The following is a 55,822-nucleotide window of genomic DNA, read 5'->3' on the forward strand; positions in this document are numbered from 1 at the left end:
CGCTATGCCCACGCCAAGCAGTTCAAGCGGGCGAACAAGGCGCTGCGCAGGCTCAAGACCTATCTCGGCCGGACCATCCGCGACATCTCTCGCCAGATCGCCGGCGATGCGGGGCTGGACGCGCTCTTCAAATGGCCGCTCTACTAGGCGGCCACCGTTCTCGAGCAACGCCAGCGCCAGCGCGGCCGCAAGATCTACAGCCTGAACGCACACGAGGTAGAATGCATCGGCAAGGGCAAGGCGCATAGCCCTACGAGTTCGGGGTGAAGGTGTCGGTGGCCACCACGCTGTAGCGTTCCAAGGGTGGCCAGTTCGCCCTCCATGCAAAAGCACTGCCCGGCAATCCCTATGACGGCCACACGCTGGCAAGCGTCATCCCCGACATGGAAAAGACCATCGGCAACGAGATCGACCGCATCCTCGCCGACGCCGGCTATCGCGGCCACAACGCACCGCAGAGCCACAAGTTCAGGGTCTTCACCGCCGGCCAGAAGCGCCGCGTCACCCCAGCCATCAAGCGCCAGATGCGGCGGCGGTCGGCGGTCGAGCCCGTCATCGGCCACATCAAGAGCGAACACAGAATGGGCCGCAACTACCTCGCCGGCCAGCAGGGCGACGCCCTCAACGCCATCCTGGCCGCCGCCGGCTACAACTTCTCCCTCCTGCTCGGGTACCTGAAGGATTTTTTGTCGCTCTTGATCGCCCTGCTTCAACTTCGGTCGAAGTCGGTCGCCGCTTAGCGCCCGGATTGTTCACGGTCGACAGGCTCAGAGCTTTCGGAAGTATCCATGAGCTCCGAAACCCATAGTGCTATCGAATCCACCATACAAAAGCGCAACCTTTTCGGGTTTATCGCTAAGGAACTCGTCGCAGGCCTTCTTTACCCCCGGATAGAGATTGACTGAGTCGAACAATCCAGGATCACTGTAGTCGTCTATCAGACATGCAGCACCCTTTGATAGGCGAGGATACACATACTCCAAGCTGACCTTGACCGAGTCGTATAGGTCACCATCCAGATGCGCAAATGCAATTTTGTCCGGCAACTGTGTGGGAAGCGTATCTTCGAACCACCCCTGGTGAAGAATAGGCTGCCGAAGATTCAAACGCTTGAAGTTTGCCATGAGCGCATCCTTCGTAGTGGCCATGTCGCCCTTGTGAGCGTTGGCGTGGCCGTCTTCGGCACTGGCGTTCGGGAGACCTTCGAAGCTGTCATACAAGTGAAGGTTCCTGCTTGGATCGTAATGCTGAAGTATGCGTTGGAATACCACGGCTGACTTGCCTTCGTGGCATCCCAATTCACAGAAGTCTCCCGGTACGTTGTAGAAAAGCGCTGCGCCTGCCAAGTGATACATGTCCATTCTCTGTTCAACACTGGTCATCCAGCCCGTGCGAACAGGTGGTGCGAGGACGAGATTTATTCCAAGTTTTCGGAGAACCTTGTTGGCAAAGCGAACCGTCTGAGACTTGGATGGCTTCTGTTGAATCCATTCATCGAACGTGTTGGTCAAGAAGACGTTCGGTAGGTCAGTTGCTTGCATAGCGAAGTCTCTTTTCCTCTCAAAGAGCGCGATGGCGATAGAGCTATATAGTGCGTGTATTGGTCAAGGAAGTTACCTGATCTACATCAAGCAGTCGCGCGTTTCTACCTAATCCTTCTAGCAAGACCCGCCGGGAGGCTACGGAACGCCTACAGTTCGCCGGCGGTTTCTGCCTTGAGTTCTATTCCCGGCGCCTCGTGCCGCTCGGTCGATGTCAGGTCCAGCGCGCCCGTTTCATCCTCAGCCAGTGGTATTTCAACCTTGATCGTGTCTCCGGGCTCGACGGCACTCGTTTCGCCAGCTTGGATTTGCACTGTCGCACCATCCGCCGACGGCCGGAAAATCGTGTAGATCGGCGCAGCCAGCTCCGCATCAGTTCGGCGGGCAAGAAGGCTCGGGGCAGAAACCGCGGACTCGTACAATAGCCGCCTTGCCGTCTCTGTCTTGCTTTCGAGAGCATCGAGCTCAGCTTGCGTTTGACGCAGGTCGATCGTTACCTCATTTTTGCGCCCATCCTGGAGCTCGAGAATTGATATGTCAGTTTTGCTGATTTCCTGACGCCCACGCAGCAGACTGGTTTCCGCCGACAACCTCTCGCTCTGCGCCTGGGCAAGGGCCCGCTCTAGAGAAAACTCGCGCGGGGCCGCCGCAAGGCCTTTGACGACAAGCGCCGAAACCGCTGTCAACTCTTTCTGGATTGAGCCGATTTGCTTGTCGAGGAAAACGAGTTGCGCTTCCAGCGAGGCAAGTTCCTTCTGGAGGAACTCGCGCAGTCCATGAAGCGCCCTGACCTGAGTGTCCAATCCCTCGCTGCGCGCCTGGAAGATCAGGCGCTCCTGCTTCAAGAGCATCGCAAAGACGTCGTCTTGAATGCGGGAGGTCAATTGGGCCGGAAACTGAATGTCGCTGGCATGCGAGAGTTCCGCCTCGAGTCGTGCCTTGCGAGCGATGAGACTGGCCTCGTTCAGTCTGAGCAGGCTCACATCCCCTTCGCCCTGGATCACTTCGCGCTCGAACCTGGTGTCCCTGTCCTCTCGAGTCCGCAACCCGCCCGCGATGCTCAATGCCTGCAACACGGTCAGCCCAGGCCGGTATGCGAATTCTCCCGACTGCGTCACCTTGCCGACAACATAGAACGGTCGGAACTGGACGATTTCCACCGCCGTATTCGGTTTTCGGGCAAGGCCGGTACTTTTCATGAGGCTGTCGCCGATCGAGTTTGCGATCTCACCGGTGGTGAGTCCGGCGGCCTTGATTTCGCCGACCAGCGGTAGCGAAACGGAGCCATTGGGACCGACCGTGTACTCGTCGTTGAGAGCATCCCAGCCAAAAATCTTGTCGCGTGACGCACGCCATTCGTAGACCTTGACGCGGAGCTTGTCCTGCGGACCGAGCACATACTCTTTGTCGTTTGCAGCCGAGGCACCCAACATGCCGGCCAGGGATATCCCCGCATACACCACGACGTGGAGAATGCGCCAACCTTTGCGCTGAGCCGACAACTGGCCCAGGCGCCGAACTCGATGATTTGAGCGAGCGTCGCTGTCGACTGAAAAGGGCAGTTCCTGGAGCATCTCTTACCTCTGCACTAGATCTTCTCTTACCTCTGCACTAGATCTTCAGAATATACTCGGGCTCCACCCGGCCCCTTGCCACATGTGAAAGGGCCAGGAGATTGCCGCGCAGACGCCCTCGCCGGTCGACGTAGGATTCCGGCCAGAGGCTGCGCATGAGATTGGCGAGCAGATTTTTGCCCATCAATCTAAGTGCGAAAGTCGATGGGACGGTGCCTTTGCGGACGAGGTAGATCGGATTCGCCACTTGGGAATAGCCGAAACGGATGCCGTTTACGCGACCGCTCTTGATGCCGAGGTGAACCCCGCGGATCGACGGCAAACGGACGACCCGCCCTCTGGCTCTCAACTGGCTGGTGAAATCAACGTCTTCCTGCCAGCCATAGAGCGCAAGCCGTTCGTCGAAGCGCAGGCCGTTGATGAATGCGGCCCTGATCGACATGTTGCATCCATAGGCGCTGAGTTGATCCACCCCACGCGATTCAGTCGCAGGGCCGGCCTCGCGAAGCGCCTGGATGCCCTCGTCCCATGTGAGCCCTGCGGTTGTCGCGCCGTCCTTAAGCACGTATCCCGTCATCACTGCCCAGTCGGGCTGCTGCTTGAACGCCTTCGATACGCCTTCGAGGTAGTCGTCCGCCGGAATGAAATCGTCGTCGAAAAAGGTGATTATGTCGAAACGGTCGCCTGCGACGTCGAGGGCGATGTTGCGCTGCGCCGGCAAGCCGGTCCTTCCGACGACGCGCGATACGGGAAACCGGCAAACCGTGTTACCGGGAATATGGCTGGCGTCGGGGGCCGACAGTATCACGGCGTCAGGGAGCAGGGTCTGTCGCTCAAGCTGTGCGAGAAGCCGAGCCACTTGTTCCTTGCGACCAAACGTTGCGACGATCACCACCACTTTCATCGACGATCAACTCTCCTCGCGAGCAATGGATTACAGATACGGCGTGCGACCACTGCTTGCGAAGTGAGCGCGCTGTGATCCTAATCCGCCGGCCGCGCCGATACAGCCTGCGCATAAGGTTAGCGTTGAGGCCTGCTTAGGCCCATCGAAGTAGTAGACGTACCTCGTTGGAGTACATCCGGCCTCGGGAGGGTGCGGCGCTTAACCCGATAGGCAACTTGTTTGGACGGGACGGACGGCACACAGTCGCTGAGCATCCGGGCAACAAGAATTCCGGAAAAGGTGCCAACATTCCGTGAGGGGCAAAGCATGCGCCATGTGCGACAGCCGAAAGCAACCACTATGGTGGGCCGTGATGCCAAACATTTGCGATCCATCAGCAAGACGCCATTTGCCGCGATAGACCGCAACGCCCGCATCGCCGTCGTGCATGATTGGTGCCCCAACTTTCGGGGAGGGGAGCAGGTCCTTGCTCGTATCTGCAAGACTTTTCCAAGAGCCGAGGTCTTCACCCTCTTTGATTTTCTCCCGAAGGAAATCAAGGAAGAGTATTTTCCAGGCGTAATTTTCCACGTTTCCGGCATGAATCGACTTCCGTTCGTGGAAAAGTACTACAGGTCACTTTTCTTTCTCTGTCCGTTTATGATCGAACAATTTGATGTCACGGGTTATGACGCGGTAATTTCCTCTTCGGCCGCATTCTCTCGAGGCGTTCTGACTCGCCCAGACCAACTACACCTGTGCTATGTGCACAGTCCGGTGCGGTATGCGTGGGACGAACAATTCTCCTATTTGCAGCAAGCCGGCCTGGGATTTGGACCAAAAGGTCTAGCCTTTCGTTACATGCTTCACAGGCTGCGGACCTGGGACACCCGAACGGCACATGGTCCTGACCTGATGCTGGCAAACTCGAATTATGTCCGCTCTCGAATCGAACGGATTTACGGCCGCGACGCGCGGGTAGTCCATCCGCCGGTCGCCATCGAGGATCTTAAATTCGTGGTCAACAAGGATGACTACTACGTCACGGCCGCGTTCCACGCCCCGTATAAGCGTACGGATCTGATAATCGAGGCGTTCAGCAAAACGCCGTCGCGTCGCCTGGTTGTTGTAGGCGACGAAGTACAATCCAAGCATCTGCGATCGCTTGCCGGCTCCAACATAGTCTTCACCGGTTATCTGCCGCGGCATGAATACATCGAAAAAATCGCCAATGCTCGTGCGATGGTGTTCGCTGGATGCGAGGATTTCGGGATAACGCTTGCCGAGGCCCAAGCGTGTGGTACTCCATTGATCGCCTTCGGCCGCGGAGGTGCGCGCGACATTGTCCGGCCGCTTGGCGAGAGCGCCCATCCGACAGGTGTGCTCTTCGACCGTCAGGCCGTCGATTCCGTAGCTGGGGCCATTGATCTATTCGAGAAAAATGCACTGTCCATTACGCCGCACGCCTGTCGCATGAACGCGACCCGGTTCTCCGAGGAAAGATTCGACCTGGCGATTCTCGACGCCCTTGGCCTGGCCCAGTCTGTCCAACTCGCTCGCGCAACCGAGTACAATGAACTCTTCGGAGCTGAGAGCTCGACGCGCGATATAACCGGTTCACTTGTCGAGCCAATTTTACAATGAACTCATTTGACCTTCACATGGCAAGTAACAGCAAAACGCTTCGATCGGCCGTGTGCCCGTGCTGCTCGGCGCCAGTCAGCCGGTCGATCTACCGGGTCGAAGCCATCCCGGTGCATAGTTGCGTCCTGCTTAACTCGGCCCAAGAAGCCCATGCCTTTCCTCGTCGCGACCTTGACCTCGCATTCTGCGAAGCATGCGGGTTCATATTCAACAAGGCCTTTGACGAGACGATCATGGGGTACTCCACCAACTTCGAGGAATCCCAGCATTTTTCCAGCACCTTCAACAATTTCGCGAAGGGACTTGCACGCGAGATTGCACAAAAATGTGCGATAGCCGGCAAGCACGTGTTAGAGATCGGCTGCGGCAAGGGTGAATTTCTCCGCGAACTTTGCATGACGGCCGGCGCCACCGGGCTCGGCATCGATCCAGCTTATCGAGCCGACAAAGGCCGTAATGACGAGTACGGCGACGTCAAGATCATCGTCGATTTTTTCGGACCGGACTACCAGCATCTCCAGGCGGATACGGTCCTCTGTCGCCACACGCTCGAACACGTAAGCTCGGTGTCGAGTTTCGTGCGGCTGATCCGCAAGATGATCGGCAAGAGGACCCAGGATTGGGCGGTCTTCGAGACGCCGGATGCAAAACGTGTGCTCGTGGAGAGCGCGTTCTGGGACATTTACTACGAGCATTGCTCCTATTTCAGTCCTGGCGCGCACGCACGCCTGTTTCGCCAGGAAGGTTTCGACGTTACCGATCTGGAGCTCGTCTACGACAACCAGTACATCGTTCAGTACGCCCGGCCGTCAGCCGGCCGGACGACGCCGAGACTACCGCTCGAGCACGATCTGGAAGTGATGCACCGTTTGGCGGAAACCTTTCCCGCCCGCGTGCGAGCCGCTCAGACTTGCTGGCAGGAGCGCATTCGCGCCGCGCACGCCGCCGGCCGGCGGGTCGTCCTGTGGGGTGGCGGCTCCAAGGCAGTGTCGTTCCTGACGACCTTGCAGCTTGGAGACGAAGTCTGGGCAGCAGTCGACATCAACCCCTACAAGCAAGGCAAGTTTACGCCCGGAACCGGGCACCCGGTCATCGCGCCAAGCGACTTGTTGGACGCTCCCCCTGATCTCGTCATCGTCATGAACCCGATATACCTGAATGAAGTGACGCAATCCTTGATTGCGCTGGACCTTCGAGCGGAAGTCGTCGCGGTCTGATTGCGCTCTCTCGTCAAAGAAGAACCCGAAATGGAACGTCCTAAGTCGCCGCAAGTGTCCCTTGGTATGCCGGTCTACAACGGCGAGAATTTCGTCGCCGAAGCGATCCGGTCGATCCTCGAGCAGGACTTCGGTGATTTCGAACTCGTCATCACCGACAACGCTTCGACGGATAGAACAGCCGATATATGTCTGGAATTCGCGAGGCTGGACAAGCGCGTCCGTTATGTCCGAAACGCGCGCAATTTGGGCGCCGGTGCCAATTTCAATCGAGCTTTCCAGCTGAGCACAGGCGAATATTTCAAATGGTGCGCGCACGATGACCTCTTGAGCGGTGGTTTCTTGACAGACTGCGTGCGTGCGCTTGACGCGAATGCCCGCCACGTTATTGCCTACCCGCGCCTGCTGGGAATCGACGAGACAGGGCAGCTCACTTCCTATGTCGAAAGGGTGCTGCCGGACATGGAAGGACCGTGGCCCGCATCCCGCTTCCGGTTGATGGTTGCTGCGCACGGTTGGGATGCTGCGATGTTCGGCCTTTGGCGTCGGGAATCCTTAGCCAAGACGACATTGCACGAGCCCTACTACGGCTCCGATTGTGCGCTTCTGGCCGAGATGGCTCTTCTCGGGACGTTTGTTCATGCGCCCAACGCGATACTGTACAGCCGTGACCATCCGACGCGCTCGGTGCGGTTGCCAAGCTCCGAGCGATTGGCTTGGCAAAATCCTGGTGACTCCGCGGCGAATGCCTTTGAATTGTCGAGGCGGCTAAAACACCTCGTCGCAATTGCCTATCGGCACAGGCGCACAGCACCGTTGGGCATGACACTGCTTCATCTGGTTGCGTGGATCTTGGATCCGCTGCTTATCGCAAGATTGTTCCTGGAACTTGTAGGCGCCATATCTCCGCAGCTTCGTACCAAGCTCCGCGGCGCCGGCCTGGGAGCGCTGAAACGCATTCATGCCGTGTCAAACCGATCGCCTGGCTAGAAACGAGTGATCTGGTGCGACGCCCGTCGGGAGGCTTTGTATGAACCTTCGCCAAGTCACGCCCGCGGCCTCAACAGTGTCAGCCTTCCGAAAATTGCCGGAAGGCTCGGGCAAGAGAAATCTGGTGATCGTCCGGGCGGGGCGTAGCTCTTTGCATGCCGGCTGGACTGAGGGGGCGGGCGACGCCGACTTCGATCTTCTCGTCGCCGCCTACGAGGCTGGCGTCTCCCATGGACAGGACGAGTTCAGCGTATTTCTCCCGGGGCGCAAGATCGCCGGCTATCATGCCTTGTTTCAATGCTACCCTGAAATTGTGACGCGATATGATCTCATTGCACTGATCGACGATGACATCGAGACGACGAAGCTGGACTTGAATCGTCTGTTCGCCATAGGCCGCCGCTATAAACTTGATCTGTTTCAGCCAGCACTGTCTTGGGACAGCTATTTCTCCTACGCAGCGACGCTTGTCATCGGCAAGCGATATTTATTACGATATACCAACACGGTCGAGATGATGTGCCCGGTGTTCAGCGCCAGGTGCCTGCAAGCGGCATTCAAATTGTTCGGGCTCGGCTACGAGACGGGAATAGACCTTCTTTGGACCCGCCTGACTGACATGCCTTGGTTGCGGTACGCCATCGTTGACGATGTCGTTGTGAGACACACGCGGCCCGTCGGGACAACAAAGTCGCTTCAAGGTTTCGCCGCCAACGAGCGTTATGACGTGCAGGTTGATGCTGTGCTGAAGAGGTTCGGCGCTGCGTTTCGCGGGTTCGTAACCTATGCAGCGGTGGACCGGCGCGGGCAGCTCATCCGGTCTCGCTTTCTGATCGGCCTTAACTCGCTGTCCCTTTGGCGAGCGCTGCCCAAGACGCCACTTAGATGGCCGCAGTTTATGCGCCGCTCGACCGACTATACGCGACACTGCTGGCTGAGGCCGGTCAACCTGCAACGGATCGACGTCGAAGGAGTGGTTAAGTCAGGCCGTCAGCCGCAAAGTCTGGGTCGCCGGCTCAGGCAACGATGATATCGGGCGCGAGACCAAGCTTGTGTGCCGCCTGGGCAACTTCGTCTCGATAGAGCGGTCATCACGATGATTGACCGTACGGGTCGGCCGCGCAGGCTCTCCGGCCCAACCACAGCTGTGCCTGTGCCTGGAGCAAAGCGCTCTTGCTTGTGCGGGTTGACGTCGACCAGAGCGCTTATCCGCGCGCCCTCGGGAACGACGTTGACGAAAGTGATACCGTTTGATCCCGCACCCCAGGCAAGGTAATGGGTAATCGCGCCACCAGGCGACTTTGTCGCGATAGTTTTGGTCGAAGCGGCGGACCAACGTATCAATCCTTCCAGTCTTGAAAGACCAGCGGTCATCCCGGTTTCGGGAGGCTTGCTTCGATGAAGAGGTACTGGTCACGGTCGCGTCCCCACAGGTGGTGTAGCTCGGCGGTAGCGACGCCGCTCGCGAGCGCGCCCTCGATAGCGCTGTTGCGATCGAGCGGCTTTGCGGTGGTCATCGACAGAACTTGCGCGCGCTCGAGGAGAAGACTCCGGATTCCGATCTCTTGCGCGAGATGATTGGCTTTGCCGCCGAGAGGTTGGGGGCGCCACCGGCGCTGGCTGGAAGGGCTCCTATTTCCCCGGGGTTCTTCTACAGGTCGCGCCCGACACCAAACTAGCCGCGAAGCCTGAGGAACAAGTCTCGCGCATTGAACAGGTCAGAGCGCACCAGCACGAAGAGAGCCGTACAATAGACAGCGGCTCCAAGGACAATTGCGCTAATAAGAAGCGTCTCCTGTGAGGCGTGCTCAGGCGCGCTGCTTAGCCACGCGCTGACGGCGCCGAACATCAGGAGGGCGGCGAGAGCCAGTCGTGGGAAGATCTCAAGGGGTCTCAGCACGTCGATACGCGCGATGCGCTGAGCGTAGAAGAGGAAGATTGGTAGGAGGACCAGGCCGCAGGCTACGAGCGCCACCATTGTCATCTCGAGGCTGATCTGCGCAGTGACGGACAACAGCATCGTTGCGACAACAGAGTAGGCTATGTTCAACTTCAGGATCAACCTGGAGTGACCCATTGCAAGGATCGTAAACGCGCAGAGGCTGTCAATCGTGCGTTGCAGGCCCAGCAGCATGAGAATCTGGACAGCGACGACCCCGCTGGCCCATTGCGGGCCGAAGATAAAGGGAACCGCGATCGGTGCGATCGCGGCAAATCCGATGAATGCAGGAAACCCCGCTAGCCCGGCGATGCGGACGGTCGTGTTGAAGAAGCGGTCGATCTTTTCGGGTTGATCTTGAATCCGTGCCACGGTGGGCATAGTGACAGCCATCAGCGGACTGAGGAATACTTGCACCAGAAGGTCGAGCGGACGACGGGCGAGAGCATAGACTCCGACCGCGTGGGGGCCGAGGAACGTACCGAGTAGGACCTTTGGAATTTCCTCATTCAAAAAACTCCAAAAAGTCTGGACGATAAGCGGGCCACCAAATCCTAATAGGTCACGAACCTTTGCGTAGGAGAAGGTCAGACGGGGTCGCCAAGAACTGCCAACGAGCAGGACAGCGGTTTCCACAGCCGCTTTTGCAAGGTGCATCCAAATCATGCTCCATACGCCGAAACCGCCTATTGCCAAGACGATGCCGAGTGTGCCGCCGACGACGGTGCCGGCAAGCGTACGCAACGCGAACAAGCGGAACTCGAGTTGGCGCTTCAACACAGCCGCAGGTACCGACGAGAGGGCCTGGATTACGACGACCACGCTGCTCCAGCGGATGAGATCTTCGAGAATGGGCTGTCCGAACGCTGCAGCAATCAAACCGGCAGACATCCAGATGAGCCCGCTAATCACCGCGCCGCTCGCGGCGAGAAGCCAGAAGGCCGAGTCAAAGTGTAAGGACTCAATTTTAGGATGCTGAATGAGTGCCTCCGGTATTCCGGTCGTGACCGGAACAGCAAGAATGACGGGTACAACCATGGAGAGGGCGGCGAGGCCGAATGCTTCAGGTCCGAGGTGCCTGGCCAATACGACAAAAACGGCAAACATGGCTGCTTGCCGCCCCCATGTTTCGACTGCTGTCCAAGCTGCGCCGGTGACAATCTTCGCGCCGATCGATGTCATCGCATGTCTCTTTGCCCGTTGGAGGACGGAACTGCGACTTTCGATCGCGCAGTCAAGGCTTTCCGTCGTCGTCTCACAGCTGCGCCGCTAGCGATCTGGCCTGGTCTACGTGAATAAAAAGGAGAGCCGTCGATCTCTCTCCGGCTACCGTTTATCGAGCTGGAACCTCGCGAACGCAGAGTTGTCGCGGGACACAGATGGCGTTTCGCATGCTTGCTCGTCATTCTATTCCACCACCCCACAAGCACGCATGGCTGAGGATGCTGTGGTTGGCGAGGAAGGATGGCTGCTTCCAGTTCTTATTGGTCATAGGCAGCTCCTCTGGAAATCCTCTTTGTAGCGCAATCAAATTAGGCGGTTATCGCTGCGGGCGCGTCGCTGGGATTCGAATTCGTTCGAGTGCATCTTGCCAAACCTTACGCCGGAGCGTGGGAACGTAAACGTCCCCAAACGACGTATGTCTTACGCCCCTCCGGGCAGTTTGGTGCAGCCCGATTACCGAGGGACCATCCCGCGTCCCACACGCCCATCCGCACAGGCGATCAAGAAGCGGGAGCTACCTCTTTCCGCGCTGGCTGATATTCAAGGGCAAACGAGGTGCCCGCGGCAATCAAAGTGAGAGCGCTCTCTGCCAGATTGTCGGGCTATAACGAGACGAGAAAGTCCGATGACCCTTGGTGGAATGGCCGTGTTGATCCCGACCGGCACGGTCATTGGAGTATCCCCTGCCAATCCCGTTCTGCGCTTCGTGCCGCCGCGGTTGAATTGAACTTTTATGCAACCACAATCTCCGGTGTGAAGCCGAGCTCCGCTACGAGACTGGTGATCTCCTCGCGGTAGAGCGGGTTCATGACGATGATTGATTCGACTGGCTGGCCGCGCAACGCCTCCGGAGCAAGGACCGGAGTGGCGGTTCCTGGGGCAAAGCGACCTTGCTTGTGCGGATTCACGTCGATGATCGCGCGGATCCGATCGGCGCCTGGCACCACGTTGACGAATGTAATGCCCTTCGATCCCCCTCCCCAGACGACGGTCTGCTGGGGATTGCGCCTCGCGATGTAACCACCCAATCGCTCGATCTTGTCGCGATAGGCGCGCTCGAAATCGCGGACGAGCATCTCGATCTCGCGGCTGTCAACGGAAGTAGTGTACTTGGGGGCAGCCGGCCGCGCCTCAATGTAAAGATATTGCTCGCCGAAAGACGTCCCTGCATCCAGCACTCGAAAGCCAGCTGTCTCGAACGCCGCGTTCAGCGAAGCGGGCGTGAAATAGGAGGCGTGCTCATAAATGAGGTCCCAGATTCCCATATCTCGGAGCGTGTAAAGGACATTCGGGACTTCAAAGAAGAACACCGTCTCCGGTCCGATGCCCGGATGGGCGCGAAGGGCGCGCAGGAATTTCACCGGCTCGGCGATATGTTCGAGAACCTGGCGGCATACCACCAGGTCCGGACGCAAATCCGCGTAGGAATCGCCGAACCAGTCGTTGATAAATCGTACGCCAGGGACCACCTCCCCCCGATTGTCCTCGAAGCTCTTGTCGAAACCGATTCCCTGCGCACCGCTGATCAAGCTGAGCCGCTTCAGGAAATCCCCCTTGCCGCATCCAATATCGACGATCGTCTTCCCGGAGAGCGCGTAGGTCCTGCTCAGGCGCTCGGCCAGTGTTTCAACAAACGCCACGAAACGGGGGGAGAAATGAAGCGAATTCTCGTAGCTTTGCGTATAACCAATGCGATTTTCCTCGAATGAGGCATTGAAGACGTGCGTGCAGCCGAGGCAGAAGGTAGTCGCAAATCTGCCGGTCTGTGCCGCGCGCGCCGATGCCGCGTCCGCACAAAGCGCGTTGCAGAGCAGGGGCAACGCTTCGAATAGCACCGAATTGAGCAGATTTCGCTGACCGCAGACCAAGCAATCGGTTCGAATGGAACCCGCCGACTGCGTCGGTCCGTCGGCTTTCAGGCAAGCCATTTGCGCGCGGTCCGCCTGTTTTGTCATATGATTCTCGGCGTTGGGACGGGGAGGATGAATTTTCCGCCGCGTGCACGATACTCGGCCTGTTGATCGAGAATTTCGTCTACGAAATTCCAAGCAAGGAGAAGGACGTAATCGGGTTGCACCTCGAGAAGCGCTTCAGTCGAGCGGATCGGCAGGCGCTGTCCGGGCATATATTTGTTGTGTTTATGGACGTTGCGATCCACGACGAAGTCCACGAGGTCGCACCCGATGCCGACGGTGTTAATCAGCGTTGCTCCCTTGGCTGCCGCTCCATAGGCGGCAATCGTGGCACCCTGCGACTTTAACCGGCGCAAGAGCGTGGAAAGGTCGCGCTTCAGCGCGTCGACCTTGGTGGAGAAATCGCGGAAATAGCCGATTGCATCGATCCCGCGCGAGGCCTCATGGGCAAGTTGTTCCTTTACTGTCGCACCCACGTTCTCGCGCGTTTCCACGTAAAGGCGCAGCGAACCGCCGTGGATTGAAAGGTGCTTGACCTCGTTGAGGTAAAGCCCGTGACGGCGAAACAGCTTGTCCAGTGCAGTAACTGAAAAATAGCAAAGATGCTCGTGATAGATCGTGTCGAACTCACAATGTTCGATCAAAGGTTCGACATAGGGTGCCTCGATAACCGCCACACCGTCATCCTTGAGAAGTCGGGCAATTCCTGCCACAAATCCGTTGGTGTCGGCCACGTGGGCGAGCACGTTATTGGCATGGACAATGTCCGCGCGCATGCCTTGCGCGCGCAGCGTTTCAGCGAGATCGCGGGTGAAGAACGCACAGCGCGTGGGCACGCCGACCCTCTCGGCAGCGGCGGCAGGTCCGTCGGCGGGATCAATTCCGAGCACCCGGATTCCCGCTTCGACGTAGTTCTTCAGCAGATAACCATCATTGCTCGCCAATTCGATGACAAGGCTCTCCGGGCCAAGACCGCGGCGGTTGATCAGATCAAGCGCATTCGCACGCGAATGCTTCAAGAGAGCAGGGGAGAAAGAAGAATAATATGGATAAGAATCGGCAAAAAGGATTATCGGATTCACCGTCTCGGTGATCTGGACGAGGCTGCAGTCTTTGCAGAACGCGACGCGCAGCGGAAAAATGGGCTCCGGTTCGCTGATGTCGCTGCTGGTGAGAAGGCGATCGGCCAGTGGCGTTTTACCGAACTCGAGAAACGTCTCAATGCCACTTCCACCGCAAGATCGGCAGGCCCGCTCGGTCACCGACTTCGCATCTAGGCACATCATGTCCATATCGTCCCCCTTAGCCCTGCTCAGTCTGCTTTGGCCAGAACGGGAACGAGACCAGGTGCTCGTCCAGTTCGCAATCGCGGATCAGCTTTTTCACGTGGGCGATGCGCTTGAAGCGCTCCCCTCGAACTCTTCAAGCAAGAGACCAACAGTGCCGAATGCCTCGTGGAGCTGCGCGACGCCGCGTCGGCCGTCCATTGCGGCTTGAACGCGTGCAGGCTCTCGGTTTCCTCGGCCAGCCGTGTCCCAAATCCTCCCCCGAGGGTACCCACTTTCATAAAAGTCTTCCCCACCAACAGACACAGGCCTCGAACGCCAGTGAGTTCTGTTACCATGGGCGATCGGCGTTCAACAATGCGAGCGAACGGATGATGGAAGCGCACCAATGGGGATTAGGCGGACCTTCAGCACCATGCTTGCTAGTCAATTGCGACTGCGACTTAGGCCGTTTGAGGTAGGCGACTGGTCAGCGTCGGCTGTCGTTGTTGTGCCGCATCCGGATGATGAGATGCTGGGTTGCGGTGGCGTTGCGGCCAAAAAGATTGCCTCGGGTGCCCAGGTCCGTTTTGTTTTTTGTCACCGATGGCGCCGTCTCCTCACCGCGACCTTAGGCATCCTGAAACCTTGCGGACACGCGAGGCCGGAGCCATAGAAGCAGTGCATCGTCTGGGCGCATCCGAAAGTGTTACATTCTTACGCCTTCCAGGCGGGGCGGCCAATCATCACGTTCATGAGATAACAAATGCGGTCGTGTCGATGCTCAAATCATGGCGGCCGCGGAGCGTTTTCGTGAACTATGCAAAGGATCCGACTTCCGATCATGTCGCCGTCAATGCAGTAGTTCGCGCGGCGCTTCGTGCTTATGGTCGCCCTGTTGCGGTATTAGAGTATCCAGTCTGGATTGGTACCATTGCGTCGTCCACGCTCAATAGCCTCGCCTATCTTGGCGACGTTATCGGCATATCGCGGGAAGCGCTGGCGGCGCATGCGCGCAGATGCAGCGCCTGGAGAACCAAGATGAATGGCGGACGCTGTCGGACTTGTCAGGGGGAGATTTCGTCGGGCGGTCGCTGGCCGACTACGAAATGTTCACACGCTGCGAAATCAACATTTAGCATGTTCGGCCGCCTGATCGCGGTCCTGGTGATCGGGTACACCCTCGCAAGTTGCGAGGCCGCTCGGGGACAGGGGCCTCCCGAAGAAATTCTACAGTCGGGTCTTGTTTTTGAACGCAAAGAGATTGCCCCCTATTCAGGAGACGTAAAGCTTGTTGGCGATATAGACGGCGACAGTCGACTAGATTTCGTCCTTGGCGGCTTCCCCGAGGATGCGATGTCTTGGTGGCGGTGGCCCGATCTGGTTCACACCGTAATCGCGAGGCCTCGCGTCGAGTTCACCACCGACGGAGTGCTTGCCGACATCGACGGGGACGGTGATCCCGACATCGTCACGGCCGATGGGCCCGATGCTGTCAATCTCGTCTGGTTCGAGAACCCGCGGCCGAATGGTAACCCGACCCACGGTCCCAGCTGGAATCGTCGGGAAATCGGTGCAGTCGGCAGCTGGGGCAAAGACATCAAGGCGGCTGATTTCGACGGGGACGGCCTCGTTGATATCGTCGTTCGGGCGCCTGGCGAAGTGATGATTTTCTTCCAAGAAAGCCCCAACTCCTGGGCCCGCGTTGGCTTTTTCTTCAACCTTGGCGAAGAGGGAATGGCAATTGGTGATATTGACGGCGATGCTGATGTCGATCTCGTCCTGCACGGAGTATGGGCGTCGAATCCGGGCGCAGCGGCAGCACGCGACGCAGCACTATGGCGCAGCTATGAGCTTGGTCCGTTCAATCCTGCATTCAAGGCGCTCGTCACCGACCTTGACCAGGACGGCCGCGCCGACATTCTGACTTCAAGTTCCGAGCACACTGACGACGTCGCCTGGTTCCAGCCCCTCGCCGGACCGACGGGCCGCTGGATCCGCCATGTCATTCAGCCTTCTGTCGCGGGCGCCCATACGCTGCAGGCCGCCGACATGGACGGAGACGGGGACAACGATGTCGTTGTCGGGCAGATGCATACGACCGAGGAGCGCAAGCTCGCGATTCATTACAATGTCGACGGGCGAGGAACGCGCTGGGCCCGTCAAGTGATCGACGATGTGGGTCTCCACAACGGCGTCGTCGCCGATGTCGACAGGGACGGCGATTTTGACATCTATGGGGCGAACTGGGTGGGCAACCCGCCAGTCAGAGTGTGGATCAATCGGCTGGATCCGCCTGCATCGGTCCGCCTCGATCGCTGGACCTATCATCGTATCACGAACGGGCACGTCCGCTCCTTTGGGGTCGCTTTTTCCGCCATGGATGGTGATGATCTCACTGACATCATCTCGGGTCCGTTCTGGTACCGTCAACCGTCCGAAGCCTGGAACACAGAATGGGAACGGACACCGCTTCCCGAGGGTGTGGACGCGGTCGCAGCCCTGGATCTCGATGGTGACGGGCGCGGGGAGGTCATAGCACAGCGCGGCGAAGGCAGGGCTCTGCACCTGGTGTGGCTCCATGCCAAGGACATTGTAGCGCACCGCTTTGAAGAGCACGAGATCGGAGAGGTTCCCGCCGCCAGTCATGAGCTCGGCTCTCAGGGCCATGCCCTAGCCCAGGTCGTAAAAGGTGGGAAGCCGGAGCTGGCGGTCTCGAGTGGGGGTGGGGTTTTCTATTTTAAGATTCCTGACGATCCAACAGTCGAGCCATGGCCGCGCACCCGCATCTGCGCCGAAGCGTCTGATGAAGGGATCGCATTCGCCGATATCGATGGCGACGGTCTACTTGACCTTGTCGCCACGACCGGCGATGCAAAGACGGCCGCATGGTGGCGCAATCCAGGTGACGGCTCGCCAGACTGGGAGCTTCGGCATGTTGGAAAAGTTCCTGAAATGGTCTATCCCGACCGCGTCGCGGCCGCCGATCTTGATGGCGATGGACGTGCGGACATCGTCGTGACCGAGGAAAATGGCAATGCCGACAGCGCTAAGGCGTATTGGTGGCAAAACCCCGGCGACAGCTCCTCCGACTGGGAGCAACACGAAATCACCTCGCGCGGTTCCCTTAATAGCCTTTCAGTGTCCGATATGACTGGGGACGGCAGGCCGGATCTTATCATGGGCGAGCATCGCGGCGCACTTCGCCTCTCGAGCTGGCATAATCTGGGTGGGGGACGGTTCATCGAGCAGCTGGTCGGCGAAGGGATGGAAAGCCATCTCGGAGCAAGGACGGTCGACCTCGACGGTGACGGGGATCTCGACATTGTGTCGATCGCCTGGGACGCATTCGAAGCGATCCATGTCTGGCGGAATGACGCGGTCGGCAAGGATGCTGATGGCGACCAAAAGGCCCGCTGACGGTGGGAGCATCGGCCGGCGCAGCATGAACCGTAGCGAGCTCGGCCCGCTCCACCTGTTTACACGGCTGCGCCGGCGCTCATGCCTCGACGCTCAAGTCCGGGAAAATTGCGCTGCGCTGAATGAATTCAACCGCTCGGCGTGTTAAACTATTCGACGTTGTCGCTAGCAGGTTGACCAAGCCAGTGCGCAAGTCGGGACGCTCATGCCTTTACGACGTTGTCGGTGCGTGACTGACTGCGCGCACAAGCATTTCTGGTATCGAGCACCAGCTTTGCGTGCTTGGTGATGTTGTGCCAATCAATCGCATCATGATCTGTCGAGATGACAACGGCATCATACGATGCCAAACTGCTAGCGCAGATGTCCACAGAGGGGCGACCTGCCAGGTTGGCGTACTCTCTTGTTCCGGGTATCTCCGGTACGTAGGGGTCGTGGTAATCAACGACTGCCCCGCGTCGCTCCATGATGTCGATCAGCTTCAACGATGGGCTTTCTCGTGTGTCACCCACGTTTTTCTTGTAGGACATCCCGATCACCAAGATCCGCGAACCGCTCAGGCCGCGGCTCGCTCGCCGGTCCAAGGCCTCCACAAGGCGGTCAACCACATAATGCGGCATGTTCGTGTTGATTTCACCGGCAAGCTCAATGAAGCGTGTTGTTACTTCGTACTCTCTTGCCTTCCAGGTCAGGTAGAATGGGTCGATCGGGATGCAGTGCCCGCCGAGGCCGGGGCCTGGATAAAACGCCATATATCCGAACGGCTTGGTCTTGGCGGCTTCGATGACCTCCCAGACGTCGATGCCCATCCTGTCAAAAATCACCTTTAGCTCATTGACCAACGCAATGTTCACAGAGCGGAATATGTTCTCGGTCAGCTTCACAGCCTCTGCCGTTGCGGTGGAGGCAACGGGAACGGTTTGCACGATGATCTGATCATACAGTTCCTTTGCAACTTGTAGGGACGATGGATCGTCGGCGCCTATCACCTTTGCAACTGTGGCGGTGGTGTGTACGTCGTTGCCTGGGTCCACCCGTTCGGGCGAATAGGCGAGGAAAAAGTCCTTTCCCAGAGAAAGATTCGTCGCCTCGAGCAACGGCTGCACGACCTCCCGCGTCGTTCCTGGCCAGGTCGTCGACTCCAGAACGACAAGTTGACCAGGGCGCAGCCGCTCCGCGATCGCACGTGCGCTGTTTTCGACGAACGACAGGTTCGGCTCCCGGTTTTTGGTAAGCGGCGTTGGCACCGCTATCAAGATCGCGTCAGGTTCGCTTAGGTCGGCGAAATCGCTGGTGGCGCGAAACCGCTTGCTGTCGACAGCCACTTTGATGGCAGCACCAGGCAAATGATCTATGCCTGTTTCTCCGCGGTTAAGAAGTGCAACCCGAGACGCGTCGATGTCGAAACCGATGACTTTGAACCCCGCGTCCAGCGAGATCATGGCGAGCGGCAGGCCAACGTAGCCGAGGCCCATGATGCCAATGGTGTAGTCCCGCGTTCGGATGCGGTTAACCAGTTCCTGAAGATCTGGAGCAGTTTGCATGAGATGCTGGCAACTTTCGCTTCAATGTCGACAATAAAGGATCCCCTCAATTACCGCGGGGAAGCAGTTCACAGCAATCAGCAAAATGTATGCGCTTAGCCAGCCCCAGAGCTGAAAATAGCATGGATTGCACCATTGGGAGAACAGCCGAAATGCTTACCCCAAGCCACGTTGTCAAATAAACCTGGCGCTGCCACATTTAACTTTCAAGCGACGTCCTAAAGGATCTAGGAGCCACCTTCGCTCGCGAGATCGAAGATGTCGCGTTTGGCGAAGGGACGCACACTGCGTCAGACGATTAAACTGTTCGGTTGAGGTGGGGAATATGATGCAATCGATCCTGGTAACTGGTGGAGCGGGCAATATCGGCAGCGCCCTCACTCGCGCGTTGGTCAAGCTACCTCAGACCCAGGTGGTCGTCGCTGACAACCTGTCGACCGGAAGTCGAGACAAGGTACAAATAGACGCGGGCAATCTGACCGTAGTAAAGGCGGATGCGAACGATTTCGACGACATCTCGTCGTTGTTCTACCGCTTCCATTTCACCCACGTCTTCCACTTCGCAGCCGTGGTCGGTGTGCAGCGGACTTTGGCAAATCCGTTGCTCGTGCTGCGCGACATCACCGGTATCGAGAACGTGCTGAGGCTATGCAAGAACACCGGCGCCGAGCGTCTCTACTTCGCTTCGTCATCGGAGGTATATGGCGAGCCTTTCGAGATTCCTCAAAACGAGAGCACCACGCCGCTTAACTCTCGTCTGCCATATGCAGTGGTGAAGAATCTTGGAGAGGTCTATCTGCGCACTTTTCAGCGTGAGTTTGGACTGCCATTTACCATTTTTCGCTTCTTCAACACCTACGGACCACGTCAGAGCGAGGATTTCGTTCTGCCGCGATTTGTGCGTGCCGCCCAGCGCGGCGAGCCCCTGACGATTTACGGGGACGGTTCGCAGACCCGCACCTTCTGCTATGTCGACGACACGGTTGACGCTTGCATCGCGGTTCATCGAACGCGCGCGCACGAGAACGAAGTGATCAACGTGGGCAGCGACGTGGAAATGAGCATTCGACAGCTGGCCGAGTTTGTCATCGAAGTGCTGGGCTCGTCATCGAAGTTGGAATTCCGACCGCCCCTTGCGGAGGGCGACATGACGCGCCGCTGTCCTGACACGAACAAGATGAAGGCTATATTGAACCGTCCCCTGGTGCCGCTCGAAGAGGGCATTCGCCGCCTCGCCGACCACCTCTCCCGACCCGAAGACCGCCCTGCACTTAGAAGAGTCGCCTGAACGAGCTGACGGTGGGGAGTGACATGAAGCTCGTATACGTCGGTCAGCCGTACGATAGACTTTTTCCGCCTGTTCAAAACTCAATCGGTCTGATCGTCTACAATACGGCGCTGCGGCTCGGCGAAGGCCTGCAGATTACGCTCTATGGCAAGCATTATCGAGACGATACGGTGCCCGCGGACCTGCCGTTCGCGGTGCGGCGGGCTGCGGCGCGGCGCGACCGCGCGCTGCAGCGGATCATCCACCAGTTTCCGCGCCTGGCGCGCTGGCTGCGGCTGGATCGGAAGGCCGATGACCACTCGCAATATCGTAACAAGGTTCGTCGCTACCTCGCCGTCGATCAACCAGATATCGTCCATTTGATGAATTACTGGGCATGGTGCCGGGAACTGAAAGCAGCCAGCTCATCTCATCGGCTCGTGCTTGAGATGCAGTGTGAGTGGCTGTCACAGCGTGACCGCGATCAGGTGGCCCGTCAGCTCAAGGTGGTGGATGCTGTGGTCGCCGTCAGCGACCACATCGCAAGCACCTTTCGTTCTGCATTCCCGGACTATCCTGGCGTCGTTGCCACTGTCGGTAATGGCGTGGACGTTTCTTACTTTCGGCCGAGCGAGCAGCGGGCTTCCGCATCCACCAGAACCCGACATGTCATCCTGTTCGTTGGGCGGGTGTCGCCAGAGAAGGGGCTACACACACTGATCGAGGCCTTCAGTGAGGTTGCGACCAGGTTCGCGGACGTGGAACTTCGGATCGCAGGGCCGCATTCTCCGCTCCCGGCGGACTTCCTGACCAGCCTCTCGTCGGATCCGCGGGTTACCGCGTTGAGCCGTTTCTACGATCGCTGGGGCAATTGCAAATATCGGGAACACTTAGAAGAACTCATCGAGAGCCACGGGTTACGTGATCGAGTTCACTTCGTGGGCAACGTGCCCCACAAGAACCTCGTAGCGACGTACCATGAGGCCGACATTGTGGTGAATCCGTCACTCAGCGAGAGCTTCGGAATATCGGTCGTGGAGGGCATGGCCTGCGGGATACCGGTGGTTGGAACGCGCGTGGGCGGGATGTGTGAATCCATTCTAGCTGGCAGCACCGGGATGCTGGTCGAAGTCGATGCTCCTGGCGAACTCGCCCAGGCATTGATCACGATGCTGGAGGATACCGTCCGGGCAAGCGAAATGGGAAACGAGGGGCGCAAGCGTGCCGTCGAGCTGTATTCGTGGGAGGCGCGCGCAGAACGGCTCAAGTCCGTCTATCAGAAACTGCGCCCAGGCACGCGGATCCATGTTTCCACAAAGATCGTGAGCCATTGAGCCTTAGCGGTGGGCGGCGATCGCCAAGTGCCTCGCAGCTTGTAGGCCGATGTGATGCTCATGCGGCGACCCTCAGTGTAGCGCTCAACCCAGTGAGCGTATCGGTCTACGGCCAACCCATGTCGGATTGAAATAAATAGGCCCGTCAGGCCCCGCCGTTCTCTTCCGTAACGGGCGTCAGGGGCACCCAGCCCAAAGGGCGGAGAGAGGCCGAGTGAACCTGGCTGTAACGCTCCGCAATCTGTTCTCCAGATCGCAACGCATTGCTGGTGGCGAGGCGGGTGGCCTCAGGATCGTAACGAGAGGCGCGACCCAGATTTTGAGCGGGGCGCCTACGAGCCGCCGGTCCAGCAGCTACTTGCATCGAACCTGAACGCAGGTGACGTTGTCTACGACATCGATTGCGGCGCGCCCGCGTGGGGGGCGGCAGGGCGCGCCTACGCATCTGAACCGGTGCGCAAAGCGGTGCCGCGATTGAGCAGAGCGCTCGGCCCAACAGGTCGACACCATCTGCGTGTTCGCCGAAGCGGTCGGTCCTAAGTGCGCACCGCCCACAGGTGATCTATGAACTCGACGACGCCAGGCGCGAGGGGCTTCAGCTGAAGGTCCCGGGCGATCGCGTCGTTTATGGCATCGATGGACTATGGGTAACCATTCTGCCCGCCTCCTACGCCAATGGGAACCGGCACGTCGAGCATGTGATGGCGGTCCGGCGAGCGAAACCGCGTCTATCCGACGGGCGGAGCCGTCGCCTTCGACCGAGGTCGTCTTCAAACATGGGCACCGGCCCAACGACAGCCGAACTATGCAGTGCGGAGGATCGGCAGCCGCATATGGATCGCGCGTTTCTCAACAAGATGCCAGCTGAGAAAGCCCGCGCAGACTGCTATAGGCAAGGTCAAGATCGTTAGCTGCGTAGGCGTGATTGCCGGAACATACATGATCAGTAGCTTCTGAATCGGCCATGCGTAGAGATACACGCCGTACGATATGTCATTCCTTCGGTTAATCGAATTTAAGACGCTGTTCTCGTTTAGAAACGCCAAATACAGGACCAGATAACCTCCAAACACGCCCACTGCGAGGGGCGCCAGCCGTTCCGAGCACATCCCGCCTATGAGAAGGAAACAGCACAAAAGCGCTACCCGATTGCTCCTCCTCACATTCTCCTTGAGCAGCTGAAACAACGCCCCAATGGAAAATATCATCGTAAAACGTACGGCATCGTCCACGTTACCGATGGGCTCAAAGTTTCCAAGGTCGTAGCGAAAGTAGACACCCTGCGAAATGGAACTAACGAGGATTATGGCCAGTGACATTGACATGATCGAAAAGACAAGAGTAACGCGACCGAGACAGAATACCACAATTGCCACAAGCACATAACAGCGAAACTCGTATGCAATAGTCCATAGTGATCCATTAACATCTGGTGCATGGGACCCGGCAAACGCCGATCCTACCTGCGCCGGATTCAGCAAGAGCGCCATTTTGGAAAGCTTAGCCGCCCACTGGCTCGGAGATAGTTCATCAAAGTCACCACCTCCCAGCCAGAATACCAGGCTAATGCTGATCAAGTATGCCACAAAAAATCCAGGAACTATACGAAGTACACGTCTGGACATGAAGGCGTAGATGCTGCTTCGCATCGCGCTGTCGAGCACGAGGAATCCACTAATGAAGAAAAATCCGTAAACAGCTACCTGGCCGGAGGTCAATGTACCGAAGATGTTCTTCAGCACCTCGCGATTCGAGTTCCCATCTATAAGTTCCGGCGAGTGGGATATAATAACAAGCGACGCAAAGAATAGCCGGAAGAAGCTTAGAGCGTTGGGCCTTCGTAAGTCGAAATCACTCATTTGATAGCCTTCGAGAAGTGATCTCTTGCGTCGGGCATTGCGATCTCAGCAAGGAGACCAGTTTTTGGGCAGAGCGCGTCAAAGTGAGCTTAGAGGCCGCCGATGGGCATTGTAAGTTCGTCCTTTGAGAGCCGAATTCATCCTTTCGAAGGTACGTGCCTCACGACCTAGTGGATTGATTCCAACGTTTGGAACCTGCGGTTTCGGGCGGCGATGATGTCATCGGGGTTGGCTTTCCAGATGAATGGTCGCGGGTTCTCGGCATTGTATTCGCAGATGAAGCGGTTAATGGCGGCCTGAAGATCGACAACGGAATGGAAGACGCCGTGCTTGAGCCTGCGCCGGGTGGGTCTGGCGAAGAAGCCCTCGACGGCGTTGAGCCAAGAGCAGGATGTTGGGGTGAAATGGACGCGGCGGCGCAGCATCTTCGCTGCCATCTGACGCAGACGACTGCAAGACTTCTTTCCGTTCCGACAAAGGATCAATTCGCAACATATTGCTGTGGCGAGGCGGTGGCGTCGGGATCGTAACGCGACGCGGCGACCGGATTTTGCGCGACGCATCCAGAAAACCGGCGAAAGCCGGCGTATGGCTGGTCGGAGTTCGAGACCCTGACGGCGCGCGGGTCGGGAAGAGCCGGCTTCGGGAAAGCCGCACGCCCGGATCTCTGAGGGCGAAAGCCGAATTGCTGACCTACTCGACCACGACCACACTGAGCGGAAAGACAGGCTCGTCCTCGCCGTCGTCGACCTTGAGGGAAAGCCGATCGGCAAAGGGCGTCGTGCCGAGCTTCAGGAAAGTGTCGATGTGACTTCCGCCGCAGGAGCGGCAAACCTGCTCGGTTACAGAGGCTGCACCAGCAATCATCATGGCCATGGCTCCCGGCTGTGTTTGTTCAAACCGCTACCGCTAATTGCGGCGTGCGACGCAGATCGGTATCCAGTTCACCATCTTGGATCAGCTTCTGCACATGGGCGATGCGCTTGAACCGCTCGCCCTCGAAATCCCCAAGTGCAAGGCCTTCCGCTCGAAATGTGTGATAGAGCTGTTCGATACCGCGCCGCGCTGTCCATTGCGGCTTAAACCCGTGCAGGCGGCGACCAATATAGGTGCAGTCGACGCGATAGCACCGTCTGTCAGGCCCGGCGTCGGGCGCGAACTTCACCCGGCTATCGGGAACGATCGTTTGCACCAACTCCGCGATCTCTCGAATCTGATAGTTTTCCGTGGTCAAGCCGACATTGAATGCCTCGTTGTGGACCAGCTCTCGCTCGGCTTCGAGTACCGCGATATAGGCCAGCGCGATGTCCTCCACGTGGACGATCGGCCGCCATGGCGAGCCGTCGCTCTTGAGGTAGACCAAGCCGGTCGTGTAGGCCCAGGCGGTCAGGTTGTTGACCACGAGATCGAAGCGGATGCGAGGCGACAGGCCGTATGCAGTCGACGCACGCAGGAACGTCGGGCTGAACGATTGATCCGCCATCGGGGCGACCGCTCGCTCCACATTCGCCTTCGAGGCGCCGTAAGGCGTAACCGGGTTGAAGGGAGCATCTTCAGTTAGAAAGCTGTCGCCGGCCGCGCCGTAATTGCTGCAAGAGGAAGCATACAGGAACCGCTGGACGCCGGCGGCCTTGGCGAGTTGCGCGAGCCTGACCGAAGCGCCGCAGTTGATTTCCTCGGTAAGCAGGGGTCGGTAGTCCCCCAACGGATCGTTTGACAGTCCGGCGAGATGGATGATCGCGTCGAAGCCGGCGACGTCGTCGATTTCAATGTCGCGGATGTCTTTCTCGATCGTCGGCACTTCGGCCAAGGTTCCTACGAAAGTGCATGACCGGAAGATGTCGCTGTCCAGGCCCGTGACGTCATGGCCGCGTTCAAGCAGCATCGGAGTCAGGACGGAACCGATGTAACCGAGGTGGCCTGTAACCAGAACTTTCATCGATCAATTCCCATGTTTTCCAGGGCGCTTGCCCGCTGTCCCACAATTTCTGAAGGAGATGCTTTTCGCGGATGGTGTCCATGCATTGCCAGAAGGATTCGTGGCGATATGCCATCAGTTGGCCGTCAGTCGCGAGCCGCTGCATTGGCGCGTGTTCGAACATGACATCGTCGCCGTCGATATAGTCCTTTATACCCGGCTCGAGCACGAAGAAGGCGCCATTGATCCAACCCTCCGAGGCCTGTGGCTTTTCCGTGAAGTTGACAACGCGATGACCATCGAATTCGATGTGCCCGTAGCGTGCTGGCGGACGCACCGCCGTCATCGTTGCAAGCTTGCCATGCGATTTGTGAAAGGCGATCAGTTTATCAAGGTTGACGTCCGAAACGCCATCTCCCCAAGTGAGCATGAATGTCTCGTCGCCCATCCAGTCGATCAGGCGTTTTATGCGGCCGCCCGTCAGCGTATTCAGTCCCGTCTCCACAAGATCGACGGACCAGTCAGGCAGCGAGTTCGAGTGGCGCTTGACGCTTCCCGATGCAGCATTGACAGTCAAGCTGCCATCGAATGCGACATAGTCGCTGAACCAGCGTTTGATGTATTCGCCTTTGTACCCCAACGCGACGGCGAACTCGCGGTGGCCGTAGGCATAGTAATGCATCATAATATGCCAAAGGATCGGCTTTGCTCCGATTTCGACCATTGGTTTCGGCCGGATCTCGGTTTCTTCCGCTAGCCGCGTTCCCAGTCCGCCAGCAAGAATTCCTACCTTCATTGTTTTCTCACCCCAATCGCCTACAGTGTTTTGCTACCATGCGCAGGTCGGGTTGAACCACACCGAAGAAGGGATGATCGGAAGCATCGATGCATGACGTCAGGCATACGATTGGCGCTATGCTCGATAGAGCGATGCGTAACCGGTCTCATCCTTTCGATGTAGCAGACTGGCAGGCGTCGGCGGTCATCATTGCACCCCATCCCGATGATGAAACGCTGGGATGTGGAGGGGTTGCCAGCAAGAAGTTTAGCTCGGGCGCCGATGTCCGGTTTATTTTTGTCACCGACGGTTCGGCATCCCATGCAAATCGGGTTGACAGGGAGGCGCTGCGGATCGCCCGCGAGGACGAAGCGATCGAGGCGGTTTGCCGGTTGGGAGGGTCGGCCGATCGGGTGAGATTCCTGCGTGTTCCCGACGGCACGGCAAAGCATCACATCGGCAAGATCGCAGAGGCGATCGCTGAGTTGCTTTTCGTTTGGCAACCGCAGAGCGTGTTCGTCACCCATGCAAAAGAGCCGCCCGCGGACCATGTTGCCACCAATCTTGGCGCCCGAGGCGCGCTGCAACTGTATGGCCGGCGCGTGACCGTGTTCGAATATCCCGTCTGGTACTGGTATCAGTGGCCCTGGGTTCGTCTGCACGATCGAGTGCTTGGATTCAATCGCACCGCATTGCGGCAGACGGTCCGGACCCTTGCCGGCTTGCGCGGCGTTAAGATGTTCAACTCCCACGCTTTTATCGGCGACGTGATAGATGCAAAACGTCACGCGCTGGCAGCTCACCGGTCCCAGATGGAGCGGCCAGCGGGACTCGACGACTGGCCTATCCTGGCGGATGTAGGTGGGGGCGATTTTCTGAATCGGCTGCTGAGCGAGCACGAGATATTCACGCGATACGAGCTTAATGCGTGAACATAGGCGGCCTGAAGCGTCTCGGGAGGAAGTCGGCGGGGCGGCCATGACCTCTTCGGGGTTCGAGCCAAAGCTGCGGTGCGGCTTCGATCCCTCTGCGACTTTACTTGCCGCCCGTTTTGGATGAACCGCCGTCCCATCCAAGACGGAGCCTCGGGTCCGTTCTGGTATCGCCGGCCGGCCGATCCCTGGCAAGGTGAATGGGAACAGGCCGGCTCGGTGAGGGAGTGGATGCGATCGCGGCAATCGATGTTGACGACGACGGACGCGGGGAAGTGATCGCCCAGCGCGGCGGGGGCGAGACACTGAACCTGGCGTGGCTTCAGGCGCAGCAGGCGTCAGCGCGGGGCTTTGAGGAACATGCGATCGGCGAGGTTCCCGCCGCCAGCCACGATCTCGGGGCAGGGCCATGCACCGTCGCAGATCGTCGAAGGCGGCCGGCCGAGCTTGCGGTCGCAAGCGGTCTCGGAGTGTTCTACTTTCCCATCCCCGGCGACACGGCGGCGGGGGGCCGCTAACCCGCATTTGCCCTGAGGCCTCTGACGAGGGGATCGCGTTCGCCTAGTATCGACGGCGACATCCTGCTTGACCTTGCGGCCACTACCGGCAACGCAAAGGAGATCGCATGGTGGGGCAATCCGGGGGATGGCTCTGCCGACTGGCAGCGCCGCGACGTCGCCAATGTCCCCAACATGGTCTATCCGGACCGCGTGGCGGTCGCCGATCTGGACGGCGAGGGACGAACCGACATCGTCATGAGTGAAGAAAACGGGCAGGCCGACCACGCAAAGGCCTATTGGCGGCGCAATCCCGGCGACATCAAGCAAAACTGGGAGCAGCAGGAGATCACCTCGCGCGGCTCGCTCAACAGTCTTTCGGGGGCCGATATGAATGACGATGGCCGGCCGGACCTCGTCATGGGCGAGCACCGCGGCGCCCTGCGCCTTTCGCTCTGGCGCAATCTGGGAGGCGGGCGGTTCATCGAGCAATTGGTCGGCGAGGGCGTCGAGAGTCATCTCGGCGCCCGCACGGTCGACCTCGACGGCGACGGCGATCGTGAGATCGTTTCGAAGGGGTGGGATGCTCCCCAGGCCATCCATGTCTCGCGCAACGATGCCACCGTTCCATCGGACCGGGAGGCCGGGCAGGTACCCCCAAGATGAGATATGGCCCACAATCGGAGTAGCGATCAGTCGGAGGAGGTAGGAGCCGGCCAACCGGTTGTCGGGCTCGATCCCGGGCGCGCAATCTGTCACCTTCGCGGCGAGCGGCACGGGCTGGCCCCGTCCCCGAGGCGTCGAAGAATGGGAAAGAGCGCGTGACATTGACGGCAAGGTTCCTCAGCGTGTTCAGCGACGCGCGCGTCATAGCCAAGGGAGAGGCCGCCGGTCTCAAACTGGTGGCGAAGAGCGCCGACCCGAACTTTGTTCGCGGCACCTACGAGCCGCCCATCCAACAGGCGATCGCGGCAAACCTGGCGCCTGGGGACGCCTTTTTCGACATCGGCGCGAATATAGGTTTCTTCAGCCTCATCGCCGCGCGCCGCGTCGGGCCGCGCGGTCAAGTCTATGCGTTCGAACCTGTTCCCCGCAATGCCGCAGCTGTCGCAGAGAGTGCACGGCTTAGCGGGTTCGACACAATACGGGTGTTCGCCGAAGCTGCGGGCGCCACATCCGGCCGTGGCCAGCTTCTGCTCGCCCATCACATCGGCGGCGCCGCGCTTGCCTCGGCGGGAGCACCGCCGGACATGAGCGGCCGCCTGGAGGTCAGCATAGTCGCCATCGACGATGCCATCGCCCAGCGAGGCCTCAGGCCGCCCTCGCTGGTCAAGATCGACGTGGAAGGCGCCGAAATTGACGTCCTGGGCGGTATGACGGAAACACTGCGGCGACACCGTCCGAAGGTGATTTATGAGGTAGACGATGCAACGCGCGAGGGGCTCAACCGCAAGGCCCGACAGATCGCGGAACTCCTGACTGCTGCAGGCTACGCATTAAAACCGCTGCCAGCCTCCTATGGCAATGGGGAATGGCGGGTCGAACACGTCTTGGCGCGGCCGGTGGGCGCTTAAGAACTATCTTCGCGGGCGTCATGCGAGACAGCAAGCCTGATCAATGGGACAAGCGAGGCAGTGCGCGACTTCTGCCCAGGACTGCGAAACGTCATTGATGCCTTGAAGAATCTCGTACGACGACGTGAGGAGGGTCTTGTTGTTGCACCGTCATGACTGGGTAGAAACTGCTGAAGAGGCTGGGTCCGGCGTTGCCCGGCCGGAGGTTCTTGTCGCAGACGATTTTCAAGATAAACGCGCCCGCGGTGCGGTAATTGGCACCTTGGCAGTCAAGGGAGGTGTCAGGCGAGGACGTGACATCGAACGCCAGATCGCGATCGATCACGGCGCACTTCGTTTCCAGCCGCTCGTCAGGCCAGGTTGGGGCCGGCAAGGGATCTCCTATGGTCCCTTTCAGCGAGAGGCTGGTCTGGTGCTATTGGTCTCGATCACCAACGGCCACAACACATCGCAGGGATCGCCATTGCCTGATGACCTCGCCAGGCGGCTCTACCGTTGGTTGCGAGGACCCGGCATTGACCCATGGCCCGGCCGACTGGTTGCCCTGATACGTGCGCCACGAAAGAGGCTCACCCTTCGCCGTTTTTGGTGGTGGACGCTTAGCACCTCCAGAACCTACCGGGGATCGAACATCGACGAGAACCTGGCTGTCGGCTGGTTCCCCAGTGAGGCGCCGATTAATCCCGTGGAAGAGGGCTGCGGCTTTGTCGTGCATGCCGCAGAAGGCGAAAACGGCGAGCTGTGGGCTCGTGTAGGAAAGCAATGCCTGAGTGCGTTTCGGCGCCTAAAGAATGTTCATGTCTATTATGTCGTGGCGTTGCGAGAGCAGGGCGCTGTCTATTATGCGGCCGCCGACCAAAAAGCCCACGGTCTTGCCGCTTTTCCGATGATGCGTCCGATCGCGATCGATCCTTTCAACAAGGACGAAAAGCTGTTTGCGGGTGTTCATCAGTCGGCACTTGGCCAGATCGGTTTTCGGGTCGACACACGCGTCCAAGCGGTCCAAGTCGGGCGGATACCTCAATTTTCGACGCTGTTTGGCACCGCCCACGCCGCCGATGCACTCGTCGAAGGCTGGCCGGGGCAAATCGCTGCAATCGGGGGGCGGTGGCATTTTTCGCAGGACGCTGGCGATAACCTATCCGTCGTCGATCCTGGTCGCCCTTCAGGATTGATCCACGGGCTGCTGGCAATTGGCGCCGTCTCGGATGTGTGTGGTCTTGTTTGTCGGTTTCGGGACAACGACAATTTCTGGGTGCTGAAACTGTCGACGCTCGGATGGACCTTGGTGCGCAAGCAATCGGGCAAAGAGATTACGATCGGGACCGGTACGGAACACGCTTTGCGCAGCTGTTCTACCCATTCGGTCCAGATTCTTGACTGGAACGGTCAGGTGAGCTGCTTTCTTGACGGGGTTCGCCTTTTCGAAGCGTCTGTCAATGCCGATTCGGTCGAGAACGCTACCGGAGTAGGTATATGGAAAAGCTTCGATAGCGAGCCGCGCTGGCATAATTTCGAGGCTCATCCTTGCGAAGTTCCCATCCCATTTATGGCGCCTCTGGGGGCACCTTGGAACCAACTCGGAGCAACCCTGTCCTATGCCGACGGTTTTACCGGTACTGCCGGCGAACTAGATCGCCGCACGTCGGAGCTGGGCGACGGGCAATGGGCCAGAACACTGGGCACCGGTGTCATCGACGTTGATGGGCTGGGCAGCGCGCGTGTGCGCGCGAGCGTAGACAGACCGAACCCAGGTCGAACATTTTATTCGCTGCCATGGGACCTACCGGGATTCGCCGATCTCGAGGCCACAATCGAGCCTCCTGGGGAGCGCCGAGGACAAGATCAGCGCGGCCGGGCAGGACTGCTTTTCTGGCAAGACAGCGACAACTACGTTTGTGTCACGACTTGGCTCGACGACGTCTACCAGGGTGCATCGATTTCGGTGTTCATCAAGCGGCTCGGCTTTGAGGAACTTTATGACGCGGTTTGGACAAATGTGGCGGACAAGGTCGTTTGGGGAAAACCTTTTCGCATGCGCGTTGCGTTCGACGGAAATCGGTTTGCAATCTTGATCGACGACGAACTGGTGATGCAGCGAAGCCTCACCGATATCTATCCCGACGATGCCGCCCTTCAAATTTTGCGGGTCGGACTCGCCGTCAACTGGGAGTGGGGAGATGACACGGGCTCGGTGTTCACGTCGTTCAAGGCCCGGCGCTGAGCGAAAGAGCGGTTTCGCTTTCCAAGCCATGAACGGTTGAATGACGACGGCCTCATCGTACAGGTCCCGGGTCGACTGGGCTATTTTTTCCCCCGAATAGAGATCGGCGACCCGCGCGGCTTCCTGGCGTCCCAGGTTCGCCGCCCGCCTGCATATCAAGAAAGGCAGATGATATGGGCTGCAAGCGCTTCCGAGTCATTGTTTTCAACCCCAACGCCATCGCCAGTCGCTTCCACGATTTCGGTCATGCCGCTGACGCGAGTGGCTACGAGAGGAGTACCATTCGACAGCGCCTCGACAGGCTCATGCCGAAGCACTCGCTGAGAGATGGATTATCAGAAGCGTTGCTTCGGCATATCGCGCTGCCATTCTTCGTAGGGCAGGGTGCCAACGAAGCTCAGAGTGGGATCATCGCGCAGCGCGGCATGGTAGGGACCGGGGTATGCGCTACCGTTGTGGTAGAAGCGAGCGAGATCGCAGACTTCGCGGTCCGCACTCAGGTCAATCAGGAACTCACGAGGAAGCGTTGCCGATGGAGCCGACGATCTCGCGGCGGGACTTCAGGACAGGCCGCGATAACGGTCTGCCAAGCTTCAATCAGCGTGTGAATGCCTTTTCGGGCGACACACGGCCAACGAATAATACTTTTCCTGGTATTCGCGCTACGGCGACGTCCTGGTTCGAGGGGGCGCTCCATTCGGCAGGACTGCGAAAATTGTGCCCATTTCAGCAAAGCACGTGCGCCGCCGTCACGACATGTTCTGAGCACCGACGGTGAGATCGCTGGCGCGAGGGCTCGGTTCATCGCGTGGCGGTCAAGTTCTGCAAGCCAGTCACAATGCATGTGCAACACGATTGCTGCTTGCGGCGCCCCCTATCGAATGGCGGGCATGCGGAAAATTCTGGGTGTGGACCACGTCGGGCGATAGACGGCGTATTGTCCGAATGGCTTGGGCGAGAAAGTCGAATGCGTAGGGACTTTGTGCCACCAACGGCGACCGCGGCCAGGGGCGTGACCGTGTCAAAAGGCTAGCTCAGGATTACGACTTTCATCGAGCCCGCAGCCTATGGCGCTGGTCCATTTTTACGAGCGTCTCCAAATGCAGTTTGTCCAACGCGGCCGCGATGGCACCGGCGGATATCCAGATTGTGCAGTGATCACAACGCCTGTCGCCGCAAGGAGGCAGAAAGCCGAATCAAGGTGCATGGGATCGATTTCCTCCCGCTGGATAATGGCGTCAGGTAGACCCCTCGTTTACCGGAGCAGCCAGAATATTGGGCACCACCATGGCGAGCGCCGCAATCCCGAACGCCTCGGGGCCAAGGTGCCGCGCCAGCACCACAAATACACCGAGCATAGCGATCTGTCGGCCCCAGCTATCGACTGCGGCCCAAACAGCGCCAGTCACGACCTGTCGGCCGAAAAAATCATTGGACCGCCAGCTAAGGCTCGTTGGCAAACAGAACCGTGTGTCTGGAGCGAAACTCATACGAATGGATCAATTCCGCCACGATCTGTTCTCCACTCGCCTTGTCGCTGTCCAGTTTCGACACGTAAGCAGAAAGTCCCTGGCCGTCTGGCTCCCGTCCCAGCAATGTCCGATAGAGAAGGGCCACGTATTGCGCGTTTCCAAGCCCAACCGGCTGATTGTCAGTCCTGAATTCGACCGAAAGCAACATCTTCGTCAGTAATGGAACGATCGATGGATCCTTCTTCATCGCGATGACCTCGCGCCACTGTTCGGTCGGAGACGGCATGCGACGCAGGACCAGGCAGTAAGCATATGCAATCTGGTTGGCGTGGTTGAAGACAGACTTGTCGAACGCATCAAGCGAACAGGGGTGAAATGCCCCGATGCCGGGAACGCGGGGCACCGACATCTGGTCAGCAGGCGGCAAGCTCTCCGTCGTGGCCATTGACGAGCTCGAGCCTGCATTGCCGTTCGCAATGGTCTTCTTGACGGCATCGTATGCCGGCTTTCGCCCGCTCGGCGCCCATAGCCCTTCGCCGCGCTTCTTCAGGCGCACGAGGCCCATAAAGGCCTCGTAGCTTGGCGCCCAGTACGGCTCGTCGAGCAGTTCGTAGATATGGGCAGCTTCCAATCCATATCGAGATTGATATCGGCGCAATAGCGTCATCGTCTGGACCAGACCGTCCGCCTGCTGCTTTTCCCCTCGTTGGCTGCCCCCGGCGTAGTTGAATTCGGTTAGCCAGATTGGACGACCGAGAGTGGCCAAGAACTTGAATGCTTCCTCGGGATCGCCCTCGTAAAGATGCCAGACCGATATATCCCATCTGATGCCGTCCTGCAGCATGCGGGTGAACGCTGCACGGTGACCCCAGCCGGCCGTTCCCATAGCTTTTCGTATGGTCGGATCCACTGCGATGGTTGCATCCGACAGGCCGCGCAGCACTGCGCTTGCCTTCGCCCAGCGCGGACTGAAATAGTCGGACGTCTCGGTGCCGCCGGCAGGGCCCCAGGAGCAGTTGTATTGGATTCCGTTGTCCTGCATCTCGCAGGGCATCAGGATGGCGTAGTTCTCCATCTCGTTGCCAAGCTCCCAAACGCGGATGTCGTCCTTGAAGCGGGATACCAGTGTCGACGCGAGATCGTAGGCTTGCGCATAGAGGTCATCGACGGATTGATTGTCGAGGTCCAGGTCGGGCGTGATTACCGGCAGGATTTCGACTCCGCGCTGCTTGCCCGCCTTGACCAGTTCGGCAAGCTTGGTGGCGCTGTCGGCGCTGGAAATGTTGACGCGATACGACTTCATGCCGAGGTCGCTGACATAGTCGAGTTGCTGTTCGATCGATATCCCGGGATAGGCGTTGAAAGGGTGGCCGTTCACCCCCCAGAGCAGATCCGCTGCGCACGAAGCTGTCATGCCCAGCAGGCATGCCAGGGTTGTCCATAGGCGTCTGGCCGCGGCGACGGCCCGTCCAACGGAACCTGGTTGCGATGGATTGGTCGGCCGCTGCATCAGCTCGAACTTGCCTGGTTTGCGCCGGACATCATGCGGCATCACTCCACTCGCTGAACTCGCCTGACATCCATCCGAGCACGACGATCGAGATCTGCCGCACTGCCCGACGCAGTCTATCAAAACCGCGCCACGCAGAACCTCACACGTTTGGCGTAAACGCCCATGATTGGCCTCGCCATTCGGATGAGAGCTGCCGGGAAGCCTCTGAAGCAAACGACCGGTTACGTCCCAAAGGCCAGGATGACCCTGCTGTCCTGGTCGTCCAAAGTCGTGGAACTGAGGCATGGCGCTGGTGATCAAAAACCCTGTGATGACACGACATTGGACAATCAACGGCCGCTTTCTCGCGCAGCCGACCACCGGAGTTCAGCGCTACGCACGCGAGATCGTTTCGGCGCTGGACGCCTTGATCGTTGGCCAGGCTGCCTTGACACGGGATCTTACGGTCGAGTTGCTGGTCCCGCCGGGGGCGCTTGACAATTTGCCCTTGGCAGCGATCCGTGTCCGGACTGTCGGCAGCTTTGGCGGGCATTTATGGGAACAGGCTGTGCTTCCGGCCTGTCTTCGCGGCGGGCTGCTTAGCCTCTGCAATACGGGCCCTGTGACGGTTCGTCGACAAGTGCTGTGCATTCACGACGTCAATACACGGGCATGCCCGCAGAGCTATTCATTTCCATTCCGGCTTCTTTACCGCACCTTGGTTCCTGCCCTGGGCCGGGCCGCGCATAAGATTACGACGGTGTCGAAATACTCTGCGGGTGAACTGGCGCGCTATGGCGTGTGCCCGGCGGCAAAGGTCGAAATTGCAGGCAATGGGCATGAACATGCGTTGCGATGGGCTCCTTGCCACTCGGAACAAACACTGGCAGTCGCCGGCCCTCGTACGATCGTTGTGCTTGGCAGTTCCATCCCGCACAAAAATGTCGGCTTGATCATCGGCATGCACGAGCGACTTGCCGCGGCGAGCCTGCAGATTGTTGTTGTGGGCGCTTCAACGTCCCGTGTTTTCGCCAGCAGCGGCGACCAGAAATCGCCGAACGTCATTTGGCTGGGAAGAAGGTCGGACGCGGAACTCGGCGCGCTTCTGCGCGATTGCCTATGCCTCGCGTTCCCCTCCTTGGTCGAGGGTTTCGGGCTGCCGCCCCTCGAAGCTATGGCACTGGGATGTCCGGTGGTCATGTCGGACCGTGCCAGCCTCCCCGAAATCGGCGGCGATGCGGTCTTGTACGCATCACCTTGCGACGAGAATGCGTGGTTCGATTGTTTTATGCGCCTGGCCCACGAAGAAGGCCTCAGGACCAGCTTGATCGCACGCGGTCGCGCCAGGGCGGCGCGATTTCAGTGGGCCGCGTCGGCTCAGCGCTATCTGGAACTGATGGCCAGCGTGGATGGTGTTCCGTCACCACCACCGCTGAGCGTAGTCGAATGCAATGCGAATGAGCGACTTGCGGCGGCGGCCAGTATCATTTGAGATCGTCTCGAGCCCAACGGCATTGCCATTCAGGCTCCCGTTCAGCCTGCCTGCGATCATAGGTGGCGGAGGCATGAGGCGATGGCGAAAAGAAGTGCGGGCATCCTGCCTTACCGCAGATCAACCGGCGAATTGCAGGTGCTGCTTGTCCATCCTGGCGGGCCGTTCTGGCAAAGCCGCGATCTCGGCGCCTGGTCGATTGCAAAGGGCGAGTATGGTGATGACGAACAGGCGGAAGCTGCGGCGCGTCGCGAATTTGCGGAGGAAACCAGCTGGGAGCTCAAGGGAGCGCTGATTCCGCTGGGGGAACTGCGCCAGCCCGGCGGCAAGCTTGTAACGGCCTTCGGCGTCGAAAGTGATTTCGACGCCGGCACCTTGCGCAGCAACATGTTCGAGATGGAATGGCCGCCGCGCAGCGGCCGCATGCAGACTTTTCCAGAGATCGATCGGGCAGGGTGGTTCGGCCTCGATATGGCCCGGGAAAAGTTGCTTGTCGGCCAGCGGCCTTTTCTCGACCGGCTTGTGGTGTCTGTCTAAGGGTCGACCCAATGGCCCGACTGACGTCCTCAACTGGTCGTGTTGACATGCGCCATAATCAGAAGACGAATTCGACGGATGTCAGCGGCCAGCAGCCGCGGGTCCATTCGATTGGTACGCCGCTGCGGTCCTCGTTGACAGCATTGATGCGGAATACTGGCGTTCCGGGCGTCAGCCGCAGGATTTCCGCTTCATCGGGGGATGCAAAGCCGCCACTGATGCGCGTCTCGGCCCGCCGGTAGTTGTCGATGCCATGCGCGCGGAAAACATCGGTCACCGACTGACGCACATCGTATCTCTGCTCGAAGTCGGGAAAGAGATGCGCCGGAAAGAACTTGGTATTGACGTAAACCGGCTGCTTGTCCGACGTTCTGATCCGGCACAGCCGGATAATGGTGGTGTCAGGTGCGAGACGCAACCGTTCCGCCACGGCCGCTTCGGCCGGTTCCCGGAGAATAAGCAGCGTCCGGGTGCCGATTTCCTGGCCGTGGGCTTCGAAATTGTCGAGAAAGCGCTGTCCGTCGCGAACAGTGAATGTCGAGGGCAGGTTTCGCACGAAGATACCGACGCCCTTGCGGGCGGTGAGGTGGCCCTCATGCTGTAACTGCTGCAGCGCCCGGCGAAGCGTAATGCGGGTGACCGCGAGTTTCTCTGCCAGATGCGTTTCTCCGGGAAGCTGGCTGCCCGGCGCAAGACTGCCGCTCTCGATCAGATCGAAGATGTGATCGTAGATCTGCTGCCAGATCGGCGTATCGTTGCGTGGCCGAAAGACCAGCCCGTCAAAGGCCAGAAGGCGATTGCCATTGCGCTCGTGTGGTGTTGAAATTTTCGTGTCCAAGTTCATGAAACCTTATCCACCGGCGACCGCTGTGCAGACCATCGGTCTGTGCGGGAGAGCCCGGAGCTATAGACAATTTGTCCATGGACCATGGTGGCCACCACACGCGGATGTTCTGGATCGCCAGCATCGACCAGGATCAGATCCGCCCGGCGGCCGGCAACAAGCGAGCCGCGATCGTCGAGGCCGGCCACCCGGGCCGGGTTTGCCGAAACCAGATTCCAGATCGAGGGGAAGTCGCCGGCGTCTGGCGAAGACAGTCTGAAGGCCGCATGCAGAGGCGAAGGGTAGTGGTAATCGCTGGTCAGCACCGTGCAAAGTCCGGCTCTGACGGCCTCGGTGGCATTTAGCGCTCCATTATGGCTGCCGCCGCGCACGACGTTGGGCGCGCCGAGGATCACGTCCTCGCCCATTTGCCGCGCGGCCTTGGCTGTTTCGAGCGTTAGCGGAAATTCCGAGGCCTTTGCGCCGAGGGCGCGAAAATACATGCGTTCCTCGGGAGACGCTTCGTCATGGGCAAGAAGCACATTGCCATTGGCCCGCGCAGTTGCGGCCAGCTTCCCGATCGCGATCTCAACCTCGGCGCGGCGGGACCAAATCTGGCCGAGCAACGTCATGTATTGCTCGCGGCTCAAGCCAGACCGCTCCGCCATCTGACCGATCTTGCGGGCAATCGTGCCGTTCAGCACCGACCCCGTCGTGTGATCGTTGACGGCGATGATCGGCCGTGGCGAAAGCGAGAGCCATCGTACGACCTGCGCCATCTGATCAAGCGCGAAGGTCTCCCAGCGCAGATGCAGACGCGTATCGCAGCCAAGGCTATCGCGGAGATCGCAGACCGCGCCGATCAGCTGTTTGGCAGCGTCGAGCGAGCGAAGTCCAGGCTCCCACGACACCGTGACGCCGTGAAAGGCCGTGGTTACGCCATTGGCGACAAGCTGGCGGTCCGTATCTTTCAGCGCCAGCGCGGTGTCGAAGCGGACACCGGGCCGCGGCATGATCTGGCGCTCGAAGCCGTCGCCGTGAATATCGACGATCCCCGGAAGCACGAGCAGACCATCGGCATCGATTGTGGAGGCATGGGCCGCTCGCAGCTCTGACACGATCCCGCCGGTGACGCTCAGGTCCGCGGTTTCAAGTCCCCGTTCGGTAAGGATGCGACCACCCTGGATGTGCCAGTTCACTGTATCCCTCAAAAAAGCAAAGGCTGCCGGTGGCGCCGGCGAAATGTCACGAGCACGTCATCTGCCGCGTATACGGATTAGCGGGTAACAGTTTCCTGTCTATACAGCAAAGGAAAAAACGATGATCCGCAGCATCGCAACCGCACTCGCCCTGACGCTTGCCTCCGCTCTTCCAGTGTTTGCGGAGCCGGTGAAATTCGCGGTAACCGACATGGAGGGACTGGAGGCTCTTCAGCAGGAATTCGGTGCTTTCCAGACCGCTCTTGAGGAGGCGACCGGCCTGGATGTCGAACTGTTTCCGGTCAGTTCGCGGACCACCGCCGTCGAGGCGATGAATTCCGGGCAGGTCGATCTTGTTCTGACCGGTCCTGCAGAATACGTCGTCATGAAAGAATTAAGCCAGCCGAAGATTGTTGTCGCCTGGCAGCGCCCCGACTATTTCGCTCAGATCGCGGTGCTGGCGAATGGACCGATCCGCTCGGTCGAAGACTTGAAGGGCAAGAAGGTCGCATTCGGCTCGGTCGGCTCGACCTCCCAGCACCTCGGCCCCGCGCAGGCGCTGGCCGATTTCAACCTGAAATATGCCACCGATTACGAACCAGTAATCATATCGCGCAACATCGCGGCTGAGGCTCTCATCCGCGGCGACATCGCCGCTATCGGCTTGAATTTCGGCTATCTCAACTCGGTCCGGGAAGCATTCCCCGGCGTTGCCTTCTCGGTCATCGCACGGGGCCGCGATCTGCCGAACGACATTCTTGTCGCCCGCAAGGACATTTCAGATGACGTGTTCGTCAAGATCCGCGATGCCTTTGCGAAGAATGGCAATGAGCTGATGAAAGCGATCCTGACCGGCGAGGACAACCAGAAATTCAAGGGCGGTTTCTTCCTGACTGATGTCAGGGACTCGGACTACGACTATGTCCGCTCGATGTACCGCACGATCGGAATCGAGACCCTCACCGACTTCGTAAACTGAGGCTCGCTCCTTTTCAGCGACAAGGCCGGCGGCTAACCGCCGGTCTGTTTCGCAGTTCGGTCTGGGCCAAGAGGTCACTATGACAGCCATCATTCGGGCGCACGATCTTGCGAAGAGCTATGCGAACGGAAAGGTCATTTTCTCCAGTATCGGCCTCACCATAGCATCGCGCGAACGGGTTGCCCTGATTGGCTCGAACGGTGCTGGAAAATCCACCCTGCTCAAATGCCTCATTGGTCTTCTACCGTCGAGCGGTGGCGAGGTCGTCACCCTCGGCGAGAGCTTCCGCTCGGCGCCGTCCGTCGCCCAGCTGCGGCGCATACGCAGGCAGATCGGATTTGTCTTCCAGCACCACGGACTGGTCAGCCGCCAATCGGTTCTTACAAACGTTTTGCAGGGCAAGCTCGGGCTGCCCGGCGGCTGGCGCGGCTGGCACCATTCCATCGCAAAGCAACACTGGCGCGAGGAAGCAATGCAGGCCCTCGCCGAAGTGCGGCTTCTCGGCAAGGCGGGCGCCCGCACCGACGCGCTTTCTGGAGGGCAGGCGCAGCGGGTGGCGATTGCCCGTGCGTTGATCCGGCGTCCGAAGCTTTTGATAGCAGACGAACCGGCGGCAAGTCTCGACCCGGCGGCTGGACATGATGTGATGCGCGTCTTCTCCGAGCTGACCCAGGAACAGGCGATCACTTTGGTCTACACCACGCACGACATGGAGCATGCTCTCGACTACTCCGACCGCTTGATAGCGCTCAAGGCGGGCAAGGTCTTCTTCGACCGACCGACGGCGCAGGTGACCCGCGCTGATCTGAAAGACGTCTTCGATGCATGACCGCCTTTCGCCGAGCCGGATTCCGTCGATCTCGCCCGTCACTTTCAGCTTTGCCGTCGCTTTGGCCGCTCTCGTGATCGTTTCCGCCGGGCAGGTCGCACCTTCGCTGGAACAACTGGCAGGCGGGGTGCCCCGAATGGTCCATCTCGTCGGCCGCATGATACCCCCAAATGTCGAGCCAGGGTTCCTCCTGAGGGTTTTCTGGCGCATGGTCGAAACGTTTCAGATAGCGCTCGTGGGGACAGCAATAGGTGTCGTCCTCAGCTTGCCGTTTGCCTGGCTCTCGGCCAAGGACATAACCCCGATCGGCCCGTTCCGGCATATCTCCAGGATGCTGGTCTCGTTGTTCAGGACTGTTCCAGATTTGGTCTGGGCACTACTTTTCGTGTCAGCCGTTGGTCTCGGGGCGGTTGCCGGCACCATGACCATCGTCGTCGATACGATCGGCTTTTGCGGGCGCTTCTTCGCCGAGGCGATGGAGGATGCCGACGAAAGACCTCAGGAAGCGCTGTTTGCAATCGGCGCCGGACGATTCTCTGTTCTGTGCGGGGCAGTACTGCCTGACGCCATGCCGTCCCTGATAAACACCACGCTCTTCGCGCTTGAAAAGGCAGTGCGCTCATCAGTTGTTCTCGGCCTCGTTGGAGCCGGTGGCATCGGCCAGGAGCTGAAGGTCGCGTTCGATCTTTTCCAATACAGGAATGCCTCGACCATCATTCTCGTGATCTTCGCCATCGTGGTGTTAATGGAGTTCGTGACGGATCGCTTGCGCTCGAAGGTCCAGTAGTTGCAGGCTAGGCATGTGCGCCGCAAATCGACAGGACGCAGCGATGGCCGAAGACGGCGGGTCGATCACCTACGGCACGAAGATAAGGAACAGATAGGCGACAAACACGACGAGATGAACGAGCCCCGTCAGCATCGTTGTTCGGCCCGTCCCAAAGCTCACGATGCTGATGGCAAGGGCGAGGATGAGAAGCACGGTATCCCCCGGACCCAGACCAAGAGTCAGGCTTCGTCCGGTGAGCAGGCTCGCCGCACCGATCGCCGGGATTGTCAGGCCGATTGTGGCGCAGGCCGAGCCGAGGGCGACATTCAGCCCTCGCTGAAGCTCGTTATTGAGCGCTGCCCGAACCGCCGATACCGCCTCCGACATAAGCACAAGCGCAGCGACGAAGAAGCCCACGATGGCGTCCGCCTGGGTAACTTGAAGAAACTTGAGCCCATTCTCGATGCTGCCGGCCACCTGCTCGGTCAGAAGAACGATCCCTGCCAGTCCGACAAATAAGAGAAGCACATTGGTGGTCACTTTCTCGCCCTCAGATACATGCTTGTCATGTTCCGCGCTGGACGTCAGGTCTTCGATAAAATCGCCCCGATGGCGCACCATCTGGGCAAAGACGAAGGCACCATAGAGGAGGATTGAAAGAACGCTCACGAAAGCGAGCTGCGAGGCGGAGAACGTACCGGGGCTTGTTGCAAGCGTGTAGTTTGGAAGGATCAGCGTAAGAACTGTCAGCGCCATAATGACGGCAAGCGAGGCGTTGGTGCCCTGACGTTTGATGTCCTGATATCGATGCTTCAGCCCACCCAGGGTGAGGCAGACCCCGACGACGCCAGCGCAAACGATCATGACCGTCGAAAACACAGATTCGCGTGCCAGCGTCGGGTTGTTCTCGCCGTGCAGCATCATCGAAACGATGACCGACGCTTCGATGGCCGTCACCGAAAATGTCAACAGCAGCGTGCCATATGGTTCACCGAGCCGCAGTGCGACGGCTTCTGCATGATGCAAAACCACAAACACTGTCGCGAAGATGAAGATAGCGACGACGATCAACGCCAGGATTTTGATCGAGAGCGGCGAATGCTCGATCGACGCGGCGCCGAAATGAATGAGTGCGGCCAGGCCCAAGGAGCCGATTGGGAACAGATATTTGCCGATCGATCGTCGATGAGCAGCCAAGACGGAATTCCTTCATCGCCATCGACGGTCGCAGATCGGGTGTTGGAGAAATTTACCGAAGCGCACTGTATCAGTCTACTTGCGGCTGCCGGCCCGTTCAATGGCCGCGTGGCCGATCGACCTGGCTTAACCAGCTTGCCGAACTCGATGCCGCATATGCGGATCACAATTAAGCCTTGAGTTTTTGCGCTTGGGGCAATAGCTAGGTGCTGCCAGGCCGGGCCCCTCTGGCAGTCCATCAGGACTGCGATGTCGGACTGGAATTCCAATCCGGGTGGCCTGGCTTTGAGTTTTCCTCAGCTGTAGCGGCATTTCTCTTGTCACACGCGGTGTCCGCGTTGCTCTACGGTTATACTCGCAAGCCGCGTCACCCCTAGCTGAACGCAAGGGTGCCGTATGACAGATTTTTTCAGTCCCGAAGCAATGACCGCTCTCATGCAGGTCATCATGATCGACCTGGTGCTGGCCGGCGACAATGCCATCGTTATCGGCCTTGCCGCGGCCGGACTACCCAAAGAGCAGCGCAGAAACGCAATCGTCGTTGGCATAATCGCAGCGGCCGTTCTGCGCATCGGCTTTGCGGCCGCGACAACCCAGCTCCTGCAGATCGTCGGGCTGCTGTTCGCTGGCGGTCTTTTGCTGTTGTGGGTCTGCTGGAAGATGTGGCGCGAACTCCGGCAAAACCATGCGCAGGAAGCACAGGCGATCGAAGCGCTTTCGGAAAGCGACGTCGACTACGATGGTGTCGTAGCTGGCAAGGCTCCGCGCAAGACCCTGGCCCAGGCAACCTGGCAGATCATCATCGCCGACGTCTCCATGTCACTCGACAATGTTCTGGCGGTAGCCGGTGCTGCGCGCGAACATCCGAACGTGCTGATCTTCGGCCTTGTCCTCTCCGTCGCGCTGATGGGCATCGCTGCAAACCTCATTGCCAATCTGCTTCAGAAGCACCGCTGGATCGCCTTTGTCGGGCTGGTGGTCATCCTCTACGTAGCTGGCGACATGATCTATCGCGGTGCGCTTGAACTTCTGCCTCACGTTCCGGGCGCTTGAGACACAGAAAAAGGGCCGGGACGACCTTCGTTCCGGCCGATTTCTGCTTATCGCTCCGCTACGATTTAGAGCGCACTCACCCGATCCGGCGGTGAAAAGAATCCTCGTGCTCAGATCCGTGTGAATCGCGGCTTGGCCCCACGCAAACGACCAAATCGGAAGGCATCCGACACGGCTGAGCGGATCATGAGCATCTCGCCTATGGTTTCGTGTGTCATGAGCCCGACCAGCCGGTCGGAACTGTCCACGACGGCTACAGCAGGCACGTCTGCCTGCTGCATCAGCCGCAGGCTTTCCTCGAGACTTTTGCGGTAATGTATTTTCGGGATATCGTGCCGCATTGCGCTCGCGACCGGTGCGGCGGGTCCCTTTTCCTTCAATGTCCGGATCATGTCGTTGCGTGTCACCAATCCTTCAAGATGGCCAGCGGAGTCGACGACAGGGAATTCGTGCTGCGTCGTCGCGAGCAGCATCTCGATTGCCTGGTCGAGCGTCGCCGACCGTTCCAGCCGGGCGAACTCGGTGATCATCACATCCGCGACAAGGACGCTTGTGGCTACCTCCCGGATCTGTGCGTTTTGCGCTTCCGCTGCCGCGGCGAGATAGACGAAGATGCCGATGAAGATCAGTAGCGGATTGTAGAACAGCCCAACAAAACCGAAGACGAAGGCCAATCCTTGCCCGATCATGGCTGCGATCTGGGTTGCGCGCGACCACGACAGGCGGGCGGCGAGTGCGGCGCGCAGGATACGGCCGCCATCCATCGGGAAGGCTGGGATCATATTGAAGATGACCAGGAAGACATTGACCCCGGCAAGCCTGGCGAGAAAACTCATACGCGGATCCTCGATCCCGGCCATCTGTTCGACGCCCGCCGACCCGCCGAGCAGGACGAAGATCAGCGCGGCGATCGCGACATTGACCAGCGGCCCCGCGACCGCGATCACGAACTCCTGCCCCGGCTCTTCGGGCATGCGTTCGAGCCTGGCGACGCCGCCGATCGGGAAAAGCGTAATGTCCGGCGTGTTGATGCCGAAATACCGCGCAGCGGCGATGTGGCCGAACTCATGCAGGACCACGCAGGCAAAAACCGCAATGATGAAGGCAACGCCTTGCCAGGCCGCTGGCGTGCCGCCGATCTGATAGTGCGTCAGCCAGATCCAGACGAGCAGAAGCAGGAAGGTAAAGTGAACGCGCACGGTGGTGCCGGCGATCGTCCCGAGGTTCAGCGACCAACCCAAATCCGTCCACTCCGAGAGGCCCGACGTTCGCAAGAGGCCCCACCTTGGCAACAGGCCCCACCTTCGCAACAGGGTTTGGCAGGACGCTTGCAATCGTTCGAGAACATCAGGTGCTCAAGCTCATCGTGTGCGACTAAGGGCTGCCCGGCCGCGAGATGCCCGCCTCGGTGTCGCGCGGTCCCGTCGCAAGAACAGCTTATCACGACACGACATCCGGGTGAACGTCTCGGCGCGTGATCTGACGCGTCCGCGCCTGCACGATGATTTCGCCCTGCCGCGCTTTTTTTGGCGCTGAAGGACACGGTGCTTCGGATCGTTGTCATGGATGCTCCTGAACCTTTGCCGAAAACATCGCAAATGCAGAAGGCTCCGGCGGGGCGCCGGCGTTAGCCGACGCACCGCGAAACAAGTGATGTTGACCTTGCGCCGACATGTCGCGGCGTTAGTCAGTGAGCAGTCTGCGAATGCTCGCCGCCCGGCTTCGAGATGTCGCTTAAAGCTTCTCCCGCTTCTGCCGCTTCGCCATTCGTCGCGAGATCGCCAAGCGAGATGATGCCGACGAGCCTCTTGTCGCGGTTCAGAACCGGGAGCCGACGTACCTGCAGGTCGCCCATGTTTTCAAGCACATGCTCGACGTCTTCGTCATCGAAGCAATATTTGACCTCCGGGCTCATGACATCACGCACCTTCGTGTCAGGTCCCTTGCCCAATGCTACGCCGCGGATCGCGATATCTCGATCGGTGATCATCCCGACCAGCCGGTCGTGGTCGCCTACGGGCATCCCTCCGGCGTCAAGCCTGCCCATCATCTCAGCCACTTCGCGGATCGACTGTTCGGGGTTAGCGACCTGTACATTCCTCGTCATGCAGTTGCCGACCTTCATGGCAATCTCCCTTAACTTGCGAAGCCCCGCCGCCGGTTCCGGTGTCAATCTAGGAAACGAACTCTTCGGCGGTAACGTTCCCTTGAATCTGAATGCCCCGCGGGAGGTTTTTCATCTGTCGCCGGCTCCCCCGATGTCGCGGCTCCAATGAGCCTCACGCGGTTGGAACCCTGACGGGCGATACGACGTTCCAGGAGATCGGCAGCCAACGGAGAAGTCGAATGCAGCCCTTAGCCGTAAATTCCACCAGCCGTCCCGGCGCGCTGACGATTACCCCGTTCAATGGAACCGTGACGGTCAGGTTCTCCGACGCGATCATTGCCTCGACAGAGCGGGCAAAAGTGCTCCATGAAGAGGGGCAAGATCCGGTCTTCTATATCCCCTTCGAGGATATCTATCTCGACCTTCTGGAGAAGACCAACACCACAACCCACTCCCCGCTGAAGGGCACGGCCAGTTACTGGCGGGTCCACGCGGTCGGCGGAGCGGCCGACGACTTCATGTGGGCCTACGAGACGCCCGACACGCCGGCATTGGCCATCGCCCGCCATGGCGCCTTCGATCCCAGCAAGGCGCGGATCGATGCCGATCCTGCCGAGGACAAGCGACATACGCCTCACATCCCCGAATAGAGCCTCGCATGAAGGTCGCACATCGGCCGATCACGCCACAGGCGACAATCCTCTCGTCATCAGGAGAATTCTTCGTCGAGGATCCGCAGTCCGTCTTCATATTTCGATGTCGACGCGCCAATCTGCTGTGCTTGCCATAAATTGTCGGCAAGATCGGCGCGCTTGACCGGCAGCGCCAATGGGTTGGCTGCTGCTCTGCGCACGAAAGCGAGGTCGTCCTCGTGCGGCCTGCGTGTCATCGCATCGACTGCCGATACGATGGAGGTTCCGAAACCTGCCGCCTCGAGCCGCTCGCGATCCCAATCGTCGCTTTTCTCAACAACGTCATGGAGGTAGGCAACGGCCTTCTGGTCGAGCGTTTCGACGGCATCAACGACCCGGCGGCAATGCTCGATATAGGGCCGTCCGGTCTTGTCCGTCTGCCCCGCATGAGCTTGTTCGGCGATTTTTGCCGCGCGGTAAAGGAAGCTCACTGCCTCGATCCTTGCTGGCCTGTGTGATGCTGCAACCGGCCTTGTTCCGGTCCACAACATGCCTCACCGAACGCGCGACGATTGCCTGAAGTTCCACAGAATGGGCAAGGCTCCGGCGCCGAAACATCTCCAGCGCCGCGAGGGCAGCCTTACAGCTTGCTGCCGCCCTGGTCGCGGGACGCTCCATCGACAATGCCGGAACTGGGCAGAATTCCAAAATCCTGCGACTTGGCACCTTGTGCCGCTGTCAAAAATCCGTCCGCGTGGAGACCGCGCCGCAGCAACTCCCTCACGGCCGCAGACCGGCTTGGCATGCGCCTTTCGAAGCGCCAGTTTTCCAAAGCAGCCAATTCCTCCGAGGTTAGCATGATCTGCAGTCGTTCGGGTCTTTCCAGCTCGGCCATTTCTGCCCTCCAGCCGCTCAACGTTAGTATTTGTCTAAGAAGTAGGAAAAGCCTCGTCAGCCGTCAAGACCGGCTCATTGGCCATCGGCGTGAAAGGCTCACAGTTACTGTCAAGCGTCGATCGTGTAGCCTGAGCGGTATGCTAACTTGTTGATTTTGTGTGTTGTTTGATGGATTACGCTTGTCATTCGAGCTGCTATGGCACATGCTGATCTTGAGGGACAAACCGCTCCTGAAAGGAAGGGGTTTCCATGAGAGACGGTTATTCGGCCCATTTGTGTCACGACGTTGACCTGCAAGTTTGGGCAGCCGCCCGGGATAAGGGGATACTCAATGTCACTGCGGTGGCCGAGGCTGTGCGGCTGCGAAACCTCGCAGAAAACGTTGCGCTTGAAGACGTCGAATGCCTGGTGTTGCAAGCCGCCCAGTTCTACGGGGCGGCCATGGAATTCGACAGCCTGACCGTGTTTGAACCAGGTAACGTCGATCGGCACTCGCTTGGCTGCGATGCCCTGCCTGGAAGAGGCGACGTCGATGTTCTGGAGGACAGGGCTGTTTCGCCTTATTTTCGCCCGCCGGACCAAACGCAATAGGTCTGGCCGAACACAGTCGGTCGCGGGGAAGGGCTCAGCTTCACGAGCGCGGCGAAATTCCTTCAATCGGCCGCGATTTCGGCCAGTGATGTCTGGACGAAATGCAGCGGCGCCTCAAGCGTCCAGGTGATGCCTCGGGCGTGGAACTCCAGCCGCCCGCTGCCGCTGAGAGCCTGCGGCGCCACTCGCTCGAGCACGACCAGTCCGAAACCGCGCGCCCTGACAGCGTCCAGGATTGGCCCGTCCAACTCACGCCAGACCAGTCGAAAGGTCTCAGCGCCGTCGCCCGCAGGGACCACGTGCCAATCGATCTCGACGCGTCCGCCGTTGCACGACAGCGCTCCATGTTTTGCCGAATTGGTGGCGAGTTCGTGAAAGGCTATGCCGAGATACTGGACGGCGTTCGGCTGCAGTACCACCAGTGGCCCGGCCATCGACACGCGGGACTGCGCTGCGAAGGCCTTGAGCTGTGCCTGGATGAGCTCGCCGACCGTCGCGCCGCGCCATTCGGCATTGACCAGGAGATCATGGGATTCCGAAAGCGCCATGATGCGCTCTCGAACTTGCCCGAGGAAAGCCTCAGGTGTGCTCGTCAGCTTGCTTGTCTCGCGGATCATCGAGATGATGACCGAATACTGGTTCTTCACCCGATGGTTGACCTCGCGCATGAGCAGTCGGATGCGCCGTTCGTTCTCCTTGTGGGAACTGATGTCGCGCGCGATCTTGGAGGCGCCGACGACCCGCCCGATCCCGTCGCGGATCGGTGAGACGGTGAGCGAGACCGAAACGAGCGTGCCGTCCTTGCGCAGGCGCATCGTCTCATAGGAGGGGACGCGTTCGCCGGCGCGGATGCGGCTGATGATCGAGACTTCCTCGTCGAGACGGTCAGGCGGAATGAGCATCGTCACCGGCCGGCCGATCGCCTCGGCAGGCGTGTAGCCGAACAGGCGTTCTGCAGCATCGTTCCAGCTGGTGATGATGCCATTCATGTCCTTCGAGACGATGGCGTCCATCGACGACTCGACAATGGCGGCAAGACGCATGCGGGCTTCATCGCCCAGCGTCTGCGTGCGCAGGTCGAGCAGCGTGTTGATGGCACCGACTACATTGCCCGCTTCATCGCGAAGCAGGCGTGGGTGAGCCCTGAATGGGACCAGCTCGCCATCCGGCCGCTCCGCAATCGCCTGGTCCCAGGAGACATCCCGCCCTTCGCGCAGCGCCACGGCCATCGGACACTCGCCATGCGCCATATCCCGACCGTCCAGATGACGAAGCTTCCACGAGCCGCACCATAGGTCCCGACCGATAACAGGACGATGGCCCCAGAGCTCAGCTGCGGCTTCGTTGAAGAAGGTGATGTGTCCCTGCCCGTCGACGGTGTAGATGGCGACCGGCAGTGCCTGCATCAGATCGGCAGTGGGAATGCCCGGAACTCCGAGGCCGACATCGGCTTGTTCAACGAAGTTCACTTATGGCGCCATTCTCGTGGATTTCTGAGCGGCTATAATGCCCTTGAGCGGTTTCGGTTCCGTCCGGACAATCACGTGCGGCCCCCTTTGCCCGCAGTCGCGGCGACATTCCTGGGCAAGGCATCAGGCCCACACAGGATCATCGCCAAATTGTCCGCCTAATCGTGTACTAAATGCGCCCGAGAAGGACCAGGATAATAACGATCAGCAGCACGAGACCGAGGCCACCGCCACCATAATAGCCGGTGCCGTAGAACGGTCCACCACCCAAACCGCTGAACCCGCCAAGCAAGATAAGGATCAAAATGATGATGAGTATGGTTCCGAGGCTCATGGTGGTTCTCCCATTCGTGCGCTGCCGCGCCGTACAAGGGCACGTCCATGCGCCTGTTGATGACGGTATGAACTCCCAGAGGGGGCTTCCTGTTCCACCGGAAGTAGCATCGCTGTCGCTCGTCTAGCGGGAAAAGCCGGTAGGCTGACGAGACAGCCCGCCGGCCGGGAGCCCGCGGGCGACAGGCTTTCTCAGCCTCGGACCGCCTGGAGGAACGGCGATCACAGCAAAAATGCCTGACGCAGTCGGAAGTTGCGGCGGTAGGCCAAAGAAGGCCACAGCCACTGGCGGTGCTCACAGTCGACGGCCGGATGATGCTTGGCACCTCCACGCCGCACGCTTCGCAGGGGACGTGAATACAATTCACCTTCCTTTGTTTGCCGGCCGGGTGCCGCCGCCCTTCTTTTCGGGGTCATGAGTATGGTGGCTGTCGCGTTCGCCTCCGCCGCCTGAGATCTTGCTGCGGCTGCGCAGATCGGAATCGGCTGGCGGCTTTTCTATCACCAGCGGCTCCTTGGCGTTTTCGTGCGATGCGCCAGGACCGCCATGGCGAATACTGGCGCGGGTCTTCTTCGACGTGGACATGAAATCACCTAACGGTCCTGCTGGTGGCCTTGATGGGTCGTATTGACCTTCGTGTTGCCCTGCTGGCCCTGTTTGTCGGGATTTGGGGCGGAATGGCTGTGCTGCGTTTGGTCGACAGGAACCGACTTGTTATCGCCCGGACCCTTTGGGCTCTGGTTCTCTGCCGGAACGGGTGGTGGTTTTGTGCTCATGACCGTCTCCTTTCACTAGCCAAAACAAGCAGGCCCCCGGGAAGGTTCCTGATCCGAACCGGGCGAGGGGCAAACTCCTGACATTGTCAATTCCGGCCTTGTCGGCGCGTCGCAGCGCAATAATCTTCTGTTAGGGCGTGGGCACTTCCACCTGTTGAAAGGAGCCGACCATGAAACACCAAACACTCGACCAACTGCAGACAGTTGCGAAAGTTGAGCCCTCGGCGACATACCCGACCATGACTCGGGCGCAGCGGATCGAGCGTTGGGCAGAGCTTCTCGAACAAAATCCACGGCGTTGCCTCGGAGCCCTTTCAGGCACCGAATATCTCAGTCCGGAAGCTCGTGACGTAGCGCGTGGCGCGGGGTCGCCGATCACCGTTGCCTATGAGGATCCGGTGCTGCGCGCCATGGGTCTGAAAGATGATACCTACGGTGAGGCAAAGCGCTTCTTCGAGCTAAGTGACTGGCAGTTGCACAACATCGTCTGTCACTGTCACGTTGGTGCTACGATGCAAGCGCGATGGGCTGCCGCCAGAGTCCGCCGGACGATTACCGGGAACAGACTTCTGGCCTGGCTGAGGGCAAGGTTTGTGCATTGAGGCCAGCCCAGAACGGTGACGACAAGTCTTGATCGTTCTCGTTAGCGGCTGGCCGGCAAAAGGCTGGTGGCATCGCCGGCGCCGCAGTGTTGATCGAGCCGACGCCTTGCATTCAGGGCGGCCGGACGAAGGCTCATGGCCGGGTCCCTTGTCGGGGGGGCAGGAAGCTCGATTCATGTGAACACGGCCCGCGCCCTGATCCATGCCACCACCGATGCATCGTTGGCGGAATCTCGTCCCTGTGACATGCCCGCAATCGCGTCTGGGAACTTTTCTGGAGGCACATGGTTGGAATGTGCGGCTGAAAGAATCCGGGCCTGTGCCAAGGAGGTTCGCCATGAAGCTTCGCGAGTTGATGGACCAAGTGAAGGATCTGCCCCCGGATACCCTCGTCTGTGCCGCCGAGATTGACGAGGCCTTTGCGGCCAACATTGCCGGCATAGAAACGGTAGAAGGTGCCCGGATCGAAAGCCGGAAACCGGACGGCACCGAAGCTGTCGAACTCGCCAACGGGAACGACAGGGTTGTCGTAATCCGCTGGTGAACCGCTGGCTCATGCCGGAGCGGCCGCATGCTTGATCACTGAACGCTGGAGGCGTCGCAGGCTATTGAATAAAAGACTTTGCGCCGGCCTGATCGCCGGAACTCTGATGCTCTCGGCCGGCGGCTTTGCTCCGCTCGCAGCTCAGGAAATCCCAAACGACTTCACGGCGATCGTGCGCGAGAAAATTCCAGCCGTGGTCGCAATAACGACCAAACAGATCATCCAGGACCAGGCGACGCTGGGCGACTTTTCTTAGTCCTTTCGGCAGTCCCGGCCTCGGACCGGCGCAACCGCAGGTGCGAGAGGCCCTTGGTTCCGGCTTTGTGATCAGCCCCGAGGGGTACATCGTCACCAACAACCATGTCGTTGCCGATGCAAGCGAAATTCATGTCGTATTCTCCGACAAGGAGACGTTGCCTGCGCAGCTCGTCGGCCGCGATCCGGCAACCGACCTCGCGGTGCTGAAGATCGACCCGCGGTCCAATATGACAACGACCGCCTGGGGTGACTCCGATGCAGTACACCCCGGCGCATGGACGATCGCTATCGGCAGTCCGTTCGGGCTCGGTGGCACCGTTACCGTCGGCGTGCTTTCGGCCCGTTCGCGCGACATCAATGCCGGTCCTTACGACGATTTTCTCCAGACCGACGCCTCAATCAATCGCGGCAATTCCGGCGGCCCGCTGTTCAATGCGCGCGGCGAAGTGATCGGGGTCAATACGGCCATCGTATCTCCCACAGGTGGCAGCATAGGGATTGGCTTTGCGGTACCATCCCGCACCGCCCGGAACGTCGTCGACCAGTTGATCCGCCTTGGCCGGATCGAGCGCGGTTTCATCGGGGTGCGTCTCCAGGAGATCACCCCGTCGATTGCCGAGGCGCTTGGAATATCCGGCAGCAAGGGAGCGCTGGTCGCTTCGGTCGAACCCGGCAGTCCGGCAGAGCAGGCAGGCATACAGGCGGGAGACGTGATTACACGCTTTAACGGCAAGGACATCCAGAGCGTCCATGATCTGACGCTCGCGGCTGCGAGCCAAAAGCCGGGAACAAAAACGACGCTGACACGGAACCTCGGAGGCAGCCAACAGGAAATAGCTCTGACCATCGAACAACGCAACGATGAGGAGCAACAGACCAGCGCCGTTCCGAAGTCGGAAACGGCCGACACGCGTCTTGGATTGTCGCTCAGCCCAATCCCGGATGAGGCACGCCAGCAGCTCGGACTCCAGCCGGATACTACAGGCGTGTTCGTCCAGGAAGTGGCTCCAAACAGCCTCGCCGCCGAAAACGGCGTTCAGCCCGGCGATGTGATCGTCTCGGCCAACAACCGGGATGTGACACAGCCGTCGGACATCCAAGAGGAGTGGGCGAAATCCCGCCAGCTGAACAAGCCGATGTTGTTCCGCATCAGCAGGCAAGGGCAATCTCTTTTCGTTGCCGTGGCCACGGCCAAATCTTGACGGGCCAAATCTTGACGGGCCAACTCTTGACGGGAACGCGTTAAGTTTGGCGAACGTAAACTTGGCCGAATAGATCACCCGCCTTCGCGAGAGGCGGCCTTTAGGGACGGGAACAACAGCCGACCAAGGCCGTTTCGTCCAATGAGTCATTCAACCTGTTGAAAGGAGGCTTCGATGAGCGCCACCGGACTCGAAGTATTCGACGAGACGCTGCAGACAACAAACATCTGGCTCGACGAGATCATGACCGAGATTGGACCGGATCGGCAGGTCGCATGGCATGTGCTTGGAGCCGTGCTCCACGCCCTGCGAGACCGCATGCAGCCGGATCTTGCCGCCCACTTGGGCTCGCAGCTGCCGATCCTCGTGCGCGGCGCCTACTACGACCAATATCAGCCCTCCAAGACTCCCGAGAAGTTGCGGTCGCTCGACGAGTTCCTGGCCAAAATCAAGGCGGAGCTGGAATTCACCCGACCGGTCGATTCCAAGGATGCATTCAGGGTCGTATCCCAGGTTCTCGCTCACCATGTGGGAGAGGGGCAGATGATCAAGGTTTGGCAATCCTTGCCAGCAGAAATCAGGCGCGTCGCGGAAGCTCAGCAAGCGGCGTGAAATAGCGCCAGATCTAGCTGGCTGTAGCGCTTGTTCTTGGGGAGATGGAAATGCCACTCACCCTTATCAGCCCGGCGTTCCCGGCGGCCGGGAAAATCCCTGAAAGGTATACCCGCGACGGCGAGAACGTCTCACCACCGCTAAAATGGTCCGGTGTTCCGAACGGTACCAAGAGCCTTGTTCTTGTCGTGCAGGATCCCGACGCGCCGAGCGGGATTTTCGGGCACTGGGCGGTGTTCAATATCCCGCCCGATGCGAGCGAACTGACCGAGGCGCAGGATGGCAAGCCAGGCCCGTCGGCACTCAGGCAAGGCACCAACGATTTCGGCAATGCCTATTACGACGGCCCGCAGCCGCCGGTGGGACATGGCGTCCATCATTATCATTTCCGGCTGGCCGCGCTCGACGTGCCGAGCCTCAGTGTGCCGGGACAGGCGGGCGTGCAGCTCGTCTGGAAGGAAGCCCAGAAGCATGCGCTGGAGCAGACTGAGCTGGTCGGAACCTACGCACGGTAACACCGGGCCGCGCCAGTCGCTGCCTCTTATAGCGCGGCCGGCGCAAGCGGCTTTCGAGCTGGGCCATGGATGACCGAACCGTCGGCGGCGAAAATCGAGCCATGGCAAGGACAATCCCAGGTGTTGTCCGCATTGTTCCAGGTCACCGTGCAGCCCTTGTGGGTGCATGTCGCCGAAACCGGGTGGAGCACCCCTTCAGCGTCTCTCCACGCCGCGATCTTTTCGTCAGCCCTGACGATCACACCGCCCATGCCGGGCACGATGTCGTCAAGGCTTGAGACAATCGATTGGCTGCGGCCATTCCTGTGAAAGTCCTCGGGATAAGGCCGCGCCGGATCATAGAGCTTTTGCCATGGGCTCGGCCGCGCGCAGATCAAATCCGCGATCATCATGCCTGCGGCCGTTCCATTGGTGATGCCCCAGGCGTTGAAACCCGTGGCAATATGAAACCCGGAGGCTTTGTCCGGATCGGGCTCGCCGGCATACGGAACCCTATCGGCCGTATCATAGTCCTCATTACACCAGCGCCACGCAACGTCCCCAACTGGAAGGCTCATTCTTACCCATTGTTCCAGCTCGACAAACCGTTTCGCCACGTCGCCGTCCTGGCCCGTGTCAAACTTGGGGCCGAGCGCGACCAGCAGCGGGCCTTCGGCGTCGCGGCCGGTGCGGATGGAATGCGTCGGATCGTCGATGCCGATGAACATGCCGTCGACAGCACGAGGGTCATCGATCCGAAACGCCATGGCAGTGTGGCAGCGCGGCTGGGTCCGGTTCGCCATGCCGACGGGGCTCTTCACCGTAATGTTGGTGGCGACGACCACATGCTCGGCGTGAACGGTGCCGCTGTCGGTAACGACGCGCCAGCGGCTTGCCTCGCCGATCGAGATCGCGCGGCTGTTTTCGAAAATCCGTCCGCCACGGGCCGTCACTGCTTGAGCCAGGCCAACCAGATACATCGCCGGATTGAACTGCGCCTGGTCGGAAAAACGCAGAGCGGCGGCCGCTTCGAAAGGCAGCGGCGCGCGCTCCAAAACATCGGCGTCCAGCCCAACCTGGCGCGCGGCCTCCGCCTCGGCCACGATCTCCGCGCGCCGGCTTGCATCGCAGGTGTAGGTATAGGCGTCCTTGGCCTCGAGATCGCAGGCGATGGCGTGGTCGCGACCCCATTCCCGGATTTGGATGGCGCCGGCGGAATTCGCATCGGCATAGGTCTGCGCCAGGTCCCGCCCGAACGTGTCGATGAGATGGCGATAGATCAGCGCGTGCTGCGTCGTGATCTTGGCCGTCGAGCGGCCGGTCACCTGGCCGCCTGTCCGCAGGCCTTCGATGACGATCACCGACCGACCGGCCTCGCAAAGGCGAAGCGCCGTCGTGAGCCCGACAATCCCGGCGCCCACGACAACGGCATCGGCATGGATTGAGCCCTCGAGCGGGGGATAGTTCGTAGCGGTGGCTGCAGCCACCCAACAGGTTCCCGGTTTTCCCGAAAGAATGGCCATTTCACCGGCGTCCCATGCGTTCGATGCATCTCCATCGACAACCCGCGCCGGCGCGAAAAAGTTCCGAGATCTACGGTCTTCAATCGTGGTTTCTTTGGAACTTCAGCAGATGATCGGGGCAGTCGAACGCAGCAACGGACGTGAATTAGTATAGGCAGATGCCATTACTGTTAGGCCGGCGGCCGAAGACTGCGCCGTTACGGCCTGTGGCGAAGGTCACCTGCGCGCGCCCGGCAAAGCCTGAAGAATGGTTTGAGCCACCCGCATCCAGTATTTTGGCGATAAAACAATTCGTACCTTGTTTTTCCCCATTGCAATTGCCAACCATGGAAATGGATTGATTCGGAGCTTGTCTATGCGTGGACTGCAAGTGGCCCTGGCTGCGGTGATCTTGGGCAT

The 55,822-nt window shown here is 59.5% G+C and carries 55 protein-coding genes and 2 pseudogenes (1 of these 57 cut by a window edge); 29 read left to right on the forward strand and 28 right to left on the reverse strand.

Features of this window, described 5'->3' with window-relative positions; translation table 11 throughout:
• A pseudogene (locus AC0L3O_RS19160) lies at positions 1-740 on the forward strand (transposase); the annotation flags it as partial.
• Between the two features lie 27 nt (positions 741-767).
• On the opposite strand, the gene AC0L3O_RS19165 reads toward AC0L3O_RS19160, so the two are convergent.
• From AC0L3O_RS19165 to AC0L3O_RS19175, 3 genes are all read right to left on the reverse strand, one after another.
• Entirely contained in the window at positions 768-1,541 is a 774-nt protein-coding gene (locus AC0L3O_RS19165; RefSeq protein ID WP_473616294.1) for a TylF/MycF/NovP-related O-methyltransferase, read from the reverse strand.
• 149 nt (positions 1,542-1,690) lie between these two features.
• Entirely contained in the window at positions 1,691-2,974 is a 1,284-nt protein-coding gene (locus AC0L3O_RS19170) for a polysaccharide biosynthesis/export family protein (RefSeq protein ID WP_473616394.1), read from the reverse strand.
• A 178-nt stretch (positions 2,975-3,152) separates the two neighbouring features.
• Positions 3,153-4,019 (reverse strand): glycosyltransferase family 2 protein, encoded by an 867-nt coding sequence (locus AC0L3O_RS19175; protein ID WP_473616295.1) that lies wholly within the window; start codon positions 4,017-4,019, stop codon positions 3,153-3,155.
• Between the two features lie 342 nt (positions 4,020-4,361).
• Here AC0L3O_RS19175 and AC0L3O_RS19180 point away from each other — a divergent pair, with 342 nt between their 5' ends.
• The 4 genes from AC0L3O_RS19180 to AC0L3O_RS19195 are packed head-to-tail and all read left to right on the forward strand — an operon-like array spanning position 4,362 to position 8,882.
• On the forward strand, positions 4,362-5,645 hold the full coding sequence (locus AC0L3O_RS19180) for a glycosyltransferase (RefSeq protein WP_419697011.1): 1,284 nt from the start codon (positions 4,362-4,364) through the stop codon (positions 5,643-5,645).
• The gene (locus tag AC0L3O_RS19185) at positions 5,642-6,862 is read left to right on the forward strand and encodes a class I SAM-dependent methyltransferase (RefSeq protein ID WP_473533776.1); all 1,221 of its coding nucleotides are present in this window, start codon (positions 5,642-5,644) and stop codon (positions 6,860-6,862) included. Before AC0L3O_RS19180 ends, AC0L3O_RS19185 begins: the two co-directional genes overlap by 4 nt.
• 30 nt (positions 6,863-6,892) lie before the next feature.
• On the forward strand, positions 6,893-7,852 hold the full coding sequence (locus AC0L3O_RS19190) for a glycosyltransferase family 2 protein (RefSeq protein ID WP_128245261.1): 960 nt from the start codon (positions 6,893-6,895) through the stop codon (positions 7,850-7,852).
• Positions 7,853-7,892: 40 nt separating this feature from the next.
• Positions 7,893-8,882 (forward strand): hypothetical protein, encoded by a 990-nt coding sequence (locus AC0L3O_RS19195; RefSeq protein WP_473616297.1) that lies wholly within the window; start codon positions 7,893-7,895, stop codon positions 8,880-8,882.
• Here AC0L3O_RS19195 and AC0L3O_RS19200 read toward each other — a convergent pair.
• From AC0L3O_RS19200 to AC0L3O_RS19220, 5 genes are all read right to left on the reverse strand, one after another.
• On the reverse strand, positions 8,843-9,226 hold the full coding sequence (locus AC0L3O_RS19200; protein WP_128245262.1) for a Rossmann-fold NAD(P)-binding domain-containing protein: 384 nt from the start codon (positions 9,224-9,226) through the stop codon (positions 8,843-8,845). The two genes, AC0L3O_RS19195 and AC0L3O_RS19200, sit on opposite strands and share 40 nt — an antisense overlap.
• A complete protein-coding gene (locus tag AC0L3O_RS19205) occupies positions 9,223-9,369 on the reverse strand; it encodes a hypothetical protein (RefSeq protein WP_287061281.1) in 147 nt (48 codons plus the stop codon). The genes AC0L3O_RS19200 and AC0L3O_RS19205 overlap by 4 nt, the downstream gene beginning before the upstream one ends.
• Before the next feature lie 158 nt (positions 9,370-9,527).
• A complete protein-coding gene (locus AC0L3O_RS19210; RefSeq protein ID WP_473616298.1) occupies positions 9,528-10,973 on the reverse strand; it encodes a lipopolysaccharide biosynthesis protein in 1,446 nt (481 codons plus the stop codon).
• A gap of 773 nt (positions 10,974-11,746) precedes the next feature.
• Positions 11,747-12,970, reverse strand: coding sequence for a class I SAM-dependent methyltransferase (locus AC0L3O_RS19215; protein ID WP_473530618.1), 1,224 nt, complete (start codon positions 12,968-12,970; stop codon positions 11,747-11,749).
• On the reverse strand, positions 12,967-14,220 hold the full coding sequence (locus AC0L3O_RS19220; protein WP_287061278.1) for a class I SAM-dependent methyltransferase: 1,254 nt from the start codon (positions 14,218-14,220) through the stop codon (positions 12,967-12,969). The genes AC0L3O_RS19215 and AC0L3O_RS19220 overlap by 4 nt, the downstream gene beginning before the upstream one ends.
• Before the next feature lie 409 nt (positions 14,221-14,629).
• Between AC0L3O_RS19220 and AC0L3O_RS19225 the strand changes: the two genes are divergently transcribed.
• On the forward strand, positions 14,630-14,869 hold the full coding sequence (locus AC0L3O_RS19225; RefSeq protein ID WP_353817072.1) for a PIG-L family deacetylase: 240 nt from the start codon (positions 14,630-14,632) through the stop codon (positions 14,867-14,869).
• Positions 14,800-17,613, forward strand: coding sequence for an FG-GAP-like repeat-containing protein (locus tag AC0L3O_RS19230; protein WP_473616299.1), 2,814 nt, complete (start codon positions 14,800-14,802; stop codon positions 17,611-17,613). The genes AC0L3O_RS19225 and AC0L3O_RS19230 overlap by 70 nt, the downstream gene beginning before the upstream one ends.
• A 203-nt stretch (positions 17,614-17,816) precedes the next feature.
• Here AC0L3O_RS19230 and AC0L3O_RS19235 read toward each other — a convergent pair whose 3' ends face one another.
• A complete protein-coding gene (locus AC0L3O_RS19235) occupies positions 17,817-19,157 on the reverse strand; it encodes a nucleotide sugar dehydrogenase (RefSeq protein WP_287175395.1) in 1,341 nt (446 codons plus the stop codon).
• Positions 19,158-19,482: 325 nt separating this feature from the next.
• Here AC0L3O_RS19235 and AC0L3O_RS19240 point away from each other — a divergent pair, with 325 nt between their 5' ends.
• Together AC0L3O_RS19240 and AC0L3O_RS19245 are read left to right on the forward strand one after the other, a co-directional pair.
• Positions 19,483-20,445, forward strand: a complete 963-nt coding sequence (locus AC0L3O_RS19240; RefSeq protein WP_473616301.1) for an NAD-dependent epimerase/dehydratase family protein — start codon at positions 19,483-19,485, stop codon at positions 20,443-20,445.
• A 23-nt stretch (positions 20,446-20,468) separates the two neighbouring features.
• Positions 20,469-21,758 carry a glycosyltransferase family 4 protein gene (locus AC0L3O_RS19245; RefSeq protein ID WP_128245267.1) on the forward strand — a complete coding sequence of 430 codons (1,290 nt, stop codon included), beginning with the start codon at positions 20,469-20,471 and terminating at the stop codon, positions 21,756-21,758.
• A gap of 803 nt (positions 21,759-22,561) precedes the next feature.
• Here AC0L3O_RS19245 and AC0L3O_RS19250 read toward each other — a convergent pair.
• From AC0L3O_RS19250 to rfbF, 5 genes and pseudogenes are all read right to left on the reverse strand, one after another.
• Positions 22,562-23,617, reverse strand: coding sequence for an acyltransferase family protein (locus AC0L3O_RS19250; protein ID WP_128245268.1), 1,056 nt, complete (start codon positions 23,615-23,617; stop codon positions 22,562-22,564).
• Between the two features lie 167 nt (positions 23,618-23,784).
• Positions 23,785-24,030: pseudogene (locus tag AC0L3O_RS19255) on the reverse strand (IS630 family transposase); the annotation flags it as partial.
• 280 nt (positions 24,031-24,310) lie between these two features.
• Positions 24,311-24,487: a hypothetical protein gene (locus AC0L3O_RS19260; RefSeq protein WP_128245269.1), complete on the reverse strand. Its 177-nt coding sequence runs from the start codon at positions 24,485-24,487 to the stop codon at positions 24,311-24,313.
• Between the two features lie 25 nt (positions 24,488-24,512).
• Positions 24,513-25,556, reverse strand: coding sequence for an NAD-dependent epimerase/dehydratase family protein (locus AC0L3O_RS19265; RefSeq protein ID WP_128245270.1), 1,044 nt, complete (start codon positions 25,554-25,556; stop codon positions 24,513-24,515).
• Positions 25,492-26,331, reverse strand: coding sequence for a glucose-1-phosphate cytidylyltransferase (rfbF, locus tag AC0L3O_RS19270; protein ID WP_128245271.1), 840 nt, complete (start codon positions 26,329-26,331; stop codon positions 25,492-25,494). Before rfbF ends, AC0L3O_RS19265 begins: the two co-directional genes overlap by 65 nt.
• Positions 26,332-26,420: 89 nt before the next feature.
• Between rfbF and AC0L3O_RS19275 the strand changes: the two genes are divergently transcribed.
• From AC0L3O_RS19275 to AC0L3O_RS19295, 5 genes are all read left to right on the forward strand, one after another.
• A complete protein-coding gene (locus AC0L3O_RS19275) occupies positions 26,421-27,245 on the forward strand; it encodes a PIG-L deacetylase family protein (protein ID WP_128245272.1) in 825 nt (274 codons plus the stop codon).
• Positions 27,246-27,445: 200 nt separating this feature from the next.
• Complete coding sequence (locus AC0L3O_RS19280) at positions 27,446-27,763, forward strand: hypothetical protein (RefSeq protein WP_473616302.1); 318 nt, start codon at positions 27,446-27,448, stop codon at positions 27,761-27,763.
• Positions 27,764-27,865: 102 nt separating this feature from the next.
• Positions 27,866-28,408 (forward strand): FG-GAP repeat domain-containing protein, encoded by a 543-nt coding sequence (locus tag AC0L3O_RS19285; RefSeq protein WP_473616396.1) that lies wholly within the window; start codon positions 27,866-27,868, stop codon positions 28,406-28,408.
• 155 nt (positions 28,409-28,563) lie between these two features.
• The gene (locus AC0L3O_RS19290; RefSeq protein ID WP_128245273.1) at positions 28,564-29,316 is read left to right on the forward strand and encodes an FkbM family methyltransferase; all 753 of its coding nucleotides are present in this window, start codon (positions 28,564-28,566) and stop codon (positions 29,314-29,316) included.
• A 139-nt stretch (positions 29,317-29,455) separates the two neighbouring features.
• The gene (locus AC0L3O_RS19295) at positions 29,456-31,540 is read left to right on the forward strand and encodes an oxidoreductase (RefSeq protein ID WP_473616303.1); all 2,085 of its coding nucleotides are present in this window, start codon (positions 29,456-29,458) and stop codon (positions 31,538-31,540) included.
• Positions 31,541-31,695: 155 nt separating this feature from the next.
• On the opposite strand, the gene AC0L3O_RS19300 is transcribed toward AC0L3O_RS19295, so the two are convergent.
• A complete protein-coding gene (locus tag AC0L3O_RS19300) occupies positions 31,696-31,788 on the reverse strand; it encodes a hypothetical protein (protein WP_473616305.1) in 93 nt (30 codons plus the stop codon).
• 1,195 nt (positions 31,789-32,983) lie between these two features.
• Entirely contained in the window at positions 32,984-34,426 is a 1,443-nt protein-coding gene (locus tag AC0L3O_RS19305; protein ID WP_473616397.1) for a DUF4214 domain-containing protein, read from the reverse strand.
• Between the two features lie 409 nt (positions 34,427-34,835).
• Between AC0L3O_RS19305 and AC0L3O_RS19310 the strand changes: the two genes are divergently transcribed.
• A complete protein-coding gene (locus tag AC0L3O_RS19310) occupies positions 34,836-35,996 on the forward strand; it encodes a glycosyltransferase family 4 protein (protein ID WP_473616398.1) in 1,161 nt (386 codons plus the stop codon).
• A gap of 81 nt (positions 35,997-36,077) precedes the next feature.
• Entirely contained in the window at positions 36,078-36,533 is a 456-nt protein-coding gene (locus AC0L3O_RS19315; protein ID WP_473616306.1) for an NUDIX hydrolase, read from the forward strand.
• Positions 36,534-36,591: 58 nt separating this feature from the next.
• Here the strand turns inward: AC0L3O_RS19315 and phnF are convergent, their stop codons facing one another.
• Together phnF and AC0L3O_RS19325 are read right to left on the reverse strand one after the other, a co-directional pair.
• Positions 36,592-37,377, reverse strand: a complete 786-nt coding sequence (gene phnF, locus AC0L3O_RS19320) for a phosphonate metabolism transcriptional regulator PhnF (RefSeq protein WP_473616307.1) — start codon at positions 37,375-37,377, stop codon at positions 36,592-36,594.
• A complete protein-coding gene (locus AC0L3O_RS19325; RefSeq protein WP_473616309.1) occupies positions 37,374-38,555 on the reverse strand; it encodes an alpha-D-ribose 1-methylphosphonate 5-triphosphate diphosphatase in 1,182 nt (393 codons plus the stop codon). Before AC0L3O_RS19325 ends, phnF begins: the two co-directional genes overlap by 4 nt.
• A 121-nt stretch (positions 38,556-38,676) precedes the next feature.
• Here AC0L3O_RS19325 and AC0L3O_RS19330 point away from each other — a divergent pair, with 121 nt between their 5' ends.
• The 3 genes from AC0L3O_RS19330 to phnE all read left to right on the forward strand — a co-directional run bounded on the left by AC0L3O_RS19330 (position 38,677) and on the right by phnE (position 41,150).
• Positions 38,677-39,534 (forward strand): PhnD/SsuA/transferrin family substrate-binding protein, encoded by an 858-nt coding sequence (locus AC0L3O_RS19330; protein WP_091590049.1) that lies wholly within the window; start codon positions 38,677-38,679, stop codon positions 39,532-39,534.
• A 79-nt stretch (positions 39,535-39,613) separates the two neighbouring features.
• Positions 39,614-40,363, forward strand: coding sequence for a phosphonate ABC transporter ATP-binding protein (locus AC0L3O_RS19335; RefSeq protein WP_473616310.1), 750 nt, complete (start codon positions 39,614-39,616; stop codon positions 40,361-40,363).
• On the forward strand, positions 40,356-41,150 hold the full coding sequence (phnE, locus tag AC0L3O_RS19340) for a phosphonate ABC transporter, permease protein PhnE (protein WP_473616311.1): 795 nt from the start codon (positions 40,356-40,358) through the stop codon (positions 41,148-41,150). The genes AC0L3O_RS19335 and phnE overlap by 8 nt, the downstream gene beginning before the upstream one ends.
• 69 nt (positions 41,151-41,219) lie before the next feature.
• Here phnE and AC0L3O_RS19345 read toward each other — a convergent pair whose 3' ends face one another.
• Entirely contained in the window at positions 41,220-42,329 is a 1,110-nt protein-coding gene (locus AC0L3O_RS19345) for a calcium:cation antiporter (RefSeq protein ID WP_473616312.1), read from the reverse strand.
• Positions 42,330-42,725: 396 nt separating this feature from the next.
• Here AC0L3O_RS19345 and AC0L3O_RS19350 point away from each other — a divergent pair, with 396 nt between their 5' ends.
• Complete coding sequence (locus tag AC0L3O_RS19350) at positions 42,726-43,382, forward strand: TerC family protein (protein ID WP_473616314.1); 657 nt, start codon at positions 42,726-42,728, stop codon at positions 43,380-43,382.
• Positions 43,383-43,492: 110 nt separating this feature from the next.
• Here the strand turns inward: AC0L3O_RS19350 and AC0L3O_RS19355 are convergent, their stop codons facing one another.
• Together AC0L3O_RS19355 and AC0L3O_RS19360 are read right to left on the reverse strand one after the other, a co-directional pair.
• The gene (locus AC0L3O_RS19355; RefSeq protein ID WP_128167820.1) at positions 43,493-44,623 is read right to left on the reverse strand and encodes a site-2 protease family protein; all 1,131 of its coding nucleotides are present in this window, start codon (positions 44,621-44,623) and stop codon (positions 43,493-43,495) included.
• A 446-nt stretch (positions 44,624-45,069) separates the two neighbouring features.
• Positions 45,070-45,507: a CBS domain-containing protein gene (locus tag AC0L3O_RS19360; RefSeq protein ID WP_287138799.1), complete on the reverse strand. Its 438-nt coding sequence runs from the start codon at positions 45,505-45,507 to the stop codon at positions 45,070-45,072.
• A 221-nt stretch (positions 45,508-45,728) separates the two neighbouring features.
• Between AC0L3O_RS19360 and AC0L3O_RS19365 the strand changes: the two genes are divergently transcribed.
• A complete protein-coding gene (locus AC0L3O_RS19365; protein WP_473616315.1) occupies positions 45,729-46,139 on the forward strand; it encodes a DUF427 domain-containing protein in 411 nt (136 codons plus the stop codon).
• Positions 46,140-46,198: 59 nt separating this feature from the next.
• On the opposite strand, the gene AC0L3O_RS19370 is transcribed toward AC0L3O_RS19365, so the two are convergent.
• Positions 46,199-46,612, reverse strand: coding sequence for an HD domain-containing protein (locus AC0L3O_RS19370; protein ID WP_287244669.1), 414 nt, complete (start codon positions 46,610-46,612; stop codon positions 46,199-46,201).
• 149 nt (positions 46,613-46,761) lie between these two features.
• Positions 46,762-47,016, reverse strand: coding sequence for a hypothetical protein (locus tag AC0L3O_RS19375; RefSeq protein WP_023799556.1), 255 nt, complete (start codon positions 47,014-47,016; stop codon positions 46,762-46,764).
• Positions 47,017-47,267: 251 nt separating this feature from the next.
• Here AC0L3O_RS19375 and AC0L3O_RS19380 point away from each other — a divergent pair, with 251 nt between their 5' ends.
• Positions 47,268-47,609 (forward strand): hypothetical protein, encoded by a 342-nt coding sequence (locus AC0L3O_RS19380; RefSeq protein ID WP_128167818.1) that lies wholly within the window; start codon positions 47,268-47,270, stop codon positions 47,607-47,609.
• A 62-nt stretch (positions 47,610-47,671) separates the two neighbouring features.
• Here the strand turns inward: AC0L3O_RS19380 and AC0L3O_RS19385 are convergent, their stop codons facing one another.
• The 4 genes from AC0L3O_RS19385 to AC0L3O_RS19400 form a co-directional block, all read right to left on the reverse strand.
• On the reverse strand, positions 47,672-49,078 hold the full coding sequence (locus AC0L3O_RS19385; RefSeq protein ID WP_023799554.1) for a PAS domain S-box protein: 1,407 nt from the start codon (positions 49,076-49,078) through the stop codon (positions 47,672-47,674).
• A gap of 169 nt (positions 49,079-49,247) precedes the next feature.
• Positions 49,248-49,412, reverse strand: coding sequence for a DUF3309 family protein (locus AC0L3O_RS19390; protein WP_023799553.1), 165 nt, complete (start codon positions 49,410-49,412; stop codon positions 49,248-49,250).
• A 363-nt stretch (positions 49,413-49,775) separates the two neighbouring features.
• Positions 49,776-49,997 carry a hypothetical protein gene (locus tag AC0L3O_RS19395; protein ID WP_023799552.1) on the reverse strand — a complete coding sequence of 74 codons (222 nt, stop codon included), beginning with the start codon at positions 49,995-49,997 and terminating at the stop codon, positions 49,776-49,778.
• Between the two features lie 8 nt (positions 49,998-50,005).
• Complete coding sequence (locus tag AC0L3O_RS19400; RefSeq protein WP_084646754.1) at positions 50,006-50,188, reverse strand: hypothetical protein; 183 nt, start codon at positions 50,186-50,188, stop codon at positions 50,006-50,008.
• Between the two features lie 170 nt (positions 50,189-50,358).
• Between AC0L3O_RS19400 and AC0L3O_RS19405 the strand changes: the two genes are divergently transcribed.
• From AC0L3O_RS19405 to AC0L3O_RS19430, 6 genes are all read left to right on the forward strand, one after another.
• Positions 50,359-50,790: a hypothetical protein gene (locus AC0L3O_RS19405; RefSeq protein WP_023799551.1), complete on the forward strand. Its 432-nt coding sequence runs from the start codon at positions 50,359-50,361 to the stop codon at positions 50,788-50,790.
• A gap of 337 nt (positions 50,791-51,127) precedes the next feature.
• Entirely contained in the window at positions 51,128-51,334 is a 207-nt protein-coding gene (locus tag AC0L3O_RS19410) for a hypothetical protein (protein WP_023799550.1), read from the forward strand.
• 31 nt (positions 51,335-51,365) lie between these two features.
• Positions 51,366-51,590, forward strand: coding sequence for a hypothetical protein (locus AC0L3O_RS19415; protein ID WP_473616316.1), 225 nt, complete (start codon positions 51,366-51,368; stop codon positions 51,588-51,590).
• Between the two features lie 40 nt (positions 51,591-51,630).
• Positions 51,631-52,794, forward strand: coding sequence for a Do family serine endopeptidase (locus AC0L3O_RS19420; protein WP_473616318.1), 1,164 nt, complete (start codon positions 51,631-51,633; stop codon positions 52,792-52,794).
• A gap of 174 nt (positions 52,795-52,968) precedes the next feature.
• A complete protein-coding gene (locus AC0L3O_RS19425) occupies positions 52,969-53,406 on the forward strand; it encodes a DUF2267 domain-containing protein (RefSeq protein ID WP_473616319.1) in 438 nt (145 codons plus the stop codon).
• Between the two features lie 50 nt (positions 53,407-53,456).
• Complete coding sequence (locus AC0L3O_RS19430; RefSeq protein WP_287227103.1) at positions 53,457-53,921, forward strand: YbhB/YbcL family Raf kinase inhibitor-like protein; 465 nt, start codon at positions 53,457-53,459, stop codon at positions 53,919-53,921.
• Between the two features lie 26 nt (positions 53,922-53,947).
• On the opposite strand, the gene AC0L3O_RS19435 is transcribed toward AC0L3O_RS19430, so the two are convergent.
• Positions 53,948-55,423: an FAD-dependent oxidoreductase gene (locus AC0L3O_RS19435; protein WP_473616320.1), complete on the reverse strand. Its 1,476-nt coding sequence runs from the start codon at positions 55,421-55,423 to the stop codon at positions 53,948-53,950.
• Between the two features lie 355 nt (positions 55,424-55,778).
• Here AC0L3O_RS19435 and AC0L3O_RS19440 point away from each other — a divergent pair, with 355 nt between their 5' ends.
• Positions 55,779-55,822, forward strand: partial view of a hypothetical protein gene (locus AC0L3O_RS19440; RefSeq protein WP_023799543.1) — the 5' portion only. Its footprint extends 601 nt past the window's final position; the window shows 44 of its 645 coding nt (coding positions 1-44); its start codon is at positions 55,779-55,781; the stop codon falls past the right edge of the window.

The organism is Mesorhizobium sp. WSM4810 (assembly GCF_055811235.1).

What these genes read in the sequence shown, in the direction of transcription:
- AC0L3O_RS19335 (WP_473616310.1), top strand. Translation starts at nt 39,614, where the DNA reads ATGACAGCCATCATTCGGGCGCACGATCTTGCGAAGAGCTATGCGAAC.
- AC0L3O_RS19185 (WP_473533776.1), top strand. Translation starts at nt 5,642, where the DNA reads ATGAACTCATTTGACCTTCACATGGCAAGTAACAGCAAAACGCTTCGA.
- AC0L3O_RS19350 (WP_473616314.1), top strand. Translation starts at nt 42,726, where the DNA reads ATGACAGATTTTTTCAGTCCCGAAGCAATGACCGCTCTCATGCAGGTC.
- AC0L3O_RS19175 (WP_473616295.1), bottom strand. Translation starts at nt 4,019, where the DNA reads ATGAAAGTGGTGGTGATCGTCGCAACGTTTGGTCGCAAGGAACAAGTG.
- AC0L3O_RS19310 (WP_473616398.1), top strand. Translation starts at nt 34,836, where the DNA reads ATGACACGACATTGGACAATCAACGGCCGCTTTCTCGCGCAGCCGACC.
- AC0L3O_RS19260 (WP_128245269.1), bottom strand. Translation starts at nt 24,487, where the DNA reads ATGATGATTGCTGGTGCAGCCTCTGTAACCGAGCAGGTTTGCCGCTCC.
- AC0L3O_RS19205 (WP_287061281.1), bottom strand. Translation starts at nt 9,369, where the DNA reads ATGACCACCGCAAAGCCGCTCGATCGCAACAGCGCTATCGAGGGCGCG.
- AC0L3O_RS19380 (WP_128167818.1), top strand. Translation starts at nt 47,268, where the DNA reads ATGAGAGACGGTTATTCGGCCCATTTGTGTCACGACGTTGACCTGCAA.
- AC0L3O_RS19190 (WP_128245261.1), top strand. Translation starts at nt 6,893, where the DNA reads ATGGAACGTCCTAAGTCGCCGCAAGTGTCCCTTGGTATGCCGGTCTAC.
- AC0L3O_RS19250 (WP_128245268.1), bottom strand. Translation starts at nt 23,617, where the DNA reads ATGAGTGATTTCGACTTACGAAGGCCCAACGCTCTAAGCTTCTTCCGG.
- AC0L3O_RS19210 (WP_473616298.1), bottom strand. Translation starts at nt 10,973, where the DNA reads ATGACATCGATCGGCGCGAAGATTGTCACCGGCGCAGCTTGGACAGCA.
- phnE (WP_473616311.1), top strand. Translation starts at nt 40,356, where the DNA reads ATGCATGACCGCCTTTCGCCGAGCCGGATTCCGTCGATCTCGCCCGTC.
- AC0L3O_RS19220 (WP_287061278.1), bottom strand. Translation starts at nt 14,220, where the DNA reads ATGGACATGATGTGCCTAGATGCGAAGTCGGTGACCGAGCGGGCCTGC.
- AC0L3O_RS19400 (WP_084646754.1), bottom strand. Translation starts at nt 50,188, where the DNA reads ATGAGCACAAAACCACCACCCGTTCCGGCAGAGAACCAGAGCCCAAAG.
- AC0L3O_RS19170 (WP_473616394.1), bottom strand. Translation starts at nt 2,974, where the DNA reads ATGTTGGGTGCCTCGGCTGCAAACGACAAAGAGTATGTGCTCGGTCCG.
- AC0L3O_RS19435 (WP_473616320.1), bottom strand. Translation starts at nt 55,423, where the DNA reads ATGGCCATTCTTTCGGGAAAACCGGGAACCTGTTGGGTGGCTGCAGCC.
- AC0L3O_RS19180 (WP_419697011.1), top strand. Translation starts at nt 4,362, where the DNA reads ATGGTGGGCCGTGATGCCAAACATTTGCGATCCATCAGCAAGACGCCA.
- AC0L3O_RS19245 (WP_128245267.1), top strand. Translation starts at nt 20,469, where the DNA reads ATGAAGCTCGTATACGTCGGTCAGCCGTACGATAGACTTTTTCCGCCT.
- AC0L3O_RS19230 (WP_473616299.1), top strand. Translation starts at nt 14,800, where the DNA reads ATGGCGCCGTCTCCTCACCGCGACCTTAGGCATCCTGAAACCTTGCGG.
- AC0L3O_RS19200 (WP_128245262.1), bottom strand. Translation starts at nt 9,226, where the DNA reads ATGACCGCTGGTCTTTCAAGACTGGAAGGATTGATACGTTGGTCCGCC.
- AC0L3O_RS19410 (WP_023799550.1), top strand. Translation starts at nt 51,128, where the DNA reads ATGAAGCTTCGCGAGTTGATGGACCAAGTGAAGGATCTGCCCCCGGAT.
- AC0L3O_RS19195 (WP_473616297.1), top strand. Translation starts at nt 7,893, where the DNA reads ATGAACCTTCGCCAAGTCACGCCCGCGGCCTCAACAGTGTCAGCCTTC.
- AC0L3O_RS19365 (WP_473616315.1), top strand. Translation starts at nt 45,729, where the DNA reads ATGCAGCCCTTAGCCGTAAATTCCACCAGCCGTCCCGGCGCGCTGACG.
- AC0L3O_RS19305 (WP_473616397.1), bottom strand. Translation starts at nt 34,426, where the DNA reads ATGACAGCTTCGTGCGCAGCGGATCTGCTCTGGGGGGTGAACGGCCAC.
- AC0L3O_RS19330 (WP_091590049.1), top strand. Translation starts at nt 38,677, where the DNA reads ATGATCCGCAGCATCGCAACCGCACTCGCCCTGACGCTTGCCTCCGCT.
- AC0L3O_RS19360 (WP_287138799.1), bottom strand. Translation starts at nt 45,507, where the DNA reads ATGAAGGTCGGCAACTGCATGACGAGGAATGTACAGGTCGCTAACCCC.
- AC0L3O_RS19215 (WP_473530618.1), bottom strand. Translation starts at nt 12,970, where the DNA reads ATGACAAAACAGGCGGACCGCGCGCAAATGGCTTGCCTGAAAGCCGAC.
- AC0L3O_RS19395 (WP_023799552.1), bottom strand. Translation starts at nt 49,997, where the DNA reads ATGTCCACGTCGAAGAAGACCCGCGCCAGTATTCGCCATGGCGGTCCT.
- AC0L3O_RS19240 (WP_473616301.1), top strand. Translation starts at nt 19,483, where the DNA reads ATGATGCAATCGATCCTGGTAACTGGTGGAGCGGGCAATATCGGCAGC.
- phnF (WP_473616307.1), bottom strand. Translation starts at nt 37,377, where the DNA reads ATGAACTTGGACACGAAAATTTCAACACCACACGAGCGCAATGGCAAT.
- AC0L3O_RS19165 (WP_473616294.1), bottom strand. Translation starts at nt 1,541, where the DNA reads ATGCAAGCAACTGACCTACCGAACGTCTTCTTGACCAACACGTTCGAT.
- AC0L3O_RS19280 (WP_473616302.1), top strand. Translation starts at nt 27,446, where the DNA reads ATGGGAACAGGCCGGCTCGGTGAGGGAGTGGATGCGATCGCGGCAATC.
- AC0L3O_RS19405 (WP_023799551.1), top strand. Translation starts at nt 50,359, where the DNA reads ATGAAACACCAAACACTCGACCAACTGCAGACAGTTGCGAAAGTTGAG.
- AC0L3O_RS19390 (WP_023799553.1), bottom strand. Translation starts at nt 49,412, where the DNA reads ATGAGCCTCGGAACCATACTCATCATCATTTTGATCCTTATCTTGCTT.
- AC0L3O_RS19375 (WP_023799556.1), bottom strand. Translation starts at nt 47,016, where the DNA reads ATGGCCGAGCTGGAAAGACCCGAACGACTGCAGATCATGCTAACCTCG.
- AC0L3O_RS19425 (WP_473616319.1), top strand. Translation starts at nt 52,969, where the DNA reads ATGAGCGCCACCGGACTCGAAGTATTCGACGAGACGCTGCAGACAACA.
- AC0L3O_RS19225 (WP_353817072.1), top strand. Translation starts at nt 14,630, where the DNA reads ATGCTTGCTAGTCAATTGCGACTGCGACTTAGGCCGTTTGAGGTAGGC.
- AC0L3O_RS19315 (WP_473616306.1), top strand. Translation starts at nt 36,078, where the DNA reads ATGGCGAAAAGAAGTGCGGGCATCCTGCCTTACCGCAGATCAACCGGC.
- AC0L3O_RS19235 (WP_287175395.1), bottom strand. Translation starts at nt 19,157, where the DNA reads ATGCAAACTGCTCCAGATCTTCAGGAACTGGTTAACCGCATCCGAACG.
- rfbF (WP_128245271.1), bottom strand. Translation starts at nt 26,331, where the DNA reads ATGAAGGTAGGAATTCTTGCTGGCGGACTGGGAACGCGGCTAGCGGAA.
- AC0L3O_RS19275 (WP_128245272.1), top strand. Translation starts at nt 26,421, where the DNA reads ATGCATGACGTCAGGCATACGATTGGCGCTATGCTCGATAGAGCGATG.
- AC0L3O_RS19430 (WP_287227103.1), top strand. Translation starts at nt 53,457, where the DNA reads ATGCCACTCACCCTTATCAGCCCGGCGTTCCCGGCGGCCGGGAAAATC.
- AC0L3O_RS19265 (WP_128245270.1), bottom strand. Translation starts at nt 25,556, where the DNA reads ATGAAAGTTCTGGTTACAGGCCACCTCGGTTACATCGGTTCCGTCCTG.
- AC0L3O_RS19300 (WP_473616305.1), bottom strand. Translation starts at nt 31,788, where the DNA reads ATGACCGAAATCGTGGAAGCGACTGGCGATGGCGTTGGGGTTGAAAAC.